At 44.2% G+C, this 57671-nt stretch carries 51 protein-coding genes and 1 tRNA gene (1 of these 52 running past the window's edge); 23 read left to right on the top strand and 29 right to left on the bottom strand.

Annotation, left to right across the window (positions count from 1 at the left end):
* Positions 1–1691, top strand: partial view of a glycoside hydrolase family 3 protein gene (locus tag L990_RS04510; RefSeq protein WP_047445947.1) — the 3' portion only. 970 nt of this gene lie to the left of the window's left edge; 1691 of the gene's 2661 nt are visible here — the last part of the coding sequence; its start codon lies off the left edge, out of view; its stop codon occupies positions 1689–1691.
* A gap of 28 nt (positions 1692–1719) precedes the next feature.
* Here the strand turns inward: L990_RS04510 and L990_RS04505 are convergent, their stop codons facing one another.
* The gene (locus L990_RS04505) at positions 1720–2862 is read right to left on the bottom strand and encodes a hypothetical protein (RefSeq protein ID WP_047445945.1); all 1143 of its coding nucleotides are present in this window, start codon (positions 2860–2862) and stop codon (positions 1720–1722) included.
* 196 nt (positions 2863–3058) lie between these two features.
* The gene (locus L990_RS04500; RefSeq protein ID WP_047445943.1) at positions 3059–4645 is read right to left on the bottom strand and encodes a sialidase family protein; all 1587 of its coding nucleotides are present in this window, start codon (positions 4643–4645) and stop codon (positions 3059–3061) included.
* A gap of 199 nt (positions 4646–4844) precedes the next feature.
* Between L990_RS04500 and L990_RS04495 the strand changes: the two genes are divergently transcribed.
* The 5 genes from L990_RS04495 to mnmA all read left to right on the top strand — a co-directional run bounded on the left by L990_RS04495 (position 4845) and on the right by mnmA (position 10581).
* A complete protein-coding gene (locus tag L990_RS04495; protein ID WP_047445939.1) occupies positions 4845–6392 on the top strand; it encodes a sulfatase in 1548 nt (515 codons plus the stop codon).
* A gap of 69 nt (positions 6393–6461) precedes the next feature.
* On the top strand, positions 6462–7691 hold the full coding sequence (locus tag L990_RS04490; RefSeq protein WP_047445938.1) for an anaerobic sulfatase-maturation protein: 1230 nt from the start codon (positions 6462–6464) through the stop codon (positions 7689–7691).
* 123 nt (positions 7692–7814) lie between these two features.
* Positions 7815–8771, top strand: coding sequence for an alpha/beta hydrolase (locus L990_RS04485; RefSeq protein WP_081981593.1), 957 nt, complete (start codon positions 7815–7817; stop codon positions 8769–8771).
* A gap of 157 nt (positions 8772–8928) precedes the next feature.
* On the top strand, positions 8929–9354 hold the full coding sequence (locus L990_RS04480) for a hypothetical protein (RefSeq protein WP_156121342.1): 426 nt from the start codon (positions 8929–8931) through the stop codon (positions 9352–9354).
* A gap of 51 nt (positions 9355–9405) precedes the next feature.
* The gene (gene mnmA / locus L990_RS04475) at positions 9406–10581 is read left to right on the top strand and encodes a tRNA 2-thiouridine(34) synthase MnmA (protein WP_047445934.1); all 1176 of its coding nucleotides are present in this window, start codon (positions 9406–9408) and stop codon (positions 10579–10581) included.
* 55 nt (positions 10582–10636) lie between these two features.
* Here mnmA and L990_RS04470 read toward each other — a convergent pair whose 3' ends face one another.
* Complete coding sequence (locus L990_RS04470) at positions 10637–11725, bottom strand: type II asparaginase (RefSeq protein WP_197057234.1); 1089 nt, start codon at positions 11723–11725, stop codon at positions 10637–10639.
* 275 nt (positions 11726–12000) lie between these two features.
* Between L990_RS04470 and pulA the strand changes: the two genes are divergently transcribed.
* The 3 genes from pulA to L990_RS04455 all read left to right on the top strand — a co-directional run bounded on the left by pulA (position 12001) and on the right by L990_RS04455 (position 16291).
* Positions 12001–13992, top strand: a complete 1992-nt coding sequence (gene pulA, locus L990_RS04465; RefSeq protein ID WP_047445929.1) for a type I pullulanase — start codon at positions 12001–12003, stop codon at positions 13990–13992.
* 225 nt (positions 13993–14217) lie between these two features.
* Positions 14218–15135: an alpha/beta hydrolase gene (locus L990_RS04460; protein ID WP_047445928.1), complete on the top strand. Its 918-nt coding sequence runs from the start codon at positions 14218–14220 to the stop codon at positions 15133–15135.
* A 67-nt stretch (positions 15136–15202) separates the two neighbouring features.
* The gene (locus tag L990_RS04455; RefSeq protein ID WP_047445926.1) at positions 15203–16291 is read left to right on the top strand and encodes an alpha/beta hydrolase family protein; all 1089 of its coding nucleotides are present in this window, start codon (positions 15203–15205) and stop codon (positions 16289–16291) included.
* A 221-nt stretch (positions 16292–16512) separates the two neighbouring features.
* On the opposite strand, the gene L990_RS04450 is transcribed toward L990_RS04455, so the two are convergent.
* A complete protein-coding gene (locus tag L990_RS04450) occupies positions 16513–18648 on the bottom strand; it encodes a Tex family protein (protein ID WP_047445925.1) in 2136 nt (711 codons plus the stop codon).
* 559 nt (positions 18649–19207) lie between these two features.
* Positions 19208–20527, bottom strand: coding sequence for an anaerobic C4-dicarboxylate transporter family protein (locus tag L990_RS04445; RefSeq protein WP_047445923.1), 1320 nt, complete (start codon positions 20525–20527; stop codon positions 19208–19210).
* Between the two features lie 161 nt (positions 20528–20688).
* Between L990_RS04445 and L990_RS04440 the strand changes: the two genes are divergently transcribed.
* From L990_RS04440 to L990_RS04415, 6 genes are all read left to right on the top strand, one after another.
* Positions 20689–20775 (top strand) — tRNA-Ser (locus L990_RS04440).
* Positions 20776–21194: 419 nt separating this feature from the next.
* Positions 21195–21776 carry an RNA polymerase sigma factor gene (locus L990_RS04435; RefSeq protein ID WP_052180728.1) on the top strand — a complete coding sequence of 194 codons (582 nt, stop codon included), beginning with the start codon at positions 21195–21197 and terminating at the stop codon, positions 21774–21776.
* Between the two features lie 57 nt (positions 21777–21833).
* Positions 21834–22244, top strand: coding sequence for an anti-sigma factor family protein (locus tag L990_RS04430; RefSeq protein WP_156121341.1), 411 nt, complete (start codon positions 21834–21836; stop codon positions 22242–22244).
* A gap of 1 nt (position 22245) precedes the next feature.
* Positions 22246–22803 carry a Spy/CpxP family protein refolding chaperone gene (locus L990_RS04425; protein ID WP_047445918.1) on the top strand — a complete coding sequence of 186 codons (558 nt, stop codon included), beginning with the start codon at positions 22246–22248 and terminating at the stop codon, positions 22801–22803.
* 95 nt (positions 22804–22898) lie between these two features.
* Entirely contained in the window at positions 22899–23225 is a 327-nt protein-coding gene (locus tag L990_RS04420; RefSeq protein ID WP_052180727.1) for a hypothetical protein, read from the top strand.
* Positions 23226–23303: 78 nt separating this feature from the next.
* Positions 23304–24026 carry a DUF2202 domain-containing protein gene (locus L990_RS04415; RefSeq protein WP_052180726.1) on the top strand — a complete coding sequence of 241 codons (723 nt, stop codon included), beginning with the start codon at positions 23304–23306 and terminating at the stop codon, positions 24024–24026.
* 130 nt (positions 24027–24156) lie between these two features.
* Here the strand turns inward: L990_RS04415 and L990_RS04410 are convergent, their stop codons facing one another.
* Entirely contained in the window at positions 24157–24780 is a 624-nt protein-coding gene (locus L990_RS04410) for a Crp/Fnr family transcriptional regulator (RefSeq protein ID WP_047446129.1), read from the bottom strand.
* Positions 24781–24992: 212 nt separating this feature from the next.
* Here L990_RS04410 and L990_RS04405 point away from each other — a divergent pair, with 212 nt between their 5' ends.
* The 5 genes from L990_RS04405 (at position 24993) to L990_RS04385 (ending at position 31732) form a co-directional block, all read left to right on the top strand.
* Positions 24993–26324 carry a TolC family protein gene (locus L990_RS04405; RefSeq protein ID WP_047445916.1) on the top strand — a complete coding sequence of 444 codons (1332 nt, stop codon included), beginning with the start codon at positions 24993–24995 and terminating at the stop codon, positions 26322–26324.
* 33 nt (positions 26325–26357) lie between these two features.
* Positions 26358–27458 (top strand): efflux RND transporter periplasmic adaptor subunit, encoded by a 1101-nt coding sequence (locus L990_RS04400; RefSeq protein ID WP_047446127.1) that lies wholly within the window; start codon positions 26358–26360, stop codon positions 27456–27458.
* Between the two features lie 6 nt (positions 27459–27464).
* Entirely contained in the window at positions 27465–30659 is a 3195-nt protein-coding gene (locus L990_RS04395; protein ID WP_047445914.1) for an efflux RND transporter permease subunit, read from the top strand.
* Between the two features lie 87 nt (positions 30660–30746).
* Positions 30747–31064, top strand: a complete 318-nt coding sequence (locus tag L990_RS04390) for a hypothetical protein (protein ID WP_047445912.1) — start codon at positions 30747–30749, stop codon at positions 31062–31064.
* A gap of 11 nt (positions 31065–31075) precedes the next feature.
* Positions 31076–31732, top strand: a complete 657-nt coding sequence (locus tag L990_RS04385) for a TetR/AcrR family transcriptional regulator (RefSeq protein ID WP_047445910.1) — start codon at positions 31076–31078, stop codon at positions 31730–31732.
* 138 nt (positions 31733–31870) lie between these two features.
* Here the strand turns inward: L990_RS04385 and L990_RS04380 are convergent, their stop codons facing one another.
* From L990_RS04380 to L990_RS04345, 8 genes are read right to left on the bottom strand one after another with little or no spacing between them, the layout of a single operon-like run.
* Complete coding sequence (locus tag L990_RS04380; RefSeq protein ID WP_047445909.1) at positions 31871–32920, bottom strand: 4Fe-4S dicluster domain-containing protein; 1050 nt, start codon at positions 32918–32920, stop codon at positions 31871–31873.
* Positions 32920–33198 (bottom strand): winged helix-turn-helix domain-containing protein, encoded by a 279-nt coding sequence (locus tag L990_RS04375; protein WP_047445908.1) that lies wholly within the window; start codon positions 33196–33198, stop codon positions 32920–32922. The genes L990_RS04380 and L990_RS04375 overlap by 1 nt, the downstream gene beginning before the upstream one ends.
* 11 nt (positions 33199–33209) lie before the next feature.
* Complete coding sequence (locus L990_RS04370; RefSeq protein WP_047445906.1) at positions 33210–35141, bottom strand: CoB--CoM heterodisulfide reductase iron-sulfur subunit A family protein; 1932 nt, start codon at positions 35139–35141, stop codon at positions 33210–33212.
* A complete protein-coding gene (locus L990_RS04365) occupies positions 35138–36439 on the bottom strand; it encodes an FAD-dependent oxidoreductase (protein WP_047445904.1) in 1302 nt (433 codons plus the stop codon). Before L990_RS04365 ends, L990_RS04370 begins: the two co-directional genes overlap by 4 nt.
* A 2-nt stretch (positions 36440–36441) precedes the next feature.
* On the bottom strand, positions 36442–36849 hold the full coding sequence (locus L990_RS04360; protein ID WP_047445903.1) for a hydrogenase iron-sulfur subunit: 408 nt from the start codon (positions 36847–36849) through the stop codon (positions 36442–36444).
* A 10-nt stretch (positions 36850–36859) separates the two neighbouring features.
* Positions 36860–37111: a sulfurtransferase TusA family protein gene (locus tag L990_RS04355; protein WP_047445902.1), complete on the bottom strand. Its 252-nt coding sequence runs from the start codon at positions 37109–37111 to the stop codon at positions 36860–36862.
* 33 nt (positions 37112–37144) lie between these two features.
* The gene (locus L990_RS04350) at positions 37145–37711 is read right to left on the bottom strand and encodes a DsrE/DsrF/DrsH-like family protein (RefSeq protein WP_197057233.1); all 567 of its coding nucleotides are present in this window, start codon (positions 37709–37711) and stop codon (positions 37145–37147) included.
* A 56-nt stretch (positions 37712–37767) separates the two neighbouring features.
* Positions 37768–38130 carry a DsrE family protein gene (locus tag L990_RS04345; RefSeq protein WP_047445901.1) on the bottom strand — a complete coding sequence of 121 codons (363 nt, stop codon included), beginning with the start codon at positions 38128–38130 and terminating at the stop codon, positions 37768–37770.
* Between the two features lie 143 nt (positions 38131–38273).
* On the opposite strand from L990_RS04345, the gene L990_RS04340 reads away from it, so the two are divergent.
* Together L990_RS04340 and L990_RS04335 are read left to right on the top strand one after the other, a co-directional pair.
* Positions 38274–38948 carry a Crp/Fnr family transcriptional regulator gene (locus L990_RS04340; protein WP_047445900.1) on the top strand — a complete coding sequence of 225 codons (675 nt, stop codon included), beginning with the start codon at positions 38274–38276 and terminating at the stop codon, positions 38946–38948.
* Positions 38949–39458: 510 nt separating this feature from the next.
* Positions 39459–40850, top strand: a complete 1392-nt coding sequence (locus tag L990_RS04335; protein WP_052180724.1) for an MDR family MFS transporter — start codon at positions 39459–39461, stop codon at positions 40848–40850.
* A gap of 233 nt (positions 40851–41083) precedes the next feature.
* On the opposite strand, the gene L990_RS04330 is transcribed toward L990_RS04335, so the two are convergent.
* The 4 genes from L990_RS04330 to L990_RS04315 form a co-directional block, all read right to left on the bottom strand.
* Positions 41084–41983: a GyrI-like domain-containing protein gene (locus tag L990_RS04330; protein ID WP_047445899.1), complete on the bottom strand. Its 900-nt coding sequence runs from the start codon at positions 41981–41983 to the stop codon at positions 41084–41086.
* Between the two features lie 147 nt (positions 41984–42130).
* Positions 42131–42520, bottom strand: a complete 390-nt coding sequence (locus tag L990_RS04325; RefSeq protein ID WP_047445898.1) for a DUF1398 domain-containing protein — start codon at positions 42518–42520, stop codon at positions 42131–42133.
* 236 nt (positions 42521–42756) lie between these two features.
* Positions 42757–43158 (bottom strand): hypothetical protein, encoded by a 402-nt coding sequence (locus L990_RS04320; RefSeq protein WP_047445896.1) that lies wholly within the window; start codon positions 43156–43158, stop codon positions 42757–42759.
* A gap of 269 nt (positions 43159–43427) precedes the next feature.
* Positions 43428–44006: a hypothetical protein gene (locus tag L990_RS04315; RefSeq protein ID WP_156121340.1), complete on the bottom strand. Its 579-nt coding sequence runs from the start codon at positions 44004–44006 to the stop codon at positions 43428–43430.
* A 205-nt stretch (positions 44007–44211) separates the two neighbouring features.
* Between L990_RS04315 and L990_RS04310 the strand changes: the two genes are divergently transcribed.
* Positions 44212–44796, top strand: coding sequence for a hypothetical protein (locus tag L990_RS04310; RefSeq protein WP_047445892.1), 585 nt, complete (start codon positions 44212–44214; stop codon positions 44794–44796).
* 202 nt (positions 44797–44998) lie between these two features.
* On the opposite strand, the gene L990_RS04305 is transcribed toward L990_RS04310, so the two are convergent.
* The 11 genes from L990_RS04305 to L990_RS04250 form a co-directional block, all read right to left on the bottom strand.
* A complete protein-coding gene (locus L990_RS04305) occupies positions 44999–45364 on the bottom strand; it encodes a DUF2200 domain-containing protein (protein ID WP_047446121.1) in 366 nt (121 codons plus the stop codon).
* A gap of 223 nt (positions 45365–45587) precedes the next feature.
* On the bottom strand, positions 45588–46295 hold the full coding sequence (locus tag L990_RS04300) for an HAD family hydrolase (protein WP_047445890.1): 708 nt from the start codon (positions 46293–46295) through the stop codon (positions 45588–45590).
* Positions 46296–46382: 87 nt separating this feature from the next.
* Complete coding sequence (locus tag L990_RS04295) at positions 46383–46991, bottom strand: hypothetical protein (protein ID WP_047445889.1); 609 nt, start codon at positions 46989–46991, stop codon at positions 46383–46385.
* A 254-nt stretch (positions 46992–47245) separates the two neighbouring features.
* On the bottom strand, positions 47246–47863 hold the full coding sequence (locus L990_RS04290) for a nitroreductase family protein (protein WP_047445887.1): 618 nt from the start codon (positions 47861–47863) through the stop codon (positions 47246–47248).
* 193 nt (positions 47864–48056) lie between these two features.
* Positions 48057–49037 carry a Kelch repeat-containing protein gene (locus tag L990_RS04285; RefSeq protein ID WP_052180723.1) on the bottom strand — a complete coding sequence of 327 codons (981 nt, stop codon included), beginning with the start codon at positions 49035–49037 and terminating at the stop codon, positions 48057–48059.
* 358 nt (positions 49038–49395) lie between these two features.
* Positions 49396–50478, bottom strand: coding sequence for a serine hydrolase domain-containing protein (locus tag L990_RS04280; RefSeq protein WP_047445885.1), 1083 nt, complete (start codon positions 50476–50478; stop codon positions 49396–49398).
* A gap of 151 nt (positions 50479–50629) precedes the next feature.
* Complete coding sequence (ccsA, locus tag L990_RS04275) at positions 50630–51418, bottom strand: cytochrome c biogenesis protein CcsA (RefSeq protein ID WP_047445883.1); 789 nt, start codon at positions 51416–51418, stop codon at positions 50630–50632.
* Positions 51408–52676, bottom strand: a complete 1269-nt coding sequence (locus L990_RS04270) for a cytochrome c biogenesis protein ResB (RefSeq protein WP_052180722.1) — start codon at positions 52674–52676, stop codon at positions 51408–51410. The genes ccsA and L990_RS04270 overlap by 11 nt, the downstream gene beginning before the upstream one ends.
* Positions 52677–52741: 65 nt before the next feature.
* Complete coding sequence (gene nrfA / locus L990_RS04265) at positions 52742–54238, bottom strand: ammonia-forming cytochrome c nitrite reductase (RefSeq protein ID WP_047445881.1); 1497 nt, start codon at positions 54236–54238, stop codon at positions 52742–52744.
* Between the two features lie 16 nt (positions 54239–54254).
* The gene (gene nrfH, locus L990_RS04260) at positions 54255–54842 is read right to left on the bottom strand and encodes a cytochrome c nitrite reductase small subunit (RefSeq protein WP_047445879.1); all 588 of its coding nucleotides are present in this window, start codon (positions 54840–54842) and stop codon (positions 54255–54257) included.
* A gap of 743 nt (positions 54843–55585) precedes the next feature.
* Positions 55586–57058: a serine hydrolase gene (locus L990_RS04250; protein ID WP_047445876.1), complete on the bottom strand. Its 1473-nt coding sequence runs from the start codon at positions 57056–57058 to the stop codon at positions 55586–55588.
* Between the last annotated feature and the right edge of the window lie 613 nt (positions 57059–57671).

The following is a 57671-nucleotide window of genomic DNA, read 5'->3' as shown; positions in this document are numbered from 1 at the left end:
ATGGATTGGACGTTATCTTCCAAACAAATCACGATCATTATAAGCTGTTCTGCCCACCTTTTTATAATGGGGAAATAAAGCAGAATATCATAGATACAGCCGTAGCCCGCGTACTGCGCTTAAAGTTTGAACTCGGACTGTTCGAAAATCCTTACGTAGATCCGCAAGAAGCTAGGATATGGAATGGACACAAAACACACCGCAACTTGGCCCTTGAAGCGGCTCAAAAATCAATCGTACTCCTCAAAAATGAAAAAAACATTCTACCCTTACGCAAAAATATTAAGTCGATAGCAGTTGTTGGACCAGATGCTGATGAAGCACGACTAGGAGGCTACAGTGGTCCAGGAATCAATAAAGTGAGCATACTAGATGGCATTAAAAATAAGTTGGGATCAACAGCAATAATTCGCCACTCCAAAGGCTGCACTCGTGAGAATATCCAATACAAAACAATTCCAGCAGAGGCTCTCTCGTGCATTATTGATGGGAAAAAGCAGAATGGCCTTCAAGGGGAATATTATAACAATGTTACACTAACAGGAAAGCCTGCATTTACGCGCCTTGATCCTCAAATACAGTTCCAATGGACGCTATTTTCGCCAGACCCTAATATTCTACCATACGACTTTTACTCGGTTAAATGGACAGGAACCCTAAAGTCTCCATCATCTGGCAAGTATAAAATAGGAATAGACGGCAACGACGGTTATCGACTATATATTGATAACAAACTAATTATCGACAACTGGAAGAAGTTATCGAAGCAAATAGTTACCACTGATTTTATTTTTGAAAAAGGAAAAGAATACGCTATTCGAATTGAATTTTACGAGCCCACTGGAAATGCCTTTTTCAACTTGGTATGGAATGAAGGTGTAAGCAACAACGAAAGCACAGAAATAGATAAAGCCGTAAAACTTGCATCCCAAAGTGACGCTGCCATTGTGGTTGTTGGAATTACCGAAGGAGAATTCCTCGATAGAGCCTACCTAAATCTTCCTGGTCGCCAAGAGGAGCTGATAAATAAAATTGCAGCCACCGGAAAACCCACTATCGTAGTGTTAGTTGGAGGCAGCGCAATCACCATGAATAGCTGGCTCCATAATGTGCCTTCAATTTTAGACGTATGGTATCCTGGAGAACAAGGCGGAGATGCTGTTGCAGACGTTCTTTTTGGTGATTACAACCCAGCAGGAAGACTTCCTATCACGTTTCCAATATTCGAAGGGCAGCTCCCCCTTGTCTACAACCACAAGCCAACAGGTCGTGGCGATGACTATAACAACCTGACAGGACAACCGTTATTCCCATTTGGATATGGGCTAAGCTATACATCTTTTGAATACAGCGACTTAAAATTTAGCCATAACAATATTGCAAGTAATGATTCGACCTACATTTCATTAACCGTGAAAAACACCGGAAAAATAAAAGGAGATGAAGTTGTTCAACTCTATATTAGAGATGAACTTGCATCGGTAGCACGTCCAATTACTGAACTTAAAGCGTTTACCCGCATCAGCCTTAACGCGGGAGAATCTAAAAAGGTAGTCTTTAAAGTCACCCCCGAAATGTTATCGATGCTAGACATTAATTTAAAAAAGGTAGTAGAACCTGGCGATTTTAGAATTATGGTTGGAGCATCATCAAAAGACATTAGACTAAGAGACATATTAACCGTGAAATAAAAAAGGGGAACAAGCATGTTCCCCTTTTTTATCTATTTGATCCAACCATCTTCCTTAACAAAGACAGCTGATCTTGCAGTAACTTCTTCTGTTTTAGATTATTCTCGACAACAATTGCCGCCTCTAAATCTGGAATTGCATCAGTTCGCTCTAACTCAACCGTCAATTTTGCAGCAAGTAACCTTACACTAAAAGCAGTATCTCGCACCATTGCTGGAATATATTTTTTTGCCGACCATGCTCGAATATCAACAATCTGCTGCAAAGCCAGCTCCTTATCCGAGGTTGTTCCTGTTAACTTGGCAAAAAGAACATCCTGTTTTGCTAGCAAATCATCCACAAATAAAATCTCTTTCGAATGCACATTAGGTCTTACTACATTTGGTTTATAGCTAACCAACTCCCGGCCTGAAACCAACCTTACCAGCCGGGGAATCATCCATCTCATACCTTGAGTTGCTTCGGGGTGCCCTACGACTGACACCACCTTTCCTTTCCCTGCCTTTGTAAAAGTGATAAATGGCCGGTTATTTGTCATATTCGCAGGAGTTCCTGCCACCGTATGAACATCACTCTGCATGGTTGCCAGCTCCTCATATTTTTCAGAAGCACTGTCTGCAGGAGTGAGCACTGGGCCCTCGTAGTACAAGGAATAGCAAATTGAGCGATCTGCCAACTCTGGAAATATTTTTTTACCCGCAGATGTAAGCGAAAATTTCACTAATCCATGCCCTCTATGATCATGCTCAATATCGATAGCCTTTGCACCACTTAAGCCAAGAGATGGATATCCGTCAGTCTTTGTAAGAATATAAGCACCAGCACAAATTCCGACAACTCCTTTACCTTGATTTCGGACTAAATCAATAATTTTTTGCTGACCTTGTAAGCCCAAACTACCTGTTTCACTTCGTCCACTTCCGCCTGGGAATAGAAAAACATCGATATCATCAGCCTTACCTCCAACAATATCTGCAGCAGACACAATCCGTGCATCAATATCTCGGTCAATTCGAAGCGCTTCAACTGCATCGGTTATGCAATCTGGGCTGTCTCCATTTTTGTCGAAGACTCCTACTCGAATTAAGGAATGCTGCCGACCTTTATTTTCTGAAAAATTGCACGAAATCAACGTGACAACTGCCAACAATAAAACTAATAGTTTTTTCATAGGTTGCTTTGAAATAAAAATCAGGTGTATACTGAAGAAACAAACTTGATCCTTCACATCTAGTTTTACAAACTGCTAATTTAAGATTTTTCGCCATCGAGATGATTATCAAAATCCAAAACAAAATTCCGAGCAGCTTAAAAAGCATACTCGGAACAACTTTAATCTAGGCTATCAGAAGCACCTCTGATATATCTTACTTATTTTCAACAAACTCCTTTATTTTAAACTTTTGAAAGTAGAGATCTCCTGCACCTTCGTACAACACCCCTATAGTATTAGAATCAATCTGAGTCAAACAAGAGTAGCCATAACAATCATTTGCGTTGTAAAGAAGCTTTCTTTTTTCGGACCATGTTGCACCTTCATCAAAGCTTGTTTGGATAGACATATTTGAGCGGTTATTTTTACTATTGGGATTCGAGAAAAATAATACAGGCTTCTTTTTACCATCAATCTTACAATCAACCCGAATAATACTAGCCATACAGTTAGGTTCAGGCAACGCTCCATTAGACGAAGAATGCACTCTCCATGTTTTACCCAAATCGGTGGTAATCGCAACGGCTCTCCCATTGTTAGCCCCCTTCTCCTTTCGATTTCTATCGTCACGCATATTAAGCATTAAAGAGCCATCGGCTAACTCGACAACCTGAGCCTCCGTCGTATTTGACTTTGCGCCAGTCCCAATGGCCCACGTTTGCCCCTTATCTTTGCTATATAAAATAGTCGAATGGCAGGTATACTTTCCTCCATCTATGGCAGGCACTCCAATATCCTTCTTAAACTGAGCTGCAAAAACCAACGTTCCATCTTTTAGCATTATGCCAGCACCTGGCCCCTGCAGCAAAAGCTGCCACGAAGAGTCTTTAACCTGAGGTGTTATATTTATTGGCTTTGACCATGTTTTACCATCGTCAGTACTTTTTACAAGAATTAGCTGGGAGGTTTCGTTGGGAAGCATTCCTGGGCTTGAAGCCCACCAATTTGCCTTATTAGGATGAGCATGAGCCCATACTGCTGCAACCCAAATGGTATTGCTCTCTTTATCAACCAGAATAGCAGGATCGCCTATTCCATTTTGATTTTGAGGTAGTCCGCCAGACTCTCCCATATCCATAATAACTCTCATAGGTTCCCACGTTTCCCCTCCATCAGTACTTCGGCTCATTCCGACATCAATATCACCCTGAAGATCTCCACTTCCGGTATAGCGGTTGTCATAAACAGCAATTAAAGTTCCTTTTGCAGTAGCGGCAAGTCCAGGAATTCGGTAAGTGTGGATATTATCGTCACCTTTCTTTCGCAGGGTTATTCCTACTCTAAAAGGACTCTCCACTGGCTTATTCAGCGAAATAAGCCCACCTTTACTCAATACTACAGAGGTGATGCCTATCGCAATCCGATCCAACAACTTTGCTTCTTTAGAAAGTCTTGCAGAAACCCAATAGTTATTATCGCCCATATTTAACATTTTTCCCATCTTCACAATAAGATGATCAGACGAGGGCTCAACATCAGCAACAAGCATGGAGTCATTAAATGAATTAGAAGCACCTGTAGAATATATCCTCAGCGATTTGATGAGAGATCCAGCCCCTTTCAGATCAATATTTAAAGACTCCAAGTTATCAGAAGCAGTTACAGGAATGTTGATTCGTACTATCGGATTTTGGTCTTTATCTTTAAAAATAGGATAGTGGCCATAAACAGCAACTGGATGCTGTGCCAACGTCTCTAGAAAACCTACAAATACAAAAAAAACAAAGAATACAAACCTCATAAACATCTATATTTAAGTCTGCCAAAACAATAAAACATTTAGCATCAAATCGTTTTACGAAACTACCATGTTTTAATTCAGATTTCAAATATAAATAAATATGTCATACATTATACATATTAACATTATAGTCCTAGAAAATGAAATCCCGTCAATAAAATATCTGCATATTTAGCTATTAAACCGACAATCACCAGTAATGAATTACAAAAAGTTAACCTACATGGGTCTATGCACGTTAGGTATTGTAGCACCCTGTATTTCTAAAGAAGCAAAAGAAAGAAACAAGGGGAAAAGCCCTAACATCATATTTATGATGAGCGACGATCATGCCTACCAAGCAATAAGTGCGTACGGCTCAATGCTAAATAAAACACCAAATATCGACCGAATTGCTAATGAAGGAGCACTCTTTACACGGAACTTCTGCGCCAACTCAATAAGTTCACCAAGCCGAGCTTGCGTACTAACAGGCAAGCACAGCCATCTAAACGGTGTTTTAACATGGGAAAGTATAGATACATCACAAGTAACATTTCCAAAGATCTTGCATAGTCATGGCTATACAACTGGAATCTTTGGCAAATGGCATTTAGGAAGCACCCCTGCTGGATTTGACGAATGGATGGTATATCCAGGTCAAGGCGATTACTACAATCCGGATTATCTTACACCCAAAGGAAAAATCCGAATTGAAGGCTATTCTGAAGAAATAACAACAAATTTAGCGCTCGATTTTTTAAAAGAACACTCAAATTCAGAAAACCCTTTTCTGCTCATTTGCAACTTCAAAGCACCGCATAGAACTTGGATGCCAGGCCCCAAGTATCTTACCATGTATGCCAACGACACTTTTCCTGAACCATCAACCCTATTTGACGATTATAGTGGTAGAGCAACACCAGCCTCCGAGCATAAAATGGGAATAGATAAAGACATGACGCTTGGTTACGACTTAAAAATTCCGATAGGTGATACCTTTGGGGAAAAGGTTGGTGGATATGAAAGAATGACTCAAGCACAAAAAGATGCATGGGACAAAGCATACGGACCAGAAACATATAAATTTCTAGCAAACAAACCCAAAGGGATAGACTTAGTCAGGTGGAAATACCAGCATTACATGCGCGATTATCTAAGGTGTGTGGCAGCTGTTGACGATAATGTAGGCCGCATTCTAGACTACCTAAAAGAGCATAACCTCGAAGAGAATACGATTGTAGTGTACTGTTCAGATCAGGGTTTTTACCTTGGCGAGCATGGTTGGTTTGACAAACGTTGGATGTATGAAGAGTCTTTTCGGATGCCACTCATGCTCCGTTGGCCTAAAAGGATAGCAAAAGGAATAAAAATAGATGAGTTAACCCAAAATATTGATTTCGCTCCAACATTGCTAAATGCAGCAGGCCTCAACGTTCCTAAATCAGTACAAGGTAAAAGCTTTTTGCCGCTGCTTGAAGGCAAAAAGACAAAATGGAGAGATGCCCTTTACTACCATTACTACGACCACATTGGAGAACATGGCGTAGCAAGGCATGAAGGCGTGAGAACGGATAAGTTTAAGTTGATCCACTACTACACAACCAACGAGTGGGAACTTTTTGACCTAGAAAAAGATCCTCAAGAAATGCAAAACCAATACGGCAATCCAGCCTATGCCGACATACAAAAAAAGTTACAAATACGCTTAAACCAGCTAAAACAAAAGTACCACGTCCCTTCCTCTCCATCAAAAGAATCAAAATAAGAACCCTAAAAGAGATACTTCAATATCTCTTTTTTTCGTTTCTTTGAAAATATTTTCCGCTTTATTACTATGAATAAGACCATTGCTCCATTCTCAGGACCTCTATATGTAATGTTAAAACCAGTTGGCTCCACCTGCAATTTAGACTGCAAATACTGCTACTACTTGGAAAAAGAGATGCTGTATACAAGTTCCTCTAAACATTTTATGAATGACGAATTGCTAGAACGTTTTGTAAAAGATTACCTACGCTCGCAGGCTAAAGCCGAAGTTCTTTTTACTTGGCATGGAGGAGAGGCTCTTTTACGCCCCATTAAATTTTACCAAAAAGCGATAGACTTACAAAAAAAATATGGAAATAATAGACCTATAGACAACTGCATCCAAACAAATGGCGTGCTCCTAACCGACGAATGGTGCGAATTCTTTAAGAAAAATAACTTTCTAGTTGGCATCTCCATCGATGGACCAAAAGAATACCACGACAAGTATAGGCGTTCAAAGCAAGGGCACTCTACTTTCAAAGAGGTAATGCGCGGCATCGAATTGCTAAAAAAGCACGGAGTTGAGTACAATGCAATGGCTGTGATCAACAACGAAAATGTAAAACACCCTTTAGAGGTATACAACTTTTTCAAAGAAATCGGCTGCAACTTCATTCAATTTTCGCCAATTGTAGAACGGGTATCAAACCTTACAACAGGAAATAAGCACACCACTCCTACTTATGCTGGCAACAACATACTAGCGCCCTACACCGTTAATGCCAACGAGTTTGGTGATTTCTACATTGCCATTTTTAACGAGTGGATAAAGAAAGATGTTGGTAAAATTTTCATTCAAATGTTTGATACTACGCTTGCCAACTGGGTTGGTGAGCAGCCTGGTGTTTGCACCTTGGCTAAATATTGCGGGCATGCTGGCGTTATGGAATTTAACGGTGATGTATACTCCTGCGATCACTTTGTTTATCCTGAGTTCAAAATAGGAAACATCAATACCAGCAACCTCACCTCGATGATGTATTCCGAGAAACAGCAACAATTTGGAAAAAACAAGTTCAACTCACTCCCTCTCCAATGCAAGGAATGCCGATATCTCTTTGCCTGCTACGGAGAGTGTCCAAAAAATAGATTTTTAAACGACAAATACGGAAATCCAGGACTAAACTACCTCTGCAATGGTTACTACAAGTTTTTCGACCATGTTAAGCCATACATGGACTACATGAAAGAGGAATTCTTAAACCAAAGGCCACCCTCTAATGTAATGAGATGGATTTCCAACGGGATGAAATAGCAAAAAAAGACTCTCTAGTGTTAGAGAGTCTTTTTTATATTCCAACAATTAAATAATAGGATAAACAGCAAGCTTTATGCAACAAATAATGTTACTATTTTAGAAAATAAACAACTGATTAACATGAGAATTAGCAAATTCGTTCTTATAGCCCTAACGATATCAGGTTCAATTGGTCTTATTTGGCTAATTACGGGATTTTATTTCATGAAGACAGCGATAGGAGATTATGAAACACGAGGTAAGGATAACAGATTTTCCTTCTACCTGCATAACCCGCAATTTGATATTATTAGATTCCAGCATCTCAAAAAAACAAACCTCAGCATAGTCTCAGAAAAGGATGGCAGCGTGCTAAAAGCAACGCTGATATACGCGCCAAAAGCCTCTTCCAGTACAATAATATTTAGCCATGGAATAACAAAATCTCGCTGGTTTATTTTTGTAGGAGGCCGATTAGACTCCCTCTTAAATAGAGGCTACAACGTGCTCTCCTTTGATCAAAGAGCACATGGAGAGAGCGAAGGCGATTTCCCTACATATGGATTTCTAGAGAAGTACGATCTTGATCAATGGGTGGATACCGTTGCCGCCATATTTCCCCATGGAAAAATTGGAGTAGAAGGCGTTTCGATGGGAGCAGCAACAGCCGTATTGCATGCAGGAGAGATAAATCCGACAAAAAATGGCGCCCAAAAAGTTTCTTTTTACATTTTTGATTGCCCCTACTCCGATTTGGAAACACAGTTTGCTCTACGATTAAACAAAGATTACCACCTTCCCAACATGGCGCTAACCACCTCCTTAAATATCATCAACAGGCCCATTAATGGATTTGATATCAGAGACGTTTCGCCAATTAAAGCCGCACCGAAGATAGACGTACCAGTACTTTTTATTCATGGATTGGCGGATGACTACGTACCATCATACATGAGTACCGATATGTACAAGCAAGTGAGAAGCGACAAAATGCTACTTCTTATACCCCAAAAACACCACGCAGAAGCGGTAAAAGCCCCAACGCCATTTTGGATATACCACGATTTGTTTATCAAAAAGTACGTCAGCAAAAAATAGCAAAGCACTCTCGCCCTCGAAGATTTCCATTCAATTGCTCCATCAAAAAAGTTGATTTATCTTGTGACCTGCATTATGAGCTGGGTTATTTTATACTTGGCTCCAATTTTGATTAAAAAGATCTAAGGCTATCAACAATATAGAAAATCTCGAGATAATGGAAGAAAGAAGCATTGAGACAATGGAAATCAGCGGACGGACGCTTAAAGAGCTGTGGATTGCCGCCAAGTGGGCAAAATTTCTATCAATCATCACCATTGCCATGTATTTTGTGATGATAATTGTAACCATTTTTACGGGTATAATGACCGCTCTTTTTGCCAGCATGATTCCTTTTGGAGGGTTCATCCTTGCCATCGTTTATATCACTTTTTACTCATTAACGATGCTAATACCAGGCATCTTGTTGTATAATTTTGCCAACAACACGCAAAAAGCAATTGTTAAAAATGAGGACGACTTAGCCACCACCGGCATCAAGAGGCTGCGCCAGCTATTTCAGTACAGCGGTATCTTATCCATTGTGTCCATTCTTTTAGTTGGCATAATTATCGTTATAGCAGTCGTTGCTTCCATTTTTTAGGATATCAATCAATTTGATTTTGTTACCTTTGAGCGCTTTTTAGATAAAAAAATGAGTAAAGGAAAAGTTGTAGTTGGACTTTCGGGTGGCGTCGATTCAAGCGTTGCCGCGTATCTGCTTAAAGAACAAGGGTACGAAGTTATTGGCATGTACATGCAAAATTGGCACGACACCACAGGAACTCTCGAAGGCGATTGCCCCTGGAATGACGACCAAATGATTGCAGAGCTTGTTGCCAAAAAACTTGACATCCCCTTTGTTTTTATTGATCTAAGCGATACATACCGAGAGCGCGTAGTCAACTACATGTTTTCGGAGTACGAGCAAGGACGTACGCCCAACCCGGATGTTCTTTGCAACAGCGAAATAAAGTTTGATGCCTTTTTAAAAGCAGCCCTTAATCAAGGAGCCGACTTTGTTGCTACTGGACACTACTGCCAAAAAGGAACCATCCTTATAGATGGAAAAGAAACATACCAGCTAATAGCAGGTGCAGATACCAACAAAGATCAAAGCTACTTTCTTTGCCAGCTAACGCAGGAGCAACTCTCAAAAGCGCTATTCCCAATAGGCCATTTACAAAAGCCAGAGGTCCGAAAAATTGCTGCAGAACAAGAGCTACCAACAGCCGAAAAAAAGGACTCGCAAGGACTCTGCTTCGTTGGGAAAATAGATCTTCCCGTTTTTTTACAGCAAAAATTGGCGGCAAAATCAGGCATAACGGTAGAAATTGCACCTTCATTTTACGAAAGATTACCAGAGCGTAAAACGCTAGAGGAAATGGCTCGCCCCTATTTCTACCATCTGAATAATGGTAAAAAAGTAGGCACACACACCGGCGCACACTTCTTTACCATTGGTCAGCGTAAAGGAATAAACGTTGGAGGGAAGGCACTTCCGCTATTTGTAATCTCAATAGATATCGAAAATAACATTCTTTACGTTGGCCAAGGACACGACCATCCAGGTTTAAACAGGAAAGGGTTGTTCATTAAAGCAGATGAAATCCATGCCGTTCGTCCAGACTTAACCTTAAGTATTGGAGAAGAACGCAGTTTAAAGGTTCGCATACGCTATAGACAACCGCTTCAGGATGCCACACTGCATAGAACTGCAGAAGGCTTATACATCATCTTCGACCTACCACAACGGGGAGTAACGGCAGGCCAATTTGCCGCATGGTACAGCAACAACGAGCTTATTGGTTCTGGAGTTATTTCGGAATAAAAATAAAAAAGAAGGATCCCGTTATGGATCCTTCTTCTATTTATGTAAATACGTATCAATACTCCTTAAACATTTGCTGAATTTTTGCCACGTCGTTAGTTCTCATCAACGCAAGCGTTAGCAGCACCTTTGACTTTTGTGGGTTGCGGAACCATGATGCTACAAATCCATTTTTCACATCATCAACCTCCCCATATTCGATAGTTGGTCCAGAAAACACCCTCGAAGTGCGAACAACAAACACGCCCTTCTTCACAGCCTCTGCTAGGGCCTTTTCCACAGCCGTAGATGGATTTCCGTTACCCATTCCAGCATAAACAATACCCTTTACTCCTGCCTTTACGGCTGCTTCGACAAGCATTGGGTTTTCGTTTGCATACCCGTAAATAATAACAACTTCGGGCAGAGCCACCGTATTCTTATCTATCGAAAATTCGGAAGTTAGCGTATTTTTAACTTTTACTTCGCGTGTAAACCAAGGCTTACCATTAAGCACATAGCCAAGAGGCCCAAAATTGGGGCACTGGAATGTTTCGACAGCGGTAGTCATCGTTTTGGTTATATCATCTGCGCTGTAAATTTTGTCGTCCATAACAACCATAACACCCTTTCCTTTTGAAAGCGGACTCGAAGCCGTAAGCACCGCATCGTAAAGATTACGTGGCCCATCAGCACCTAGTGCGGTAGAGGGGCGCATTGCTCCTGTCATTACGATTGGTTTGTCCGTTTTGGCAATTAGGTTAAGGAAAAACGCTGTTTCTTCCATTGTATCCGTACCGTGCGTAATAACGAAGCCATCAATAGATGGATCATTGGCCAGCTCGTTCAATCTTTTGGCAACCTTTAGCCAAATATCATTATTCATGTCTTGACTGCCAATCTGAGCAACCTGCTCGCCTTTTATTAGGGCCAAATCCTTTACTTGAGGAACGGCCACCAGCAGCTTATCGACGGTAACAGCACCCGACTTGTAGGCCGAACTAACCTCGGATTCGCCCGCACCTGCAATTGTACCTCCTGTAGCCAGTATGGCTATTGTTGGTTTTTGGGCATTCTGCGCGTAAGCACTACCGTAAACACCTAGCATCAAAACCATAATAAGCATAGGGATGCCCATCAATCGTAAAAATGTTCTCCTTTTCATATCTGGGTTTATTAAGATATTAATCCTGCACATACAAATGCAAACCATAGTAAGATAACACGTTTTATAGCGAAACTACAAGTTCTAGGCTATTAAATTTTATAAAACGGTCTGCTTTCTGCATCGAGGAACAAGCTGTTAATCCCAAAATCGGCCACCTTCCAGCCAAAATGGAGTATACGCGAGTACTGGAGAATGCACGTTAGCCATAAATGTCATAATATTGCATGTAATGCAGCCCGTACTGCAAATGTGTACTTACTTTACTAAGCATCATGAAGAATATTGCTCTCATAGCCCTACTAGGAGCCATAATCGCTCCTGCAATGAGCCAATCGCCAAATGCCTTGTACCAAAATTACCCTAGCTACAAAGGCAACGATCTACAAATGGTCTATACTCCACAGGAGACTCGCTTTACCTTCTGGTCGCCAAAGGCAGAAGCGGTTTATCTAAACCTTTACAACGAAGGTTTAGGCGGTAGCCCATACAAAACGATACCGCTCTTCCGCAAAAGTGAGAGCGAACCTTGGAGATCTTCATTAAAAGAAAATCTCAACGGCAAGTTTTACACCTTTCAAGTTAAATACAAGGGAAAACTCCTGAATGAAACAACGGGAGCATGGACCAACGCTGTTGGTGTAAATGGAAATCGATCGGCGATTATTGACATAAAAAAAACTAATCCCAAGGGATGGGAAAAGGATATGCGCCCTCCATTGGCCCGCCCCAATGATATCATCCTATACGAGCTACACCATAGGGATATGAGCATGCATCCATCTTCTGGAATAAAAAACAAGGGCAAATTTATGGCTTGGACCGAAGTTGGGACCAAAAGTCCTCAAGGACTAAGCACAGGCATTGACCATATAAAAGAGTTTGGAGTAACCCATGTTCACCTACTCCCCTCGTTTGACCATGCCTCCATCGACGAAACGGCTCTAAGTCAAAATAAGTACAACTGGGGCTACGATCCTAAAAATTTCAATGTTCCAGAAGGCAGCTTTTCAACAACCCCATACGACCCATCGGCTCGTATTAGGGAGTTTAAAGAGATGGTGCAGAACTTTCATCAAAAAGGGATTCGAGTAGTTATGGACGTGGTCTACAACCACACCTTCTCTGCCGATCAATCCAACTTCAACCTATCGGTTCCGGGTTATTTTTACCGCTACAATGCCGATGGCTCCTACTCCAACGCTTCTGGATGTGGCAACGAAACAGCCTCCGAAAGAGATATGATGCGTCGCTACATTGTGGAGTCCGTTGTATACTGGGCCAAAGAATACCACATCGATGGATTCCGGTTCGACCTTATGGGCATACACGACATTGAAACGATGAACGCCGTAACCAAAGCCCTAAAGGAGGTAGATCCAACCCTGTTCGTTTACGGCGAAGGTTGGAGTGCTGGCGACTCCCCGCTTCCCATCGAAAAAAGAGCCATCAAAGCCAACGCCCCCAAGCTATCTGACGTTGCCGTATTTAGCGATGATATCCGCGATGGACTAAAAGGACACTACTCGCGTGAAGCGGACAAAGGCTTTGTTACAGGTGCCTCGGGGTTCGAGGAAACCATCAAATTTGGAATTGTTGGCGCAACCCGCCACCCGCAGGTAGACTACAGCAAGGTAAACTACTCGCAGGCTCCCTTTGCCAACAAGCCTTCGCAAACCATATCCTACATCTCGTGCCACGATGACTTATGCCTAGTTGACAAGCTTAGAAAGTCTAATCCCGACGCTAATGAAGCCGATATTATCAAATTTGACAAGCTAGCCCAAACGGTTATTCTCACCTCTCAAGGTGTGCCATTCATCTTTTCGGGCGAAGAGGTATTCCGCGACAAAAAGGGTGTGCATAACTCCTTCGAATCACCCGACTCGATAAACGCCATCAACTGGAACAACAAGGCCAAATACAACGACCTATTTAAGTACTACCAAGGCCTTATCGACCTACGCAAAAAGCACCCAGCCTTTAAAATGAGCACCACAAGCGACATCCAAAAGCATCTCAAATTTATGGATGGGTTGCCCAGCAACCTTGTTGCCTATACCATTACAGGAAACGCCAACGGCGACAAATGGAAGGAAATAGTTGTTGTATTTAACGGAAATACCTCAATACAAAAAATTACGATACCAACCGGAAGCTGGACTGCAGCGGTTAAGGATGGCAAGGTAAATGAAAAAGGAATGGAGAAAATCTCTGGAGGAACCATCGAGGTTGACGCATCATCAGCCTTAATACTTTTCCGATAGCAAACACTCCAGATAATCGGGAACAGAGGTGAGCGCTAAACGCTCCGCCTCTGTTCCCGATTGCATTTATTTAAGTACATCTCCAAAACAGAAGTTTCACCCATCATCTTAAAAATTTTCGAATATCCCCATTAACCACGCCTCTTATTCAAAGCTATTTTTAATACAATGTGACGCAGATTTGTTTATAAGATTAACTTACTTCATCGAATTAAACGATTGCGCATGAGCTACAGCATAGAAACCATCCAGCAGACCCCAGATTACGAAGGGCAGGTTGTTACCACCATCATATCGAAAAAGGCAGAAGAGCCAACCCAAAAGGCCGTGCTATACGTGCATGGTTTTATCGACTACTTTTTTCAAGATCACATGGCCGACGCCTTTACCAGCAGCGGCATCAACTTTTACGCCATCGACCTGCGCAAGTACGGGCGTTCGTTACTACCACATCAGCACCCCAACTACTGCCGCGATATTACCGAATACTTCGAAGATATCGATCGAGCTATCGAACAAATTACTGCTGACGGAAACAACCAGCTGGCCCTGCTAGGCCACTCCACGGGTGGCCTTATAACCTCTTTATACGCCGCAAAAGGAGCTTACGCAGCTAAAATCGACGTGCTGGTACTCAACAGCCCCTTCTTCGAGTTTAACGTTAGCCCATTTTCGAAGCTCGCGCTGCTGGTTGTGTCATCCATCCTAAAGCCGTTTCCCTACCTCAGCCTAAAGGGTGTGCTATCGCCGCTTTACGCCCAAAGCGTTCACAAAGATTTTAAGGGCGAGTGGGATTTCAACCTCGATTGGAAACCCATAGAAGGTTTTCCTTCGTACTATCGATGGATGAACGCCATCTGGCGAGGCCATCAGCAGGTACAAAAGGGACTGCTGCTACAGTGTCCGGTGCTGGTAATGCACGCCCAACGCTCGTCTAAACCCAAGGAGTGGAACAACGACATCCAACAAACCGACACCGTGCTAAACGTAAAGCACATCAAAAAGTACGGAAAAAGGTTGGGCAAATCGGTTAGCTTTTTTGAGGTTCCCAACGGCATGCACGACCTAACACTTGCCCACAAGCAGGTGCGAGAGATGGTTCTTTCGTACATGACATCGTGGATCGGCGAAAAGCTGCGCTAGCATCAAATTACGGTTGCCAGTGTAGCACTTTTTTGTAGCTTTAGGGCATCATCTAACTACTCGATCTATGAAACCACTAAAGCTACTTACCCTTGCGACCTGCTCGGTCTTCTGTCTGGGCGCTTCGGCTCAAGATTCGAACCTCCTCCGCAAGCAGGTTGACAGCCTTAAAAGCATTATTCAGGACTACGAGCATCGATTTGATGTCCTTGAGAAAAAAATTGACGACAACCAGTGGTTTATCCGCCTTAAGGATGTGGCCTTTGTCGACAAGGTGTTCATCTACGGTCCACCCAACGCCAATGCAAAGGACACCACGAAGGTTGGCGCCACCAATCCCGTAAAGTTCTACAGCTACGTTTTTATTCCCAAGGGGATTGATGCCTCCAAAAAATATCCCCTAATCGTTCTCCCACACGGAGGCGTACATGCCGATTTCACCACCTACCACTACCACATCATCAGGGAGCTGCTGGCGCAAAAGTACATTGTGGTGGCACCCGAGTACCGCGGCAGCACAGGCTACGGCAAGTCATTTTGGCAGCTGATAGATTACGGCGGACGCGAGGTGGACGACGTGGAGGCATCGCGCCAGTATATGGTGGAGAACTACGACTTTGTAGACCCCTCAAGGGTGGGTATCGTGGGATGGAGCCACGGCGGAATGATTGCCATGAACTGCCTATACCGCTTCCCCACCAAGTACAAGGTGGCCTTTGCGGGCGTTCCCGTTTCCGACCTTATCCTACGACTGAGCTACTCCGAGCCCAGCTACGCCAAGCTATTTTCGGCCAGCTACCATATTGGGAAAACCATTGCCGAAGACTCGGCCGAGTATAAGCGCCGATCTCCAGCCTTCAACGCGCACCTGATGCCCAACGTGCCGCTGCTGATCCACACCAACACCAACGACGACGATGTGCACGTGGAAGAGGTCAAAACCCTTATTGCCGCGTTAAAGAAGGAGAATAAGAAGTTCGAGTATGAAATATTCCAACGCTTCCCCGGGGGGCACTCATTCGACCGAATTGATGGAAAGAAAAATCGGGAGATTCGCCTACGCATCTGGAAGTTTATAGACAAGTCGCTCAACGCCCCTGTAAAGATTAAAACGCTACAGGACATGTCTAAGGCGGCATACCTTCCGGCCGAATAGAAAATAACCAGTGCTACCACCGCGCCAGCGACCCGTATAAACAAGGAGCGCAACCGTAGCTGGTTGCGCTCCTTCGCATATTTCTCTCAATGCAGCCGTAATTTTATAATATTGCTGTCACAGTAGTACGAATACAGCTATAATTCTACAACATTGAGATTTCTGCCTTTGCCAACCACACAAAAAAAGAGCGTGGCCTACAAAGCCACGCTCCTGCTATCTTAAAGCCCCTTCATCGAGAGCTGTACTCTTTTTCGAGCCTTATCTACCTCAACCACCTTAACCGTAACGTGCTGATGGAGCTTAACCACATCCAGCGGGTTGCTTACGTAGCGATCGGCCAGCTGCGAAATATGCACCAGCCCATCCTGCTTAACGCCCACGTCGACAAACGCCCCAAAGTTGGTGATGTTGGTTACGATGCCCGGAAGCATCATCCCCTCCCTCAGGTCGTCAATGGTGTGAATATCGGGCGCAAACTCGAACACCTTAGCTGCCGTACGCGGGTCGCGCCCCGGCTTAGCCAGCTCCTGCATAATATCGTTAAGGGTAGGTAGCCCCACCTTATCGTCGACATACTTGGTAGGCTGAATCGATTTGCGCAGCGGCTCATTGGCCAGCAGATCCTTTACGGTACAGCCCAAATCCTTGGCAATCTTCTCCACCACGTAGTAGGCTTCGGGGTGAACCGCCGAGTTGTCCAACGGATTCTTGGCGTTGTCGATGCGCAGAAAGCCCGCACACTGCTCAAACGCCTTTGGTCCCAATTTGGGAACCTTTTTCAGTTCGGCACGGGTGGCAAATGGGCCATTTTCGGCCCGATAGTCAACGATCCCTTGCGCCAGCTTTGGCCCCAAGCCCGACACGTAGGTAAGCAGGTGCTTGCTGGCTGTGTTGACGTTAACCCCCACACTGTTCACGCAGCTCTCCACCACCACATCTAGGCTTTTCTTGAGTTTACCCTGATCCACATCGTGCTGGTACTGCCCCACCCCAATAGATTTGGGATCGATCTTAACCAGCTCGGCCAAGGGGTCCATCAAACGGCGACCAATAGATACTGCCCCACGAACCGTTACATCGTAATCCGGAAACTCCTCGCGCGCAGTTGGCGATGCCGAGTAGATCGATGCGCCATCCTCGCTCACCACAAATACCTGCACCTCATGCGGAAAGTGAATACGCTTAATGAACGACTCCGTTTCGCGGCTGGCCGTTCCGTTGCCAATCGCAATCGCGTCAATTTTATAGGCATCCACCAGCGAGCTAATCTTCTTAATGGCGGTAGATGTTTCATTTTGTGGCTGATGCGGATATATTGTTTCGTTGTGTGCTAAATTCCCTTGTTTATCAAGGCAAACCACCTTACAGCCTGTCCGGAATCCTGGGTCGATAGCCAGCACAGATTTCTGTCCCAGCGGCGATGCGAGCAGCAGCTGGCGTAGGTTTTCGGCAAATACGCGGATGGCCTCCTCGTCAGCCTTCTCCTTCGATACGCCCATAAACTCTGTTTCGATAGATGGCCCCAGCAAACGCTTGTAGCTATCCTCAACGGCATCCTGTACGATTTCGGCGGCAGGCGAATCGTTGCGAACAAACAGTTTATCCAGCTCCTCGATGGCCACATCGCCATCGGGACCAAGGCTGATTTTTAGGACTCCCTCATCCTGTCCGCGACGCATGGCCATCAAACGGTGCGAGGCGCAGCGTCTTAGCGGTTCGGAAAAGGCAAAGTAGTCGGAGTATTTGGCACCTTCTACCTCCTTACCCTTCACCACCTTTGCCGAGATAATGGCATCGCTGCTAAAGATACGGCGCATGGCATTACGTGCCTTAGGGCTCTCGCTCACCCACTCGGCAATGATATCCTTTGCCCCTTCAATGGCCTCTTCGGCGCTCTCCACGGCATCGTTAACAAAACGATGGGCAATACCCTCCACATCACCATAGTTCTGCTTCATGATGGTAGCAGCAAGCGGCTCCAGCCCCTTCTCCTTGGCAATGGTTGCACGTGTACGGCGCTTCTGCTTATAGGGAAGATACAAATCTTCCAGTTCCGAGAGCACATAGCTGGTCTCTATCTTCTGCTTCAACTCATCGGTGAGCTTGCCCTGCTCCTCTATCGATTTTAAAATGGTTTCACGACGTTTTTCAACCTCATCGAGCTTCGATTTTTGCTCGGAAATAGCCCCAACAGCCACCTCGTCCAAGGTGCCAGTGCGCTCCTTACGGTAGCGGCTGATAAAAGGTATGGTTGCTCCTTCCGACAGCAGCGACAGGGTATTCTCCACCTGCCACCTCTGCAACCCAAGTGCGCTCGCAATCAGGCTAACGTGCTTCTCGTTGATATCTGACATCTACTACAATAATTTGAACTCAATTTTACCAAGATTTATCGACAATCCCAAGAGCGAAGGACGCCGGCAAGGGTGATCAACAATAAATGTTACATTTCCCCGTTTTACTTAGGTCAGATGCTTTGAACCAGCATTTACATCATGCACAAAAAAATTGGGGAGTACTCATCGTAACTCCCCAATGCTATTTTTGAAGGCTTTCCTTCATCTTTAAAACAGTTAAGCTTAGTATTTCTCGATACGGTATTACAAATAAGGACATCGAGAAGGTGTTAAATGGTCAGTATCTTGAAGCGCCCTTAGCAGCGCAAATATTTCGTATCCGATCTAACTTGTACTTCGCAAAGATTAATTCTTTTTTAACCTTAAAAAAGAACGTAAACATTATTTAATATTTGTATTAAAAACAATATCTACCATCACCACTACTAGCAAGCACATTAACACCAACACTAAAAAATCACCAACAGCTAACTAAAGCACAACACCACTTCATTACGAATATGCTGGACATAAAAAGACACCTCCCATTGCCTAGGAGGTGCCTTTCTGCTATATTCTAGAAAATGATACTTGTAAGAAGAAGCCCTATTGCAACAGCAACAACTGTAGCAACCAAGCCCGGAATCATAAAGCTGTGGTTTAGCACCCAACGCCCAATTCGGGTTGTCCCCGTTCTATCAAAGTTGATGGCAGCCACAATGGTTGGATAGTTTGGTATAAAGAAGTAGCCGTTAACCGACGGAAACATCCCAATCATTGAGGCGGCAGGAATGCCCAGGCCCAACCCAAATGGCACCAGCGCACGTACCGTGGCAGCCTGACTGTACAAAAGGATAGAAAGCACAAACAGCGCAAAAGAGAAAAGCCAAGGATAAGCAGTAACCATAGACTTAAGACCAGCCTCCAAAAATGGCATGTTGCCCTTAAAGAAGGTATCACCCATCCACGCAATACCAAATATGGCAATTACGGCCTGTACCCCTGCAATAAATACCGATCCTTTTACGGTTTTGTCAACAGATGCTTTGCAAAATAGTAAAATGGCTGCAGCAATGGATAGCATTATCACTTCAATGGCCTCTGGCATGCCAAGCATCGTTTTTACCCCATTACTCTCCCACGATGGACGAAGGCTCTCAACCGAACCAAACAGCACAATAAGTATGGTTCCCAAAAGAAATAGGTAAACAGAAAGCTTCGCTGTAAATGGAATAACCACCTCGTGATCGGGCTTCTTTGCTAGAAAAGAAAATGAGCCATCTTCCAACTTTGCCAGAAACTCCGGATCCTTATCGAGCTCCTTACCCATGCGCGAGGCAAACAGCGCACCAGCAAACACTCCTACCAACGTAGAAGGAATTGCAACCATTAAAATATCGGTAAGCGTATAGCCAAAAGGCGAAAGCATTCCCAATAGCGCCACCGTAGCAGCCGAAATTGGGCTTGCAGTTATCCCCTGCTGCGATGCAATAACTGCTATAGACATGGGCCTCTCGGGACGAACACGAGTGTCGGTTGCCACCTCTGCAATTACAGGCAGTACGGAATACGACACATGCCCTGTACCTGCAACAATCGTAAACAGGTAGGTTACCAATGGTCCGTAGAAGGTTATCTGCTTTGGATTCTTACGGAGCATCTTTTCTGCCAAATGCACCAGATAGTCGAGCCCACCTGCGGCCTGTAGCGCTCCTGCTGCAGTAACGACCGCAACAATCATCAGCATCACATCCACCGGAGGTACCGAGGGTTGCAAACCAAATACAAAGACAAGCACGGCTAAACCTAGCGCACCCATCACTCCAAGCCCTATACCTCCGATACGGGCTCCTAAAAATATTGCCAATAGAACAACTAAAAGCTCCAACCAAAACATAGCGGTAGATATTTCATTAAAATTGTGACAAATATACAACAAGGCAGATACGGAAATGCTCATTTTTATGCCATAAAGATCACAAAGAAGATTACAAAAGTAGTTGTAGTTTTTTTTGTTTTAGAGGACATCGGTAGATGGAAATCACTACTTTTGTCCTCGGAGAGATGCCAGAGTGGTCGAATGGGCCTGACTCGAAATCAGGTGTACTGCTTGCAGTACCGGGGGTTCGAATCCCTTTCTCTCCGCTCAACAAAAAATCAAAGCGCTCCAAAACCCTGCAAATCATAGAATTTGCAGGGTTTTGTATTTTTATCAAATTCAATAAAAAACATCATTTCCCAATCTTCAAGCCACAAATTCGGTGCGTCATTTTTTATCGCCCTATTTTAACACACCGAATGGAAAATGAAAACAAATGAAAACAAACGAAGCGATGCAGATATGTTCCAACAAAACACCTCTATATATTATTTGTTTGTAGTGCTTTTACTCTGTTTATACACATTTCTTTCAAACAATCCTGTAAAGATGCTTAACCTACTAGCATTTGATCGCAGTTCAAGGGATAAAAGACTCTTGTTTCCTTTTGAAAAAAAATGGTAGCAGCACCGTAGGAAATTCCCGCCAATTGTTTCTAAATTGGTAAATCAATTGAAACTTTACGATGATATTAATGCAGGAGGCAGAAATGGTACAACGGATAGTAGAGGGAGAGCAGGAGCTCTTTACCGAGCTGGTACGTGTGCACCAAACCTTGGTTTTCCGAACCTGCATGGGGCTTACACATAGCAAGGAGGATGCAGAAGATCTCACCCAGGAAGTATTTATCAGCGCCTACCTGCAGTTGGATCGCTTTAAGAACGAATCGAAGCTATCTACCTGGCTCTACCGTATGGCCGTAAACGCCTCGCTCAATCACATTCGCAGCAGCAAGAAACGGAGCATTTTTCAGCGTATCGAAGTTTTTTTTACCCGAGAAAAGACGGAGGTGACGCCAGTAGCCCTTCCCGTTACCGACAATCCCGAGCGGCAGCTTATTGCTGCCCAAGAGAGCAAGGCCATAGAGCGGGCCATAGATGCACTACCCGAAAAACAGCGAGTCGCTTTTACCCTAAGCCGGTACGACGAACTACCGCAGGCCGAGATAGCCGCCATCATGGGTATCAGCGAAGGAGCCATAGAGCAGCTACTACAGCGGGCAAAAGCCAACCTCCGAAAAAAGCTGACTATCTACTATAAAAAATAGAAGTACCCGTAGGATTTCCCTCAAAATGGTTACTAACATTATAAAAAGAGACCGACAATGACCTGTAAAGAATGCATACAACACTTAGATCGATTTAATGGCAGCACAATGCAGATGCACTCCAACCAAGTTATTGAGCATTTAAGCAGCTGCCAAAGTTGTGCTGCCGCCTACAGAGCCATGCAGGCTGTAGATGCCTACGTCGATAGCCAGCAACAAATGCAGCCATCTACTTTTCTAGCCGCAAGAGTAATGGCCCAAGTGGCTAAGCAACCAATCAGAAAGCCCCTACATGTAAGCAGGGTTAGGCCGCTGATGCTGGCCGCATCTGTTGCAGCAACCATTGTGCTAGGAATTGTGGTAGGGAACCTATTCAAAGCCCAAACACATACGGTCTCCAGCACCAACGAAATGGCCATAATCGACGATTCGCACTTAGAATCCATCTCACTTCTAACCTCCGAATAGTATGAAAACGACAAACAATAAAACCCTAATATGGATTATAGCGCTGCTCGCTATTTTCAACGTAACCACATTGGTAACCATTGGTTTTCACCTTTACCAGTCGCGATATACAACGGCAACGGCCTATTCCAGCAAGCAACAACCCGCAGAAGAGATACAGTATAACGGCCGATTTTTCAAATATTCCCTCAACCTCACATCCGACCAGATGGAGCAGTTTAGGATAGTTAATAGAACCTTTAGAGGCGACGTAAACTCCATAAACGAGAGGCTAAACAAGCTGCGAAAAAGCATGATGCAAAACATGTCGAGCTCTTCGCCTGATACCTTACGGCTCAACAGCATAGCCGATTCTATCGGAGAGCAGCATGCCCGCCTAAAAAAGGAGACCTACCGCTACTATCTCGGCATCAAGGCAATCTGTACCCCTCAACAGCAAACTACGCTTAAGGGAATATTTCAAACAATACTTGGCACCGAATCCTCGGTGAGCTGCCGCGGGAAAGAACAAGGAGAGGGCAAACATCAGCATTGCCTTAGAGGTAGCACTACCAAATAACCTTTAGCATTAAGAAGTTGTATTCACATCTTCTGCCTAATTCTAGGCAGAACGGCCATAGGTATGCACATTTACTAACATCAAAATAAAACAAAATGAAAACAAAACTTTTTTTTGCAGTGCTTGCAATAGCTGCTTTTGCCGCAGTAGCCAACGCTCAGGATACAAAAAAATCAGAACCTCAAAAGGCTAACGGGCCAGCTTATGTTGATAAAAACGGCAACGGCACCTGCGACAACTTCGAGAATGGAACCTCCAACCGGGCAAAACACAAAGGTCAGGGTATCGGGCAAGGGAGAAAGGGTGGTAAGTGCGACGGCGCTGGCCACATGCGCAACGGCAAAGGTAAAGGCAAAGGCGCCAACTATACCGATAAAGATGGTAATGGAGTATGCGACAATCTCGATGCTCGTCAAAAGTAAATCTTAGACATTTCAATTGCAGTAGGGATAAGGAAAACAAATCCTTATCCCTCATAAACATCATTAAAAATCGAAAAGATGAAAGCAGCAGTACATTTTCTAGCATTGGCAGCACTAATGGCAACCGGAAGCACCTTTGCCAGCTGCGATAGAAACTCTGATGTCAGCACAGAATCAAATGTACCTGTACTCGACGTTAAAAGCGAAGTCACCAGCTTTGCTCTCGGTGCCAACCTTACAGGAGTACTCCCCCCATCACCTCCAGCAACCCCCTCCGAGGCGGATATGCTTACCTATATGAAGGAGGAAGAAAAGCTGGCTAAGGATGTTTACACAACCCTAAACGCCAAGTGGAACGTCCAAATATTTACCAATATAGCCAACGCAGAGGCCACCCATATCAACGCCGTTGTAGGTTTAATGGAGCACCTAGGACTATCCAACACCTCTCTGTCACCCGTTGGAGAATTCCAAAATCCAGAATTTACCAACCTATATAATCAGCTGGTAGCGCAGGGCTCTATCTCGCTAACCGAAGCCTATAAGGTGGGAGCTTTAATTGAGGATAAGGATATATCTGATTTGAATGCCGACATGCAAAAGACCGCTAATGCCAGCATTCTGCTCGTATTCGACAACCTTAAGAGAGCTTCGGCCAACCACCTGAGAGCGTTTACCAAGCAGCTAACAGTTTTAGGAATCACCTACACCCCAAAATTTATCGACCAAACCACCTATGCTCAGATAATAGCCACTCCGATGGAGCAAGGGAAACAATACAGAAAAATAAACGGCCAATAGCATTATCATCGGCCATCTATTTAAACTGTAAGAAACAAACAGTAAAAGAGGTATTCCTCCTGCAACAAATGCATACGGAATACCTCTTTTATATTATAGCAGGGAAACAAACTGCAATGAATAGTAGCCTCTACCCCCCTTTTTTATCCTCAGCAACCAAAATGGTGTTTCGCCCAAGCTTAACCAACCCTTTCTGCTCCATCGTACGCAACAAACGGCTAATAACCTCCCTATGGGTATGCATCTCGTCTGCGATCTGCTTGTGCGTTATATTAAGCAAGCGGCTTTTTTTTGCCTTAGCCCGCTGCTCTAGGTAGTTATAAAGCTGCTTATCCATATTGCTAAAGGCTATAAGATCAATAACGTTAATCAGCTCGTTGAATCGAAAACCGAAGGTGCCATTTATGAAGTATTTCCACTCAGGATATTTTAGCCACGAATCTACCATATTTACAGGAATCTGAACCACCTCTGTATCCTCCTCGGCCACAATCTTTATCATGCTTTTCCCGCCTGTTTGGCAGCAGTTGATAGACATGGCACAGGTTTGACCTGGGTAAAGGTGATACAAGAAGAATTCACCACCATCATCGTTTACCTTAAGTATACGCAACACCCCCTGAACAATTATAGGAAGAAAGACTATCTCATTCCCTGGCGATAGCACTACATCTTCAGCACTAAACCGCTTTATTCTCGACAGCTTATTTATCTCCGCTAGCAGCTCGCTATCCGTAAATATAGATTCTAGCATAACGTAAAATAGGGTTTCATTACGCACATAAAAATAGGGAAAACTAACGAACAAAAGCATCCCAAGCATTTTTTGATATGGAACAATTGTTCCTAACCGTAAAGTTTCACCTCCGTAATTTTGCAGCACATTGGGATAGAATGAAAATAATGATTTATAAAACAAACATTTCCGTTCCAAAAACTTTTTCACTATAGGAAACAACAAAAACAATGATAAGAAAAGCAACTTTACGGACAATCAAGGTAGGCATAGGAACCCTACTAATCACCTTTTCGCCCAAGGTTAATGGGCAAACATCCTCAATAACGCTAGATGAAGCCATTCTACGTGCTCTAAAAAACAGCAAAGAGCTACAAATAGCCGCTATCGAGGAGAAGGTGGCAAAAGAACAGCATAGGCAAACCTTAGCCATCTACCTGCCTCAGGTGAGCGCTTCATATTCAGCATTTGCCACCGACAATCCCCTAAATGCCTTTGGATTTAAGCTGCAGCAGCAAAGTATCACAGCCAACGATTTTAACCCAACGTTACTGAATCATCCTTCCAACTCATACAACGCGGTTGCCATGCTCGAGGTCAAGCAGCCGATTCTCAATGTTGACATGATCTACCAGCGAAAAGCGGCAGACAGACAGTCGGTGCTCTACAAATATAAAGCACGACGAACACAGGAGTATATCACCTTCGAAGTTCAAAAAGCATTCATGCAGCTGCAGTTTGCCTATCAAGCACAAATAGTTGTAAAAGATGCGCTGTCAACCGCCCAGTCCGCATACAACTTCACAGAAAATAGGGACAAGCAAGGGCTACTCCAAAAATCTGACCTCCTAAATGCGCAAGTACAAGTTACCACCCTCGAAGCAAAAGTTGCCGAAGCAAACAGCACCATTCAAAACGCCTCCGACTATCTGGATCTCTTTCTTGGAGCCACCTCTAGTACAACCTACAGCCCCATCGGCGAATGGGAAAACGCCCCAAACAACGGTAGCACGCAGCTATCTGATAACCGTGCCGACTTTATCGCGCTATCCAACGCCATAGAGGCCTCACAAATGACCGTAAAATCGAGCCAAGCAAACTTTTTACCTCGCATAAATGCATTTGCATCCTATCAGTACAACAATCCAAACCTTAAAAATCTCGGGTCGGGCTCCTACCTTACTGGCGTACAACTTTCATGGAACATTTTTAATGGATTACAGACTCGACATCAAATAAACGAAAGACGTTTTACAACCAACAAGCTAGAAGTTCAACTTGCTCAACAAAAAGAACAGGCCGCATTTGAGGTTGCCAAAACGCAAAGAGGCATAAACGATGCCAAAACCAAGATTATTCAGCAAAAAAAAGCCGTAGAGCAATCGGAGGAATCCTTACGCATTCTTCGCAACAGGTACGAAAAGGGGTTGGTAAATACGACAGACATCCTGCAAGCACAATCACAGTTAGCCCAACAACAGCTCAACCTTCAGCAGGCTATTCTAGAACGAAATATCACCCAAGCGTACCTTCTTTTTCTTACGGCCTCTGTTAACAACTAGCATCTCATGCATAAAGTAAAATCAAATATAACAATGAAAGCAAAACTTAGATTCATAGCAGCAATTACCAGTAGCGTTGCTATGGTTGCAGGTATTAGCTCGTGCTCCAATGCTTCGCAGGAGAACACGTCCTCCAAATCCACCCCTATTGCTGTAGAGGTAGGCTATCCTTCGTCCAACCAAAATTCCAACTTCGAGGTTAGCGGAAAAGTGGAAGCAAAACAGGTCGCCAACATCAGCACAAAGCTAATGGGCTATATCACCAAAATACACGCAAAAGTGGGCGACCATGTAGTACAAGGACAACTTCTCGCCTCTATCGAGAGCCAAGATATCCAAGCCAAAAAGGCACAGACACAGGCGATGGTGGCCGAAGCTGATGCCGCATTCTCGAATGCCCAGAAGGATTACGAACGCTTCCAGCAGCTGTATAATCAGCAAAGCGCCTCAACAAAAGAGTTGGAGAACATGAAATTGCAATACACCTCCGCCAAGTCGAGATTAGAGGCAGCCAAACAGATGCGAAACGAGGCTTCGTCAATGCTAACCTACACCCAACTACGCGCTCCTTTCGCAGGAACTGTAACTCAAAAGCTGGCCGACCAAGGCTCTATGGCTTCCCCTGGAATGCCCATTCTTACCGTTGAACAAGAAGGTGTATTTCAAATAAAGGCCATACTACCCGAAAGTTCTATAGGAAATATCAAACAGGGCAACCCTGTTATGGTATTCATTAAGTCGATAAACAAAACTTTTAAAGCCAAGATCGACGAACTAAGCACCTCATCGCTATACTCAGGTGGCCAATACGACATACTGGTTAATGTACCCTCTTCCGAAAAGAGTAACCTATTCTCTGGACAGTACGCCAACGTCACCATAGAAGGAAAACCATCCGCTATTAGCCAAAAAGCGAACCTAATACTAATTCCAGAATCAAGCATCGTTCGTAAGGATCAGCTTACAGGCGTTTATACCATCAGCACTAACGGCACTGCTCTTCTGCGATGGATACGGCTAGGAAAAAGCTACGGATCAAATATCGAAGTCCTATCCGGCGTTGCAGCCAACGAAAAAATCATTGTTCAATCGAATGGAAAGCTTTATAACGGAGCTCCTGTGACGATAAAATAGTACACCATGAAAGAAGGATTATCAGGTCGCATCGCCAGTACCTTTATAAAATCGAAGCTTACCATCCTGCTGATGGTTGCCATAATGGTAGCTGGTGCATACAGCACCTACCTAATACCCAGAGAGGAAGAACCTCAGATATCAATACCTATTGCTGATATCTTTATAGCCTATCCAGGAGCTTCCCCTACTGAAGTAGAAACGAAGGTAGCAGCTCCGCTCGAAAAGGTGGTATCTAACGTCAAGGGCGTAGAGCACGTCTACTCCTCCTCCATGAACGAGCAAACCATGCTAACAGTACAATTCTACGTTGGCGAGGATGTAGAACGCTCGCTAGTGAAGCTCTACAGCGAAATAATGAAGAACATGGATAAGATGCCGCAAGGCATATCCATGCCGCTTATCAAAACACGTTCCATCGACGATGTTCCTGTACTTGGCCTTACCCTATGGAGCGAAAAGTACAGCGACTACGAGCTAAGAAAGCTATCGGAAGTATTGGCTAATGAAATAAAAAAAGTTCGCGATGTTTCGGACATAAAGATTATCGGTGGCAGAAGTCAGGAAGTTAGAATCACCCCCGACAAAGATAAGATGGAAGGTAGCCGGGTGGACATTCTCAGCATAGCCCGTCAGATACAGGCCAGCAATAGCCAACAGTCTTCTGGAACTCTTTTAAAGACTGACACTGCATTCTCTGTTGTCACAGGAAGCTTTCTTGCTAGCGCCGAAGAGGTGGGTAACATTATTGTAGGTGCTAACGGCCAATTTCCTGTTTATCTTAAGCAGATTGCAAACGTAGAAGATGCAGCCTCTACCCCAAGCCAATACGTCTACTTTGGATACGGAAAAGGAGCAGCCGACAGCCTAAGCAAATACCCTTCTGAATACCAAGGCATAACCCTATCCATCGCAAAAAAAGCAGGTGCGGATGCCATGCACCTATCCGATGAGATAATAAACAAAGTAAACTCCCTAAAAAAGGAGCTTATTCCTGACGATGTCCATATTGATATAACCCGCAACTACGGAGAAACGGCTTCCCACAAGGTGTCGGAACTGCTGCTACATCTCTTTATAACCATCGTTATAGTAACGCTATTTGTGATGCTGGCTATGGGATGGAGAGGCGGACTGGTTGTATTCCTTTCTGTTCCCGTTACTTTTGCCTTAACGCTATTTGTATACTACTTCTTGGGGTATACCCTAAACCGTATAACCCTCTTTGCGCTAGTATTCATTACAGGTATTGTAGTGGACGACTCCATCATAATCGCAGAAAACATGCACCGCCACTTTAAAATGCGCAAGCTGCCATTTTATCAGGCGGCAATCTACGCTATCAACGAGGTGGGAAATCCAACAATCCTTGCCACATTTACCGTTGTCGCAGCCATTCTTCCAATGGCGTTTGTAACAGGTATGATGGGGCCTTACATGAGTCCAATGCCAATCGGCGCATCTATTGCCATGATGTTCTCTCTGATAGTTGCCCTAACGCTTACTCCTTATCTTGGCTATGTTTTCCTCAAGCACATATCAAAAAAGGAGAAAAAAGATAGCAGCACGCAACTCGAAGAGTCGCCAATGTACAAACTATACAGGGCCACCATTAATCCCTTACTAGAATCAAGAAAATACCGATGGGTATTCATGGTTGGAACCATCATCGTGCTTATTGGCTCCATGATGCTTTTTTACACCAAAAGTGTAGCACTTAAGATGCTTCCTTTCGATAATAAGAATGAGTTTCAGGTGGTGGTGGATATGCCAGAAGGTACAACGCTTGAGCGTACTGCTGCCGTAACCCGTGAAGTTGCCCAGTATGTCGGCAGCCAACCGCTTGTTAAGAACTATCAAAACTATATTGGCACGGCGGGCCCTATCAGCTTTAATGGCCTTGTTAGACATTACGATCTTCGTAAAGGCGATAACGTAGCAGACATACAAGTAAACCTTATCGACAAATCGGAACGTAGCCTTCAAAGCCACGACATTGCTAAGTCAATGAGACCTTCCATACAGGCAATTGCCAAAAAATACAACGCTAACATCAAGATTGTTGAAGTTCCTCCAGGGCCTCCTGTTTTATCAACAGTAGTGGCCGAGGTGTACGGGCCAGAGTATAGCCAGCAAATAGAAATTGCCCGACAAGTAAAAACACTTTTTGCCAGCACCGAAGGGATGGCTGATATCGACTGGATGGTAGAGGATAACCAGCCGGAATACTTCTTCGATATTGATAAGGAAAAGGCGCTACGAAGTGGGATTGCCCCTGCCCAAATAGTGAGCACCCTTAATGCTGGACTTTCGGGTCAAACGCTTGGGAAGCTAAATAGGCCAGAAAACTTCTCGCCCATTCCCATCCGGTTGCAGCTAGCAGATAGCGACAAGTCGAACTTGGAAGACCTTAAGGGTCTCAAGGTCATGAGCCAAAACGGCAACCTACTCCCTGTTGGAGACTTTGTGACTATTTCCAACAAGATTAAAGATAAAAGCATTTTCCGCAAAGATCAAAAAAGGGTGGTTTACGTTGTTGCTGATATGGCTGGCAAGCTCGAAAGCCCTTTCTATGCCATGACAAAAGTGTCGGAGAAACTAAAAGACATTAAGATTCCAGATGGGTACACCCTAAAGGAAGAGTATAGCCAACAACCAAAAAGCGAAAGTAACTTCAGCCTTAAATGGGATGGCGAATGGCAAATTACCTACGATGTTTTCCGCGATCTAGGAATTGCATTTGTGGTAGCCATTGTAGTTATATACATGCTCATTGTCGGTTGGTTCCAAAACTTTAGAGCCCCCGTCATCATGCTTGCTCCTATTCCGTTATCGCTAATAGGGATAATACTTGGACACTGGATCCTTGGCGCCTACTTTACCGCTACCTCGATGATTGGCTTTATTGCTCTTGCAGGGGTAATGGTAAGAAACTCCGTACTCCTTATCGACTTTATTAACATTAGGCTCAATGAAGGAATATCCCTAAAGCAGTCAATCATAGAATCGGGAGCCGTACGTACAACCCCCATTCTGCTAACTGCAGGATCTGTTGCCCTAGGTGCGATTATCATCCTATTCGATCCCATTTTCCAAGGATTGGCAATCTCCCTAATTGGAGGAACCGTAACCTCCACCTTCCTCACGCTGGTGGTTGTTCCTCTACTATACTACCGAATGGTTAGAAATAAATACCAATAAGTATCTAGAGGGTGCCGCCAACAAAAAATGAATAGCAATCTTACAAACAGGCAGCGCCCTCTATCTTATCCTAAACACACTACAAACATGAAGCTACTAATAATCTCATGCGTTACCGAAGATCAAAAGCAGGTAACCAGCATCCTGAAAAAAGAGGGTGTAAGCATGTACAGCACAATAACAGCAGCCGAATTTGACGATAACCAAACGACCAACCTGAAAGACGGCTGGTTTGGAATTGAGAAGGAGCACACCAGCTCCACCCTATTTGTATGCTTTACCAGCAACGAGAAGGCAGAGGCCACATTTGAGCACATCAATAGATATAACCAAACTCTCTGCGACGAAGATGGCTACCTTATTAAGGCAAACATTGTAGCTGTAGAAAAAAGCAACCTCGAATAAACTAACGGCTAATGAAATCGAAGAAAATTTACTACGTCGAAAAGATAACCCAAATACTATTGAATTCCGCCACCGGGAATCTCAAGGTAGAGGAGATTGTCGAGCAGCTTGGCGTGTCTAAAAAAACGCTATACAACCATTTCGATAGCAAAATGCATCTGGTAGAAAGTGTAATAGACTACCATCTAATGCATAAAATTGGCGAAATACGCGCCAACCTGAGCAGCGAACCAGACCCCATATCTTCATTAATCATGGTAGGGAACGTTATAAAAAAGACCTACAACGATGTCAACTTCTTAATAGAGCAAAGCGGGTTATCCGCAAAAAAGGACGCTCTTTTACAAGTTTATTTGAAGCACCTAGACAATCTTGTAGAAATTGCCCAATTTCTCTTTAAAAAGGGAACCAGCTTATTCATCTTCGAATCCGATCTCAACACCCTGCTTGCAAGCCAAATGTATCTTTCGGGATTAAGCATTACTACCCGATCTAACTGCCTGTTAAAGCCTTCTTTCGAAACGCAACAGCAACAGAATAACGTAATATACTACCTCCTTAAAGGATACTGCACGCCTATTGGCTTAAAAAAACTTAGAGAATGGGTGGATATCCGTGTCCCCTCCTCCAACATCCACATACAGTTGCCCATTACAGCTTCTCTATAACTATCTCATAAATAAAAAGAGAGCACTTTACGGTGCTGTCTTTTTTTATCGCTGTCATTACATAAAAAAGAGGTTGGCCATCGGAATTACTCCGTTCCAACCTCTTTACACTAATAACAGGCAATTAATTATGGGAACTTACTTTGTTTGCTTTAACGCCTCAAAATACATGGCAAATGAGCGGTACAAGAAATGCGTCCATTTACCAAATGGAACAATAATTACAGCCCATTGTACCAGCACCATAAAATGAAACAGGTACATCCAGAAGTTGCTTTCTATAATATCGAAGTCGATAAATAGCCTAACCAGAAATGCCGTAAGTCCCATTAGAAAAAGCCAAACCACAAACATCCAATCTGAAGGTTGTGAATGCTTATTCACCTCTTTATTCTTTTTTATGCGTCCTCCAACAAAATCGAAGGTAACAACAAAAACAACGGTACTCTGAATGTAACCGAGCAAGATTACAAAAAGGTTTTCCGACTTAAACCAATCCAGAAATACCGTTGTGAATAAGAGCGATAGATAACCTACGACTAAGATCAAATGCTCAAACCATCTTTTTTGGTTATCATCGCATCCTAAAGCTCTTTTTTGGGTAAACATATGTACTATAAGATCCTTAAACGCCGTAAGGTAGGTCTTCGTACTAACCGACACTTTCGGTTTCCCTATCACATACCACCACATTCTAACTAGGTTAGGCAGTAGAATAACCGCAAAAACAGTCCCAATAGCAAACATCTCGAAATAATGTCCGAAGTGCATAATCGCATCCTGATTAAAGTTCTGAGAGTAAGCTAATCCGATTACACCTAATGCCGTTATTACCATAGCCGCAATAGAAACAGGTAACGACTTATAGAGTAAGCCTGAGAGCCCTGTCCAGTCGTACTTTGCAGTAAGCCACCGACGTAATGACATCATCAACTCACCTGGATTCGCATTCTGAGGACAATGAGTCGTACACTCTCCACAGTAGTAGCAAAGCCAAGGTTTAAGCGAAGACTTGATATCATCCTGCAATCCCAACGTACTGCAACGAACCATTTCACGAGGGAAAGAGTTCTCTTCGGTAGATAAAGAGCATACCGCAGTACAGTTTCCGCAGTTGTAGCAGGCCGTAAAATCTACGGCTCCATACTTCTCCAGCTCTTTTTTTAATCCAGGTTCTATCTTAGCCATCACCTCTTAATTTTATAGGAATAGTACTCGTCCATATCATCAATCTCTCCTACCTCTAGGAAGCCAAACTTCACCAAAGATGTTACATGGTAGAGCACCTCGTGCTTAGGCATACCTAGCTGTTCTGAAAGCTGAGCAATAGTTTTTTCCTCCTCGGCCATCGCCTCTAGGATGCTTTTCTTTACTCTATTAAACTCTTTGAGATTTTCGATTACCTCAGATGAAGCCTTCCGCTTCTCCCTCATATATTTTACGGTCTTACCTTTTTCAATTTCCATATAATTCGGATTTAATCGTTGGCAAGGGTGTCAATCATTCGCTCTATTTCTTGGTTCGAGAAGGTGAGCAACTCAATTGCATCGGTAGGACAAACAGGTAGGCACATGCCACAGCCTTTACAAACCGAGCTGTTTATTACAGCAAACGATCTATCAGCATCCCCCACTTTGTCTATCGCGCTAAATGGACATACGTCGGTACATGCGGTACACCATGTACATTGCTTCTCGTTTACCACTGCAATAATAGGCTCCATCTCCAGTTCGCCTTTGCTTACGTACGAGTAAGATTTTGCGGCAGCCGAAAGCGCAGAGTTGGCTGTCTCCATCGCACTTTTTGGCCCCTGACAGGTTCCTGCAATGGTAATTCCATCTATCACCGTCTCCACAGGACGAAGTTTCATGTGAATCTCATTAAAAAACTTATCGCGCCCCTTCGGCAACTTAAGCAAACTGCCAACCGAGTTATCTTCACGAGGAGTCATTCCTGTAACCAATACCACAAGGTCGGCTTCAACTTCCAGCTCACGCCTATTCGAAAGAATGTCGTTTATACGAACAATCGTTCTTCCGTGCTCTACGACTACTACAGGCAGATCATCTTCATACGACTGTAAAAAGATATCTCCATTGCTACTTGCTTCCCGATAAAGCAGCTCCTGCTTTCCGTATGTTCGTATACCACGAGTGAAATGAAAGTTGTTTACATTCTTAAACTTACTACGAACCTCTATTGCTGTATGAATAATTGAGGTGCAGCAATATCTCGAGCAATACTTGTTTTCACCTTCAGCCTGACGGCTTCCTACACAGTATATGTAGGCTATATTTTCGACTTGCTTACCTTTATAAGTTAGCTTTCCGTTGCTCAATGAGATGAGCCGTTTCAGCTGGGGAAGAGTAATTACATTATCCACATCTCCATACCCAAACTCTCCAATCTGCAGCTTATAGGGATCGAAACCTGTAGCCATCAGAATAGATCCCACGTTAAGATTTATCGTCTCCTGATCCTGAGATAAGCTGATGCTACTACAAACCTTTTCGCAACTACCGCAACGGGTACAATTCGCCATATCAATTGCAGGCTGTTGAGGATATACATCTGCCAACGCGGGGTAGATTGCCTTACGCTTGGTTATACCAAAGTTAAACTCATCGTCAACCGATACTGGACAAACCTCAACCGCCTTAGCAACCTCTTCGCGGCTATATTTATGGGAGATAAAACGAGGGCTAACCCTTAGGGAAAGCGTAAAGTTTCCGATGCTACCCGCATTGCTTACCAGCTCGGCACCAGTAAACAAGGTTATGCTATTTTGCCTACGAATTTCGGAGTAAAGCTTTTCTATAAGTTTACTGCCCGACTCGTTGCTTGTATACATCGAATCCCACTGAGACACTCGTCCACCTACAAAATGATCGCGCTCGATAAGATAAACCTGACTACCCATTTTTGAGAGTTCCAGCGCAGCCTTCATCCCTGCCAAGCCGGCTCCAATAACAGCCACCGCCTTTTCCGACTTTATCTTAATGGGATCTAGCGATTCTGCATACTCCACCTTTGCGATGGCCGCCTTCACCACCTGAATAGCCTTTTCTGTTGCCTCCCTTTTCATATCGGAATGCGCCCACGACACCTGCTCGCGAATGTTGGCGTGTACGTAGCTATACTTGTTAAGCCCCGCGCGTTCGGTAACCGCTCTAAAGGTGGTTTGATGCAGCTTAGGGGAGCAAGAGGCTACAATCACGCCGTCGAGCTCGTTACTCTTAATATCATCAACCATCTCCTTTTGGTTGGAGTCGGCACAGGCAAATACGGTAGTTTTGGATAGAAATACGATATTCTCCTCGCCTACCGCCTGCTTCACCTTTTCAACATCAACATAATCGGAAATATTGCCACCACAGTGACAGATATATACGCCTATCTTTTTTTTCATGGTTTCGAGTTTAAGTAGCTGATAGCTTCGGCTGCTGCAGATCCTGCTGATAGTATCGAATCCGGAATATCCATAGGTCCTGATGCCGTTCCCGACACAAAAACACCATCGATGCTGGTGCGTGCAGGGCTAACCAACACCTCGGGCTGATATACAAACTTTTGCGCATCAACCTTAAGCTCTCTATTTTTAAATAATGCCGATGGCGTTTCGTTTGGCAATACGCCAACCGATAGTACCGCCATATCGTGCTCCGCCTCTTTCACTACACCTTCGTTGATGTCTTCATATCTTAGAATTAGATTACCATTCTCCTTTTCGGTAATGGTGCCAATCTTACCTTTCACGAAGTTTACCCCCATACCCTTAGCCTGCTCGTAAAACTCCTCGAAGCCCTTTCCAAACGAACGTATGTTGATGTAGTAAATGGTAATATCAGCCATTGGGAGGGCTCCCATTAGCAGCTGCGCTTGCTTTATGGAGTACATGCAGCAGATCTGCGAGCAAACAGGATTACCAACCGATGCATCGCGAGATCCGGTACATAGGACGTATGCTATCTTGTCGGGTACCTTTCCATCGCCGGGGCGTAGTATTGTATTAAATGGACGCGTAGGCGCCAGCTGACGCTCCATCTGCATGGAGGTTATAACGTTTTTCATCTTTCCATAACCGTATCGGGGCATTTTTAACGGGTCGAATAGATTAAACCCCGTTGCCACAATTACCGTTTTGGCTTCGATGCTATACTCTTCTGTTTCTTGGGTAAAATCTATACACTTGGTCGGACAAGCCTTTTCGCATGCGCCACAAAGCGTACAATTATCTATATCAATTGCTGCAACTCTGGGACTAGCAATGTTAAAGGGAATAAATGCCGCCTTACGACCTATCAGCCCCAGCTGATACTGATCGGGTACATTAACCGGACAAGCCTGCTCGCACAGCTGGCATCCGGTGCAATCTTCGGTAACCACATAGCGAGGTCGCTTGGTAACACTAGCCACAAATCGCCCCTCGTTATTCTTTGTTACGGCGGTGACTTCACTGCTTGTAAAGATCGTAATTCCCGCATGGCGAGAAATTTCAGAAACCTTAGGGGTCGTAATGCAAGCCGCACAATCTAAAGTAGGGAAAACCTTACTCAACAAGATCATCTTACCCCCAATAGTCAAATCCTTCTCAACGACAAGCACCTTATAACCGTTATTTGCCAGATTAAGCGCTGCTTCTCCCCCGGCAATACCTCCTCCAATTACAAGGGCATCGTATTGAGATTTTTTTATATTTTCCTGCATACCTACTTATTTGAAATTGACAAAAGGTAGTCGTTAAAAGTCCGCATCTGCTTTACAAACGACTCGCTACATACCGAGCACAGAGCGGCCATACGCAAACGGGCTGGCTCAATGTTTCTCTCCTTCATCAGCTCGTGAGTTTTACCAACCAAATGGCCTGTCTTCTCGGTACACGACTCCCCATACGAGCAGTCGCTACCATCGGCAGCTATAAAAACGCCATCGAACCCCTGCTCAAATGCGTGCAAAATCCAGCGTGGCTTAACACCGCTCGAACAGCGCAGAGGTATTGTGTATACTTTAGGGGGATAGTGCAGCTTAAGCAATCCCGCCATATCAATGGCGGGATCTGATATTTTTTCGGTGGAAAACACCAATATCTTGGCACTCTTTTTTACTGGATTTGCCATGATTTTAGTTCTACTTTTTCTTCATAAAGATTTTGTAGTACCCATTCTCCTCTACGGTTCCTAGATACTCGTGCCCCTGCTTGGTGCACCACTTAGGAATATCTACACGCGTACCTTCGTCGGCCGATAGAATTTCCATCACTTCGCCAGAAGCGATTGTTCCTATAGCTTTTTTGGCCTCCAATAGTGGACCTGGACATGCGGTGCCTCGTGCATCAACCGACTTTGCTACGCCTAAAGCTGATAATTCTTCGTTTGTCATGACTTTTCTAGTTTTTATGTTGTTGAATTAATGTTATATGAAGAGCTGCATGCTGCTTTCTAGCCCTTCGTTTACGAATGTTGAGGCTCCGGCATACCTCAGGTTCGGATAATCGATTATCTCCTCCTTCTTAAAGCCCATCAAGTCCATCGACATTTCGCAGATGGTGATTTCGATACCAAGCTCTGCAGCCTCCTTAAACATTCTGTCGATAGAAAGCACATTCTTCTTTCTCATCAGGTACTTTATCATCACAGGGCCCATCCCCATCATGTTTAGATTCGATAAGCCGAGCTTATTTCGTCCCTTCGGAAGCATTACCCCAAACATCTTTGAGATAAAATCTTTCCCGTTTGCTCTTTTCTTCTCATCGCGAAGCGCCGATAGCGCCCAAAACGAGAAGAAAAGCTTCACCTGCGTATCGTTTGCAGCTGCGGCAAGCGCAATCACCATCGATGCCAAAATCTTATCGAAGTCTCCCGATACAACGGCAATCGACAGCTGATCCTTGCGGCTATTTTCTAGCATCGACACCTTTTTACCTAAGGCTTCGAGCTCTTTTTGTAGCTGCGCTAGCTGGTTTGTTACTTCTGATTCCATTTTTGCCTGTTATTACTTTATTTGTTTATTGTGTGGCCATAAGCCCTAAATTCATCCTAGTAGGTTACTACCGATTTTGCCGAAAGCACCTCGGTAACCACCGTCCCAGCTGCTATTGAAACAGCCCCCTCAACCAGCTCCTGTGTTCCAATTCCCCTTTCCCTTACGCAGGGTGTACACAGCAGCAGCTCCCCGCCCAGCTCCAAGAAAGTATCAATAAGTCCTTTTAAGGGTAAAAAGCCGTGAGCACAGATTGCCTCTGCCTCGCCTTTTTTGGCAACCATCACGGCATTTGCCTGCAGAATTACCACCACCTTTACGTCTACCGTTTGAGCGGCTGTTGCCAGCACAAATGGGAGGGTTGCCTTTTCTGAATTTTCTGGACCATTGGTACTGATAATTACGAGCTTGTCTTCCATCTTCCTTTAGTTTTTGAGAATTACACAAAGGAATAGCATCTTTCTACCTATTCGATCAAAAAAGGTGTACAAGAAGTTATATCAGGATGTGACATTTCGCACATTCTTATACATTTGTGCTTTCATCTATCCCTAACAGGCGTATGCATAAGTGTAAAGTTTGTTCGTATAAATCTCCCGCTACAGAGAAACTAAAAGACGAGGAGCTTGAACTCCTTGGCAAAGGATGCGCAGAGGTCTACTTTAAGGCTGGCGAAAACGTTGTCAAGCAAAATGCTCTATCCACCAACGTAGCCTACCTTAAATCGGGCGTGGTTAAAATCCACATGAACGAAAACGGGGTAGAAAAAATTAAGCGAATTATAAGAGGCCCCAGGTACCTATGCCTCCCAAGCAACTTTAGCGATAAGATCAACCATTTTTCGGCTACAGCGCTCGAAAATTCGGCTGTATGCTTTCTCGATCTGGAAACCTTTAAAAGCTTCTTCTACTCAAATGGCGACTTTGCCTTTCAAATTGTAAAAGATTTAAGCCAAAACGAGCTCAAGAACTTTCATAGCTACATTAATAGCTCTAAAAAGCAAGCCACGGGACGAATTGCCGAAAGCCTTGTATACTTCTACAAGGAAATTTATGGCAGCAAAACATTTACCCTACCCATTTCGAGGCTGGAGTTGGGCGAATTCTCGGGGACTACGCGCGAAAATGCAAGCCGAATACTCTCCGACTTTCATCACGAAAGAATAATTGACCTCAACGGAAAAACAATTACCGTTCTTAACGAGGAGCTACTTACTCAAATAAGCGAAAAGGGATAGCACCAACTTTCCCCCTTTTCCCTCCGCTCAACAAAGCGTCGTGCTTTTGTATGCTTACAGATTCTTTGCAGCACTAACATTAGGGCTTATCCATATCGCAGAATCAGCTGGGCATTCAATTGACAATCGAACGCTAAAACCAATCGAGTTGGATATTCAATTGGCAATTGAATCCTAAAACCAATTTGGGTGGACATTCAATTGGAGATTAAATGCTAAAACTAATCGAGCTGGGCATTCAATTGGAGATTAAACGCTAAAACCAATCGGGTTGGGCATTCAATTGGAGATTAAACGCTAAAACCAATCGGGCTGGGCATTCAATTGGAGATTAAACGCTAAAACTAATCTAGTTGGGCATTCAATTGGAGATTCAACGCTAAAACCAAAGTCCCAATTTAGGACAAGCCATTCCTACATTTAGCAAGAATTGTCAAGTGAATAGCAAGAATCGGCAAGCCATTTTTTTCGTCGCACAATAGATTTGCGGCATAATAATTACCAACTAAAATGGATGCTCAGATTTCTGTCAGGAACATTCCTGCTACGATGGCCGGATTAATGCTTTGCCTATTCTTATCGGCCCTCGACAACTCGATTGTAGGAACTGCCATGCCCAAGATTATTGCCGACTTACAGGGGCTACGCCACTACTCGCTACCGTTTACATCGTATCTGCTCTTTTCTACCGTGGTTATTCCAATTGCTGGTAAGCTCTCGGACGTGCTTGGCCGAAAAGTTGTAGCCCTTTGGGGCATCGGGCTGTTTATGCTAACATCGTCGCTTTGCGGGTTGGCGGTAAATATGCCGATGCTGACTCTTTTTCGCGGATTACAGGGAGCCTGTGGAGGTGTTTTGGCATCGAGCGCATTCATAATTTGTGCCGAGCTGTTTCCGCCACAAAAGCGAGGAAAGTATATCGGCATGCTCGTCGCTATGCATGGCTTAGCCAGCATGCTTGGTCCGGTAGTGGGCGGAGTTGTTACCGACTACCTCTCGTGGCACTGGATTTTTTACATCAACATTCCCGTTGGGATGCTATCTTTCCTTCTACTAAAAAGGCAGCTACCGCTTATCAAGCATCCAGGCAGCAGTAACGAGGTCGATTTTAATGGGATTACGCTATTTCTGCTTGCCCTATTCCCATTCCTGCTCTGCTTTGCAGAAGGTGGTAAGCTGCTCCCTTGGACATCTCCGGTTACCATCTCGCTACTACTCTTTTCGCTGCTGATGTTCATCGGGTTTATAAAAGTAGAACGCTACTCGAAATCGCCATTACTACCCGTTGAAATGCTCAGAAATGGAGTTTTTCGAAGAGCCTCATTTTCGGCAGCAATGGGGTACGTTACCCTATTCGGCATAATTCTATACGTTCCTTACCTGCTGCAAATTGTACAGCACAAAGGTGCTACCTACTCGGGCATGGTAATGCTACCAATGTCGCTGGCCATTGTGGCTGGTGGAATGAGCGGTGGTTTTATTGCATCGAAATGGATGCGGTTTAGGCTACAGGCAATAGTAAACTTCAGCATATCCATAGCGGGGCTTATTCCGCTGCTGGTATACGGCCAAAATATTCCAATGGGGATGCTGGTATTGGGGATTTTGCTTACAGGACTTGGCGTAGGCCTTAACTTCCCCACCATGAATATGGCACCTCAAGCATTCTTTCCTGCCGCTCAGATGGGGGTGCTAATATCGAGCCTCGAATTCTTTCAGATTATGGGCGGCGTGATATCCACCTCTGTGCTGGGTAACCTGCTTCATGTATCAACGATGTGGCTTATTATCCTATGCATGGCGGCGCTCGCATGTGGCATTGTTGCCATGTCTGGAGTTAACGAAAAGGAGATACGCAATAAGTTCGCAGCCCGATATAAGAAGCCTGCAATGGCCCAATAGCGATATGCCAATAGCATAAGTCAGAAGGTAAGAGGTTACACAAAGGTTGAATCCACATGCCAAAGCGTTGCGCACTACAATAGTTGCAACTCATCAGAACATCCGATACGGCTAGCGAATAAAATCGATAATGGATTCTGGCGGCAGCTGCCAACCCGCAGCGCATGAATGATGACACCTACGTTGGTAGCCTCTTAGCTTTTACCCCACATCTCCGATAAAGCCTCCAACTTTTAATACCTACCCATAGGGACAATCGGAATGGCAATATCGTACATAAGCTCATTTTGAGAGCAGTCGGACATCAGCGACAGCGGGTAGAGCTCAATTAGCGGCTTCTCGTCGGGCATATATCCACTCTGAATAAGCCATTCGCCATAAAAGAAAGCGTAAGCCTCCCAAACATCCTCGCGGGTACCCTTAAAGTGGTAAATGGCGTAAAGCGCCTCCTTCAGATGAGTCGTTTTAACATCTCCTCGCGAAAGAATCATCTCCCTAGGTACCGTAATGCAAGCTCTATAGCGGCATTTTTCGCGCGGTGTTATACCCGGGTTGTTATAGGGAATTCCCAGAAGGGTAACATCTCCAGCTATTAAGTCCCTTGGCTGCAAAAACTGAAACAGCCGATTCCAAGCCTTTGGGATACCTGTTGCGTAACTCTCAATAACCTGCGTGTAGGCAACATAAAAATCTGGCAGCCTTTTTATCTCTACCAACGAAAAGTCTCGTAGCCGACTTTGCGCTTTTGCAACAAGCTGCTGCTCCGTAAATGTATGGTGCACCTCCTTATGTTTTTGAAGGTATAGGGAGGGTGCTACACCATAATGCTTTTTGAAGGCCCTAGAAAACGACGATGCCGATGAAAAGCCACATGAAGAGGCAATATCCGCAATAGCAATATTCTGGTTAAGGCAAATAAGCTTGGCCGCCCGCTCCATACGCGAACGCTCTATGTAGTCGCGGGGTGTTTCGCCCAAAACGGCTGAGAAAATACGATGAAAATGAAATGGAGAGAAGCAAGCAACCGCGGCCAGCTTCTCTAATGGAATCTCTTCTGATATATGCTCCGAAATATAATCAACAGCCTGATGTATTCGCTCCTTATAAATATCTACAAAATCGGTACTGCCCATATGAGTTTCTGTGGTCGGCAAATATATCAATTAGTAAGCTTTTATCGAATAGCGCCCCTACCCCGCAAATGCGTTCTTTAACCGCTACTCACCGCTATGCTATGGTACCCGACATTATACAAAGGGTACCCCACCATAGGTCGCGTTTTATTGTGGTATTCGCTCTACCAAAACCTTGTTTCCGATCTTATCGTAATAGGTACAGGTCATTTCTTCGAGACAAACAGCCCATTTTTCAATTCCTGTTTGGGCACAATGCTTACAAAATGTATGATAATCGGTTTCTCCCTGCTGATGTATTTTCAGGTAATGGGAAAATTGATCCTTACTGCAATTTTCGGCTATTTCCATATTGGCATACTGAGGTAATGATTTTGTATTATAACCGTTTTCGCCAAAGTACTCGGTGTGGCTATCGGCTACCCATGTTTCAAAACCTACTACGCCCATTTGCTTTAATGCTCTAATGTACTCAGGAAAGTCTGCACCCGATTTCACCCTGCTGTGGGCTTGCTCTATTTGTTCTACAGCAAACATACTTCGTCCTTTTTATCGATTAAACCAATTAGTAATCAGCACGTATTTAACCAATACAAATTTACGAATTGCTAAATCAATCTGGTATTTCTTTCAACAAGTCGCCTAGCACATTTCGTTATACCGTAAGTCTTTCTATTTAAAGCTATCGGATATAATATGCCCATCCTTTATCAGCATTTTCCAATCATAAGCATTGTGCTTCGAATTGCTCTAAGGTATTACTACCGAAATTATTATTCAAATACTGAAACCAAGGTTATAACAGATGCCAGCAGAATTATTAGCAGTAGGAACACCAGCGAATTCTTGTACTTATCCTTCTCGATAACAACTTCGTAAAGTTTCTTCCCTTTTCGTCGTTCAACTAAAATCCACCTCACCAAGCCACCTATCAAAGCAAACAGGTAGATGCTGTTGGCCGGATTGGATTGAGACATATTATCCTCTCCAACTACTGGCACCCGCGTGTAGTATTGGCTATCAATTTTTTCATTTGATACAGGATTATTGGAGCCTCGTGCATTTCTTCGCTTTTCGATCTCATAACGTGCGGCTTCAACATCTTCGCTCGCACATTCGCTCCCATTTTCGAGAATATCTTGTAGCTCAAGATCTGTTTTTTCGTTCATTTTCATAGCAATATGATATTTTATTGTTTTGAGTATTTTTCTCTTTTCTTCTAACCTAGCCAGCACGATATACCGTATAAATCGGGCTAAAATAGTATGCCATCTTTTATGGATGACGCATACGTTGTGCCTACTGCTACATTTTGCCTATTACGCTACCTCCACCAGCATTAGCGGCTGCCAAATTAGTACTTATTGGTATATCTCCATGTTTGGAGGGGAAAATATTTAGCAAAAGTAGTAAAACATCGGCTCCACGTCCTAAAAAGTCGCATCTAGCGGCTAGCCCTTATCTTTCCGCTGGCAGCAACCCTGTAGGTGGTAACTTTAGTTACATCGGTTCCGGTGGTGCACTCCAGATCGGTAACTACAATACCATCCTTGCTAATTGTAGATTCTGTTCGGAGAAAGTTCTCGGCAATCTCATCGTAGGCTATTTGGCAAAAATCTATCACATGGAAGCTCCTATCGTAGTTTACTAACAGCGTATAGAGCTCGTTCTCGTTGGGAAGATAGCTCACCACCACCGTTTGAAACTGGCTCGACAGGTTTACCCGATAGCGAAGGGCAAAGCTGGTGGTGGATAAAAAATCATCCTTAGAAACTATCTTGTCCAGATGCAGAAGGGCGACCTGCTCTGAAGTAAGCTTCTCCTTCATCTCATAGCTATCAAAGCTGGTGGAGTCGACAAACGGAGTAGATTTTACAGGTAGCACATCAACAAAGCGGTAGGGACTTGCCGGCTCAACCTTAGAGTGCCCCTTCCTCTCCTTCCCTGCATCGGTTTTACTGCCGCACGAATAGAGCCCGCACAGCACACCTCCCAAAGCTAGTAGTAGCACAATTTTCCTCATTACTTTCCTATTGGTGGTTAACATTAACCGTTCAAATATCGTCATTCTAGCTATCGCACTAAACTGCTTACTAGCCCTTAAGCGCAGCTAGTTGGCCATTTCATAGCCCCCATTCGATACCTCAACCGTTTTAAGTCAAAGCGCATCTTGGATACTAATTTAGCACTGTTATCTCACAATTATCAACAATTAAAAAATTAAAACTATGAGTCCAATCACAGATCTTTCAGCACTAAACTCAGGATGGGGCATTTGTGGCTTTAGCTCATCGCTAGGCGCCCTTTACGTAAACGATCCAGCAATAAAAAAGACGGTAGATGCAGCGGTTAAAAACGGTACCCTAAAATACCGAATGTTAGCCGAAATAAAAACATACCTGAACCTGCTTAGGAGCAAAAACAGAAACGATCTTCTAAAGGAGATAGAGGACTTTACCCGAACCTTCCCTGATTTTGGAACGTTTACCATCAACAACTACATTGCTACCATCAATGAGATTGCAGAGAAGGAGCCCGATGTGACGAACAAAAAGTACAGCATTGCCATGCCTGTAAACGGATTGGTAGAGTACCTTAAGATTGTAGGCAACAAAACGAACGCCAAAGCAACTCTAACCAGCACCAGCACTAAGGACAACGTTATTCTTGGTCTATGCGATAAGACCAAAACTCTAAAGCACTGGGTTTACAAAAAATCGAAGGCAGAGGTGTACAATTGGGGAGAGGTGAAAAGTTTGGAGGTTGTTTTAGCGGATTGTGATCTATCAATTCTATGCGAAGTTAGCTTTTAGCCAATCGGAAGCATCCAAGATCACTTCCCGGGCAATACGCTATTGCTTAACTAGAAACATCAAGAATACAAAACTGCATCCTATTCCACTGTAAGTTGATACTCTTAAAACCTGTCGGCCTTAATGGTTGGCAGGTTTTTCTTCATTTCGTGGGGATTATATATTACCTTAAACGCATCTTTTCTCAGTAACACTATCAGCCTTAGCCTAACCTCAATATTTTTTCCATCTTCCGACCTTTGGCGAGCTCGTCAACCAGCTTATCCAAACGCCGTATCTGCTGCGTTAATGGATTTTCGACATCCTCGACCCTGCAGCCGCAGATTACACCCGTTACCAAATAGGCATTGGCATTTACTGTCGCATTCCGAAAGAACTCTTCAAAAGTAACCGTCTCCTCAATAAGCCGCTGTAGCGCCTGTTCGTTGTACCCCGTCAGCCACTCTATTACCTGATGCAGCTCCTCCCTGCTCCGCCCCTTTTTCTCCACCTTAGCAAGGTAGAGAGGGTAAACCAATGCAAACGTCATTTTAGCCATTCGCTCGTCATGGTTGGATGTTGTCTTCATAGCGTTCCTTATTTTGTATGTTTTGTCCAAACGGACTGCTACACTACAAGCTTACTACAAAAAGATGAATATTCGGCTCTACACATTCACTTTTAAGGAGCACTTGCGCACTATAGAAGCAGCATTGTACATAGCACATAGGCACAGCAGCCTAAGAACTGCATAAATTACTCCGCGGCTAGTCTCGTGCATGCAATCAGCAAGCAGAGCGTTTACGTAAAGACTAGCTATAGCGGTCAACTATACTAAGAAGATCCGTTGGCCTATCAATCTCAAAGTCGGGCCGATGGTGCCACTGCTGCATATCTGCACCGCTGTACTTTACACCTACGGCAATCACCCTACACTTTTGATGCAGCTCCCTTTCCATATTGCGGGCAAACTCCACATCCCCCTCATGATCCCCAACGTAGAGGATTGTCTTCCCCTCCACAGTATCTAAGAGCTGCTCCAAGCATCTCACTCCGCTATAGGGATTCGGTTTTTGCGCATTCGAAGGAATATCATCATACCCAACAACGGCTTGAAACTTGTGATGTAAGTTTTCCTGTCTTAGAACATGGTAGATATTTTGAGCCGAGTTCTGCGAACAGATACCCTGCGGCAGCATTATCTGGCTTACGGTATGCTCTATTTCGGGGAATAGCGCAACTGGCGTTGTATTCTTCAGCTGAAACTCGGTCCACAACTTGCCTGCCGCCTTCATTTCATTGGGAGTCATTCCATAGTATTCGACATACAGCTCCTGCCAATTTTTAGCCCGGTGATTGGCAATATGGTAGGCCGCTTCGCTTTGCAGGCAGGCTGGTAGCCCGTTGCCTGTTAGTCGGGTAGCAACCTCAAGCAGGATTTGCTTAGTTATATCAATATTCTTAGGAACGGAGTTTACCAACGTTCCATCATAGTCCCAAAGTACCGCATCCAGCTTCATATCTGTTGGTTTATATATACTCTCGTAAAATGCACAAAGGGGCCTATTTGTATCAAACAGCCCCCTTACAGCAAACAATTTGTTAGATTACTTCTTATCAAGAAGCTGCTTTATAAGCTCCAAGTTGGTTCCCTTTAGCGTTGCTGTTAGCATCTTAGGACCAGCATAGTAGCGTATAAGCAGCTCCTTTGAACTTTTAATTGCAGCAAGCACCTCATCCGATGGCCTGTAGGTAAATCGATAAACCTTTTTATTTTCCTCGGAATACCCTGTAACCACCGAAACCTTGGTCGAATCAGCCTTCAAAATATCAGACTTCTTTTCCTCTATATTTTTTACCTGTTCCAGCTCCTTATCCACCAACGTCATAGGAAAAACCTTACTATCAGCAATCAGAAATACCTCATCCTTCAGCTTAAAACTGGTGGAACTCAAGGTAAGCACGTCGTAAAAGGTGCAGGTTACCTCACCATTGGCCTTTATCTCCTTTACAATAGACTGCTCTAAAGGAATGGATGGCGACCTAGGATCGCTTACCATTATAATATTGCTAAGCAGGAAACGTTTTGTGGAATAGACAACGTCGTTTTCCTCTACTATAGATGGCCGAAGAAGCGAACAGCCATAAAACGCCAGCGACAGCGCCGCCAGTCCTGCTACAAGATAAATTTTTCGTTTAAGTAGAATTCTATTCATTTGATATGGGTACGTTTATACTAGATTTATTTACGTGTAACCGTATAGGCAAGATAACAGAAAAATCACCAAATAGGCATGCTATAGGCTACTTTTTGCCTGGTGTGTAAATCCCCTACAGGGGTTGCTCAACAACAATGCACCCCTTTATTTTTTGCCAGTTGGAACCTTGTAATCCGAAAGGTAGCGAAGATGCTTTTCCGAGAAATAAGCACTCAACAAGCTACTTAAGTAGGTGTTTTTGATAGCCATCTCTACCACTTGTCATAATGCTTTCTTTCCTCAATATTGATATGTTTCTGCTTAAGAATTCTTGCATCATCAGCCATATATCCTATTGGGATTACCGCTGCAATTTCTAGCTCGGAAGGAACTTCCAGCCCTTTCTTAATCGACTCAATATTTTGAGGGATGAAAGTCACTCCATAAACATCATGTTCAGCGAGGCTTAATAACAAATTTTCTATGCAAGTCCATACCGATGCCAAACAGTTCAAATCATATATTTTACTTGCTTCGCACACTCTTGTTTTGGCCTTATATACCACTACTATTACTGTTGGTGCCTCAAGAATCATTTTTTTCTGTTTCGGAATTGCATCTAGGTACATTTCCTTCATAACATCATCTTCATCCTTGAATAGCAGTTTAAGCTTTTCTAAATCTATTGTTTTGTCGAGATTTTCTGATTCAATCAGCTTTAATTTTGATTCAAGGCTACTTAAAATAATAAAATCCCATTCCCTTAGATGGTTGTATGTAGGTGCTTTAAATCCGTTTTCAATGGCATAATCAATAATATTCTTTGAGATTTCTTTATTTTGAAAATCTCTAATAGTCTTTCTTTTTTCGATAACATCTCTAAATTTCATAGTCTCCTTAAAATTATAGCAAATACATGCCTATACACCATCAACTACTATTGTTCTCGCTTGGGGATATCTCCAAAGCAAGGCAAAGCAGAAATCTACAAGATCAAAAGTGAACCAATAAATATTTACAGAAAAAGCAGTAGTATTAAACACTCCCACAGCACGAAACAAGCAACACCATATCTAAACAATACTATCTAATATTTATTCCGCTCCAAAATATAAAAAAATCGGATAGAATAGACAATGAGTTATCGCCCGTCCCCACGTAGGCTTTCCCGTTTACAATAAATGGAGTAGCACCCATTCGAGGTGCAAAACCGCTTGGCGATTCCACCTTTTCCCAGCATCTCCTATCGATATTAAGCCTCCACATATCATTGTAGAAGTAGCGCTTATCAAAACCACCACCAACATAGCCAGCATCGCCTAGCCCAAAGCCAAAAGCGCCATACCGTAAACCGGGGAAATCGGGCAGCTGGCTCCATTGGTTAGTAGCAGGATCATACTCCCAAAAATCTTTTAGTGCATTCAAAAAGGAACCACCCTCGTCGATACCTAGTCCACAATACCCCTTTCCGTTAACAGAAAAGGCAACAGCCCCACATCGACCAACAGGAATAGCGGCCACCTGCTCCCACTTGTCGACCTCGGGATCATATCTCCAAAAATCGCCAAGGTACTCTGATGAGCTGTCGTACGAACCAGTACCAACATAGGCATATTTACCAATAACAAAACTCTTTGCGCTATAACGCCCTTGTCCTGGGAACTCGCGCTTTTGGCTCCACCTGTTCGATAAAGGATCATACTCCCACACATCGTTACACAGCTGTTTGCTACCTGCAAAGCCAAGACAAAAATAGACCTTCCCGTTAATGGCAAATGATGTTACTGCATGACCACCCTTACCTGGATAGTCGGTTTTCTGCTCCCACTTATTGGTTGCGGCATCGTACGCCCAAAAATCGTGAAGATAGGAGCCATCCGGCGCATTACCACATCCCACATATCCCTTTCCGTCTACCGCTGTGCTAGTTGCCCCACTACGACCTAGGTCTCCCATCGATGAAGCAGGTTGCCATGCCACCTCCTCCTTATCCACATAAACCCGACTACTGCACCCCCAGAGTGCTAGCGATGCCAGCACCAATAGACCAACGTTATTTCTCATCCCAAATTCCTTTTATATTAAACTTATATTTACTCTTTAGAGTTTCCCGCAGTGTACTAAACAGCCATCGGCCAGCAATTTGGGTTGCTGACTATACCATGCACATCAATGAGCCTGTAAAGACTCCAATTCCTATTTCAAAAGTACAACACCAAGCAGCATCGACAAAATAAAATAGACATCAACCACCTGTAAAGTTAACTGAAACGAATATAGCTATACCCAACGACCGTACCCCCTACCCCAAATTTTGGGCTAGTATCTTTTGCCCTTACAGGTAGCAAAGCACCTCCACCTTGAAGGTTCCGACAAGCAGACATTGAACATCCCAACATTGTGCTGCTACGCCATTTTGTGGCTATTGGCGACCGTAGGTTTCTTTCAGCTTTCGCATCAGAAGCCTAACTCCTCGCTGTGTATCTGGGGTAAAGGAATTCGTGAAAATAATATAGGCTCTTTTCCCTACTCTATCTATATGAACAAGGGTATAGTAGGTACCTGCTGTGCCTGAGTGCGTTGAAAGTTCCTGTCCTTTTTCATAAATGTTATACCAACCCAAGGAGTAAAAATCTACCCCCTTGTGAATATGCTGGTAGGTTGCTGCTGTCAGATATCCATTTTGCCCGCTCAGCCCCTGCAAGTTGAGCTGAATAAACCGCACATAGTCCTTTAACTTTATATTTATGTCCCCTGCCGGTTCGGTATAATCGAGGTGATAGGTGGTATTTGAAGGAACGGGTAGCAGCGTTGCATTTTCGAATGAATGCCCCCAAGTATCCTTTGCATTCTGGTTCTCTGGCCATGAAAGCTTTACATTTAGCTTTAAATCCCTATTAAAAACCTTATCAACCAAATACTCCCAGCTTTTGCCTGTTGCCTTCTCGAGCATCAATGTAGCCAAGGTGTACCCCGCGTTCGAGTAGATGAATGGATTTTGCGCATCCATCTTTACGGGTTCTTGAGCAAGGACAAATTGTCCAAATTGTTTTCTTTTTTCTTGCTTTGTCCCCCTGAAGTTGGGTATTGGAGGATCATTTTCGCCCTGAAAAGGCTGTACACCTGCCCGATGCGAAAGCAGATCTTGCAGCGTAATGTTTGCATATTCGGGTTTGCTTTGGGCTTGCCATTCGGGAAAATAGTCAAAGAACTTGTCGTTCCAAGACAACCTCCCTTTTTCTACATATTTGGCAATTATAAATGCGGTCATTGCCTTAGTGTTGGAGCCTATATGAAATCGGTCTTCTAAGGTTGCCGTATCGGGAAGGTTTACGGAGTGTTTCCCCAATGCGGCAATTTCCAACACGGCTTTACCATCGACTACCGCGTAGGAGAGCTCTGGAATATGGTAGCAGCTTCGGATAGAATCAGCAAACTCTACCGTTTTCTGTGCTACGCAGAAATTTGTAATCGCTAAAAGTATAGCTGTCGCTAATTTTCTCATCTTATCGTGTTTTTATACGACCACCGCTAAGAATCCAATATGAACTTGTATACTTTACATTTTTTTGCTCTCAGCGGCTGCCCTGTACACCCCAAACCTCTCCTACACGCAAAGAAACTTCTCCGCTTTAGGCCAGCAGCTGCAAAGCCTGTTAACGGCTATAGGTATGAACGCTATTTTGTGCTGCGGGGAGGTAGTTGATGCCAAACCAACAAACCAGAAGTACCACAAACGCCAATGCGAGCATCCAAGTTGCGGTTGCCTGCTTTTTAGGGGTATGGAATCGAAAATGAAGGTATACCAAATAACCCAACCAAGTGATAAAAGCCCAAGTCTCCTTCGGGTCCCATGTCCAGTAATGACCCCAAGCCTCTTTTGCCCAAAGTGCACCAAAGACAGAGCCCATTGTTAGAAAAGAAAAACCTACATAAACTAAGGTGTCGGCAACAGGCAGCAAATCCACCCTAGAAGGTTGTCCAAAACGCTGCATAAACAAAATCTTAGCTGCAACTAGCGATGCCGCACCCAAAAGAGCATAGGAGAAGATGTATACCACTACATGGGGAACAAACCATATACTCTGAAGCGCAGGCATCAGCGCCTTGCTATGCGTTTCTGGCTTTACAATATTAATTACAATAAAAACCAACGCCAGCAGCAACGTATAGGATAAAATCCATCTAAATTTCCATCGAAGGTAGATAATGGCACCAACCAATGGAACAAAAAAGGCGTACCATAGCCGCGTTTCACCAAGGGTTCTTAGCGGCGGACGATCTAACGAGATCCAGAGCATAACAATAAACGCTGCAATAGCAAACGAACCTAGTAAATAGATACCTCCAACAATAGCAGTCCTACCCCTTCGATAAGCGTAGAGCGTAGCAATTATCCAACATGCTAATGCGACAATCGAAAAATATATAAAATTACTCCACATTACGCACCTCCCTTTTTTGCTTATTGGCAATCCAAAATAGGTACACAGCACCAGCTAGCAGCATCAGCAACCCTGTATAAACAACCTTGAGCCAAGGATCCTTTACCATCTCAACGGTGCTCTTGTTCGACCATCTCCCCATCTGATCGTCATAACCCAGCTGGTAAATAGTCCATCCATCCACCACCACCGGGCGGTTAACTTCGATGCAGGTATCAAGCCTTAACCCTGTTTTTGAGTATATTGTCACCTCCGATCTAAACTTTTTCGGTTCTGGAACTCCCATAAGCAAACCGAGGGTATCGGTAAGGTAAAGGCTCTTATGCGGAAACATAAAGCTACCGCTACTTATCCACCCTTCCTTTTTTTGGCGTCCATCATGGCTGGTAGCCTTGATGTAGGCCGCTTGACAAGATCCGATATTAATGTACCTGACGTACTTGTCGGCAGCAACAGGCGCCGCATCGTTCATTTTACTCACAACCTCTATCTGCCAACCTTCTAAATTACCCTTAGTAAGGCTATCCTCTAATGCTAGGTGCACCGGTTTTTCTTTGGGCAGCGCATCCCCCGTTCGAGTATCTATAAGGTATAGGTTAGCAGGGTACTCCTCCATCGTAAAGTCGTGCAGCTCGGTTGCAATAGGCATTTCATATACCACACCCTGCCTATCCTGAGCTCGCCATTCCACCTTACCCTCCGTAAGGTTCATGGTTAATTGAGCAATATCGCCGCTTCCCAATACGCCCGCAAACAACGTAAGCCAAAGTCCGAGGTGATTAAGTACGAATCCAATATTTTTTTTACGAAAGGGGACTAAACGTTTTACGGCTGTGAGCCCCAGCGAGGTGAGTAAGAAGAAGAAGATAAAGGCAAAATACCAGGTATGCAAAATGGCGTCGAGCCCAATTCTCGAAACGAAGCCTCCTTGCGGCGCTTCGTACAGGTTGCGTTGAGGCGTTACCCCCATAAGAAGTACAGTAAAACCAAGCATCAGCATCAGCGTTATAGCCGTTGGGCTAGATCCCATCCACCGTATAATGGTACGTTTACCGGCAGCCAGCTGTAAAACCACCAGCACCACCAGGTAGGCCCCACCGAATAGTACGTTAAATGGATAGGAAAAAAGAGTATTGCCAACACAACCGACGGTCAGCTGTAGTAATATTCCCACAGCGACCAACCCCAGACATACAACAAAAGCCTCCTTATACCCCCAAATGCCCTGCCAAATAGGTCGTCCCAATTTTTGTGTCATCCGATTTTCTTTTCTGAATTATGAAGCAAGAGCCGCAGCTTACGCCTACGGCCCCCATCTTCCCTTTAGTTAGTCGAAACTAACCTATTTTTTTCTCGTGCCTGCTTCAACCATTGTGGCACTGTTTGCTCCATGAAAACCTTCTTGGCAGCACGCTCCTTGGCCATATCCAAACCAATATAGCTTTGCGCCTTTGCCTTGTTCGAAAGGTCTGGCATCGGCACATCACCTGTAAAGCCGTTCTTGGCAAGCACCTTGGTTACTGCAAGACGAGCCTGCAAAGCCTTGTCTATACCATGACTTAGGATACGCTGTATTTCTACTGGTGCATGAAATGACGCCCCATGCGATGCCACCGCAAAATCCCAGCGCCATTGAGCCTGACGTAGCAGCTTAAGCACTGGCTCCATTTGCGCTTCTGTAGCCCCCTTATCCCACGCAAACTTTGCCTCTACATGAACCTTTGCCAGCTCATCTTCGAGCCTATTTCTTATCTCGTTGGCTTTGCGTTGGCGCTCGTATACGTTATTTCGAAGCGTCTCTTCCGTCTCTCTATGGCAGTTCTGGCAGGTGCTGTTTATCTTGGCAAGCGGGCTCATCACGTGGTGGTCGGTAAACTTCACGCCCCCCTCACTCTTATAGGGCATGTGGCAGTCGGCGCACGACACCCCACGCTGCGCATGTATGCCCATCTGGAAAATCTCAAAATCGGGATGCTGCGCCTTTAGCATCGGAGCTTTACTCAACGAGTGCGTCCAATCCGTAAACTTTACGCTATCATAGTAGGTCTCAATGGCCTCAACGGACGTCCCCTTATCCCACGGAAAAGTTAGGTACTTGCCATCCCCCTTAAAGTAGTACTCTACGTGGCATTGTGCACAAACAAGCGAGCGCATCTCGGAGTGGGTAGCCTTAGTAATATCCTTTCCCGCACGCTGAAATGCCTCAACCAGTGCAGGCCTTGTAATGGTTAGGTTCATGGTGTTGGGATCGTGGCAGTCGGCACATCCTATAGGATTGACTACCTCGCTCCCCCAAGCTCCCCATTTGGTTTTATAGAACTTCTCTATTCCTACCGAATCCATTAAGCGCGGCACATCTGGACTTTTACAGGTCCAGCAGGTACCAGGTTGTGGACCGTCTTCGGGTGTTTTGGGGCTACCCGTTCGTAGGGTGCCAACCACATCTTCTATTGCATGCATGTGGCCCCGTGGCGCTGCGTAGTCTTTCGAAAATGCATAGCCTGCCCAAAGCACCACCATCTTAGGTCTACTTTCGAGTACATCGTGGGGTTTATTCCCGTTAAACTCGCTCTCAAAGTCCATGTTCGCTGTCTTCTCCCATGTCTGGTATTCGAGAGGGTACACCTCCCCCCAAAGCGGATTGCGCGACTCATGCTTCGCTATAGCCCCCTTGGCCACCTTAAAAACTGTCGCTTCAGCACGTCGTTCTACAACGGAAGAGGCAAGTAAACCGAGTAGGAATACCACCAGCATTGTAGCACCAAAAAGCCCCCATCCTAGCCAGGGTCTTTGCTTAATCTTCTCGCTTAGATTAATCATATCTGCTGTATTATTTTTATTTCTTCTTACTAGCCATTAGCTCGTTTAGCCAATCTGGCACAGGAGATTCGGGCAACGGAACTATTGCATTTGGGGTAGATGATAGGCTCCTCATTCTTCCATGCGGCACCTCTCTATGACACTCCCAGCACACCTTGCCCTCATTCTTCTTGGCCATCTCAAATGTAACCTTAGCCAACCCCACATCCTGATTTAACACCGTATGGCAACGGATACAGTTCTGCTGCACCACCGACGCCCCTGCATCGCCTATCGTTATGGACTGATGCTCGAGCCGAAGCGTAAATAGAGCCGCATGCCGCATGCCATCCTTGGCCTTAAAGGCGTACTTCATTAATGCGCTGCTATGGGGTACGTGGCAATCGTTACAGGTTGCCCGTTCCCTATGAGAGCTATGAAACCAGGTGGCATATTGCGTTCCCATGATATGGCAGTTTACGCAAACCTCAGGCTTGTCGGAAAGGTAGGAGTAGGCTTTAGATACGTAGAAAGTATAGCAACCTAAGCCCGAGAATACCCCTAAAGCTACGATAACAGCAACCCTCCATTGTGGTGGTGGTAATATCTTTTTTAGCAGCTTCACGCTTGTTGTGTTTAATTATTTAAACCTTCATCTCCCCTTTTCACCATTTTGCAGCTAGCAACTCAACGGTCTTAAGAGGCTACAAGTGCCTTTATTTATTCTCCTATTGCTATGTAACAACCGCACAACGGGCAGAGTTCGTTTACTGGACCTTCTTTTTCCTATAAGCAGCTTGCTTGCAATCTTTTTAAACGAAAGCAGCTATATTTTTTCGATACACGCCCTGCGATCTTTTTCTCTACAACCTCCTAAACCGAGCATCCCCTTAGCGTTTGTAGAGAAAGCCAGAAATAAAGGAGTGCGCCTAACGTCCAGCACGGCCTCCACAAACTTGGGAAACAACAGCCTCTTTGAGCAGAAGTACCTCAAAATGGCTATATATCCTTTTTACAAAAGGAGGCTTACGAGATTGTTACCTGAGTAAATAAACAAAAATTTAACATACAAACATACTGGTAAATTTATTTTAACTATTATTTATTTGGAATAAATACCTACAACACTACAAATATTGCTTTTTAGAAGAGAAATAGAACAAGTTCCTTTTGATTTACAACGAAATCAGAAAAGACGAACAAAACACTTACAAAACAACAAACGCAGCAACACCTGCAACTCCTAACTCAGCATTGAGGGATTATATATGATGCCTAAACAATGATTCTACAGAGATCCAACAGCTATTTCCAATGCCCATAACTGCACTTCTGCCTCCAAGCCATAGAACCAGAGGTTGCGATTGCCTATTTCGTTTCGATATCAACTATTACTTGTCCCTTTTTACCTAGGTAATGCTTTAGGAGTGCTTCGTAAACGCTTATGCCAGTATCGGAGTTGGTGAAGATCAAAAGCCCCTGCTTCTTTTTGGGAAGGATAAAGATAATGGTTTGAACACCCTTATCTGAGCCACCATGCGACAAGGCCAGCTCGCCATTGCCCAAATCGTATATTTCGAAACCCAAACCAAAATGTTTTCCTTTGGTAGTTGCAACCTGGTTGGTGGTCATCTCATCAAATACCTTTTTGGTCAAACCATCACCATTTACTACAGCAGCCAAAAAGTTTCCGTAATCTTCAACAGTGGTTAACAGATCATCGGCGGCGTTGGGGGTTTTATTTTTTACAACCTCATAAGCTTTCCCATCTTTATCATATCCAACGGCCAATCTTGTAGTATCCACATTTTTGTCCCAAACATACTTTGTGTCATTCATTTTTAGCGGTTGAAAAATAAGCTCGCTAGCCAGCTGCTGCAGCGATTTACCAAACTTCCTTTCCAAAGCCTTCCGCAAATACTCCATCCCCTCTCCCGAATACTGATATCCTGTTCCTGGATCAAAGAGGAAGGTAAGCTTGTGCCCGTCGTTCATCCATCGCCAATTGGGGAAGCCTGTTTGATGGCTTAGGATATGTCTTGTTGTTATTTTCTTGCTTCGTGGGTCGTTGGCAATATCCGGATCTACCCAATACTTGTAAACCGGGTCGTCCAAGCTCCACTTTCCCATACTTACCAACCTTAATGCAACCATTGCCGTAACGGGCTTAGTGAGCGATGCCACATTAAAGATGGTATTGTAAGGTGCTGCGCCCCCTTTTGCTACCTCACCAAAAACTTTTACCTGCTGCAGCTTACCGCCATCAATAATCCCAATACCTAAGGTTGGTACCTTGTTCTCCTTTAGCCACCTTTCTATTTCGGCATTGCTATCAAAAGTTGGATATCCTTCGTTCTTACCTTCGTATGCCTTATGGTCGAAGCTGAATGAGGTTACCAGCTTCCATTCGCCATCCTCGAGCTGCCAAACGTTGGTGAATTTTGCAACGCCAGCCTGCGCCTCGCGCTTTTCGGAAAACAGGTGCTCCCCATTCTGCACAGCACCATACAAAACACCATTTTTGTATAGGGGATATATTTCCGTACTTTCCTTTACTAAGAATCGTTTTACTTGACGATTGGCCTGACTACTACAAATTCCATTTCTCAGATCAGCCAGAAATTTGGCCTTACCCGAAATACCGTCTTTATCGTGATAAAACTTCAAGGTATCGCTCAGTAGGCTTTCGACCTGCCTCATATTGCAGGTGTTGAAACCAACATCAAAAAGCAGGCTGTCTTTTGCAAGAATTATTTTATAAATGGCTGAATTCCTATCAGCTTGTGCAAATGCCGAAGCGGCTATCAGCATGGTAAAAAGCAGGGCTAGCTGTTTCTTCATCTTTATTGTTGCTTACTATTTGAAAATTAACCATGCCCACTGCAACCATCGCACCTCTCGCATCTAACATGCGGCATACGACTAGCAGAAAGCACATAAACTATAGGCTTAGATTTTGCCTGTCAAAGCGGACATCTTTTACCTGCTACAATTTAAATAAATATATGCTTACAAAGCTAGCCTACTAAATTCTTTGATTTCACCGCTTTGCGTTTGCTACAGTTCGGTTCTGTTCGGCTGAAGCTCCTGCCCATGGCCGTCATGCTAAGCCTTTTTATAATGTTCGATCCCAACGGGTCGAAAAAACACTTACTCACCCGTACTATAAACCTTTCATTCCTCCGGAATGACTACCTATAGGAGCTGATGCCGGAGGCATCAAAGGCTTATAGAATAGTGTCGTTGTAGAAGCACTACCATTGTTCGGCTTAGGCTCCTGCCTCAGTCGAATCTATCCAAGCAGGCTAAAGCCTGCATTACCTATAGGTCTTCCAACCAAAATCCAACGGTACTACTTCTAGCGGCCCACTCATACCTGCATAGCATCTTGCGCTAGAATATAGGTAATCCTCTGCATTAACAACCAACCCATTACGAACAGGATTCTGATGAA

It is taken from the genome of Alistipes sp. ZOR0009, from assembly GCF_000798815.1.
Lineage (GTDB): Bacteria > Bacteroidota > Bacteroidia > Bacteroidales > ZOR0009 > Acetobacteroides.
This window is presented reverse-complemented; position numbering and strand designations above follow the sequence as displayed.

Coding starts and splice junctions, on each gene's coding strand:
- L990_RS04400 (WP_047446127.1), top strand. CDS start 26,358: ATGAAAGCAAAACTTAGATTCATAGCAGCAATTACCAGTAGCGTTGCT.
- L990_RS04480 (WP_156121342.1), top strand. CDS start 8,929: ATGGAAGAAAGAAGCATTGAGACAATGGAAATCAGCGGACGGACGCTT.
- L990_RS04375 (WP_047445908.1), bottom strand. CDS start 33,198: ATGGAAATTGAAAAAGGTAAGACCGTAAAATATATGAGGGAGAAGCGG.
- L990_RS04395 (WP_047445914.1), top strand. CDS start 27,465: ATGAAAGAAGGATTATCAGGTCGCATCGCCAGTACCTTTATAAAATCG.
- L990_RS04435 (WP_052180728.1), top strand. CDS start 21,195: ATGATATTAATGCAGGAGGCAGAAATGGTACAACGGATAGTAGAGGGA.
- L990_RS04350 (WP_197057233.1), bottom strand. CDS start 37,711: ATGGAATCAGAAGTAACAAACCAGCTAGCGCAGCTACAAAAAGAGCTC.
- L990_RS04500 (WP_047445943.1), bottom strand. CDS start 4,645: ATGAGGTTTGTATTCTTTGTTTTTTTTGTATTTGTAGGTTTTCTAGAG.
- L990_RS04505 (WP_047445945.1), bottom strand. CDS start 2,862: ATGAAAAAACTATTAGTTTTATTGTTGGCAGTTGTCACGTTGATTTCG.
- L990_RS04250 (WP_047445876.1), bottom strand. CDS start 57,058: ATGAAGAAACAGCTAGCCCTGCTTTTTACCATGCTGATAGCCGCTTCG.
- L990_RS04320 (WP_047445896.1), bottom strand. CDS start 43,158: ATGAAAATGAACGAAAAAACAGATCTTGAGCTACAAGATATTCTCGAA.
- L990_RS04495 (WP_047445939.1), top strand. CDS start 4,845: ATGAATTACAAAAAGTTAACCTACATGGGTCTATGCACGTTAGGTATT.
- pulA (WP_047445929.1), top strand. CDS start 12,001: ATGAAGAATATTGCTCTCATAGCCCTACTAGGAGCCATAATCGCTCCT.
- L990_RS04385 (WP_047445910.1), top strand. CDS start 31,076: ATGAAATCGAAGAAAATTTACTACGTCGAAAAGATAACCCAAATACTA.
- L990_RS04305 (WP_047446121.1), bottom strand. CDS start 45,364: ATGAAGACAACATCCAACCATGACGAGCGAATGGCTAAAATGACGTTT.
- L990_RS04380 (WP_047445909.1), bottom strand. CDS start 32,920: ATGGCTAAGATAGAACCTGGATTAAAAAAAGAGCTGGAGAAGTATGGA.
- nrfA (WP_047445881.1), bottom strand. CDS start 54,238: ATGATTAATCTAAGCGAGAAGATTAAGCAAAGACCCTGGCTAGGATGG.
- L990_RS04285 (WP_052180723.1), bottom strand. CDS start 49,037: ATGAGAAATAACGTTGGTCTATTGGTGCTGGCATCGCTAGCACTCTGG.
- L990_RS04330 (WP_047445899.1), bottom strand. CDS start 41,983: ATGGGCAGTACCGATTTTGTAGATATTTATAAGGAGCGAATACATCAG.
- L990_RS04460 (WP_047445928.1), top strand. CDS start 14,218: ATGAGCTACAGCATAGAAACCATCCAGCAGACCCCAGATTACGAAGGG.
- L990_RS04335 (WP_052180724.1), top strand. CDS start 39,459: ATGGATGCTCAGATTTCTGTCAGGAACATTCCTGCTACGATGGCCGGA.
- L990_RS04355 (WP_047445902.1), bottom strand. CDS start 37,111: ATGACAAACGAAGAATTATCAGCTTTAGGCGTAGCAAAGTCGGTTGAT.
- L990_RS04295 (WP_047445889.1), bottom strand. CDS start 46,991: ATGAATAGAATTCTACTTAAACGAAAAATTTATCTTGTAGCAGGACTG.
- L990_RS04415 (WP_052180726.1), top strand. CDS start 23,304: ATGAAAGCAGCAGTACATTTTCTAGCATTGGCAGCACTAATGGCAACC.
- L990_RS04310 (WP_047445892.1), top strand. CDS start 44,212: ATGAGTCCAATCACAGATCTTTCAGCACTAAACTCAGGATGGGGCATT.
- L990_RS04455 (WP_047445926.1), top strand. CDS start 15,203: ATGAAACCACTAAAGCTACTTACCCTTGCGACCTGCTCGGTCTTCTGT.
- L990_RS04345 (WP_047445901.1), bottom strand. CDS start 38,130: ATGGAAGACAAGCTCGTAATTATCAGTACCAATGGTCCAGAAAATTCA.
- L990_RS04425 (WP_047445918.1), top strand. CDS start 22,246: ATGAAAACGACAAACAATAAAACCCTAATATGGATTATAGCGCTGCTC.
- ccsA (WP_047445883.1), bottom strand. CDS start 51,418: ATGTGGAGTAATTTTATATATTTTTCGATTGTCGCATTAGCATGTTGG.
- L990_RS04325 (WP_047445898.1), bottom strand. CDS start 42,520: ATGTTTGCTGTAGAACAAATAGAGCAAGCCCACAGCAGGGTGAAATCG.
- mnmA (WP_047445934.1), top strand. CDS start 9,406: ATGAGTAAAGGAAAAGTTGTAGTTGGACTTTCGGGTGGCGTCGATTCA.
- L990_RS04445 (WP_047445923.1), bottom strand. CDS start 20,527: ATGTTTTGGTTGGAGCTTTTAGTTGTTCTATTGGCAATATTTTTAGGA.
- L990_RS04290 (WP_047445887.1), bottom strand. CDS start 47,863: ATGAAATTTAGAGATGTTATCGAAAAAAGAAAGACTATTAGAGATTTT.
- L990_RS04300 (WP_047445890.1), bottom strand. CDS start 46,295: ATGAAGCTGGATGCGGTACTTTGGGACTATGATGGAACGTTGGTAAAC.
- L990_RS04450 (WP_047445925.1), bottom strand. CDS start 18,648: ATGTCAGATATCAACGAGAAGCACGTTAGCCTGATTGCGAGCGCACTT.
- L990_RS04370 (WP_047445906.1), bottom strand. CDS start 35,141: ATGAAAAAAAAGATAGGCGTATATATCTGTCACTGTGGTGGCAATATT.
- L990_RS04360 (WP_047445903.1), bottom strand. CDS start 36,849: ATGGCAAATCCAGTAAAAAAGAGTGCCAAGATATTGGTGTTTTCCACC.
- L990_RS04280 (WP_047445885.1), bottom strand. CDS start 50,478: ATGAGAAAATTAGCGACAGCTATACTTTTAGCGATTACAAATTTCTGC.
- L990_RS04340 (WP_047445900.1), top strand. CDS start 38,274: ATGCATAAGTGTAAAGTTTGTTCGTATAAATCTCCCGCTACAGAGAAA.
- L990_RS04270 (WP_052180722.1), bottom strand. CDS start 52,676: ATGACACAAAAATTGGGACGACCTATTTGGCAGGGCATTTGGGGGTAT.
- L990_RS04420 (WP_052180727.1), top strand. CDS start 22,899: ATGAAAACAAAACTTTTTTTTGCAGTGCTTGCAATAGCTGCTTTTGCC.
- L990_RS04315 (WP_156121340.1), bottom strand. CDS start 44,006: ATGAGGAAAATTGTGCTACTACTAGCTTTGGGAGGTGTGCTGTGCGGG.
- L990_RS04470 (WP_197057234.1), bottom strand. CDS start 11,725: ATGAAAAGGAGAACATTTTTACGATTGATGGGCATCCCTATGCTTATT.
- L990_RS04390 (WP_047445912.1), top strand. CDS start 30,747: ATGAAGCTACTAATAATCTCATGCGTTACCGAAGATCAAAAGCAGGTA.
- L990_RS04485 (WP_081981593.1), top strand. CDS start 7,815: ATGAGAATTAGCAAATTCGTTCTTATAGCCCTAACGATATCAGGTTCA.
- L990_RS04365 (WP_047445904.1), bottom strand. CDS start 36,439: ATGCAGGAAAATATAAAAAAATCTCAATACGATGCCCTTGTAATTGGA.
- L990_RS04405 (WP_047445916.1), top strand. CDS start 24,993: ATGATAAGAAAAGCAACTTTACGGACAATCAAGGTAGGCATAGGAACC.
- L990_RS04490 (WP_047445938.1), top strand. CDS start 6,462: ATGAATAAGACCATTGCTCCATTCTCAGGACCTCTATATGTAATGTTA.
- L990_RS04430 (WP_156121341.1), top strand. CDS start 21,834: ATGACCTGTAAAGAATGCATACAACACTTAGATCGATTTAATGGCAGC.
- L990_RS04410 (WP_047446129.1), bottom strand. CDS start 24,780: ATGCTAGAATCTATATTTACGGATAGCGAGCTGCTAGCGGAGATAAAT.